Raw genomic sequence first — 57,671 nt, forward strand, 5'->3', positions numbered from 1 at the left:
AAGTACTTGGCTGGAGACGGCCTGGGAGGATAGGAAGCCGCTGATTGCTTAAAGGCACACCTGAGGGTGTGTCTTTTTTTGTATATGGCTTCCTATCCTCCCAGGGGACCTGGTAAGCAGGGCAAGTTAAAGGTAAAAAGAATAAAACGACGACAGATTCACTGCATCGCTTAGTTCATTATTTTTTAATTATATTATCAATTAATTGATAATATAATTAATGAAGGTCTAATTATAAATTTTAATAATTACTATTTATTACATATTCTATTCATGCATAGAATTATCACTTTTTTATATAGGTCCCTATCTAGCCTAGTAAATACGTGCTTTATAGCTATCTTTCTGATATTTAATAATATACCAAAATGTACCAAAAATTACTCGTTTTAATTATATTTCATATCACTTTCACTATGTTTTCACGAACTATCTATATACTAGCTATAGTTGATTGAGATCAACTAAGGAAATGGAGGTCTACTACTAATAACTTTTACCTGTCCCTTTTACAAATAATACAAACAACACAAAACAATACAACACATAAAACAACACTTAAATACACAACAATACTCTCCCTGTGTATAAACAAAACAATACATATACAAAACTCTCTAATTATATATACCATCTCCCGTATATATAAAGGTAAAAGTTAGGTAGACATAAGAGCCCTTGAAAGAGGGCTCTTTTCCTTTAATATTTCTTATTATTTATTGATTAATAAGCCTATATTTCTTGACATAGTATGTAATATTTGTTAAACTAATCAAGTATCAAGCAAAGCTTGATGAATATAGGGGTATAGCTCAATTGGTAGAGTAGCGGTCTCCAAAACCGTTGGTTGTGGGTTCAAGTCCTACTGCCCCTGCCAAAATTTGGATGGCGGTCTTCGGGCCGCATGTCCATAAAATTACTCAAAAAATATTAAAAAATGCTTGCGTAGCCGCAATCATTATGTTAATATAAGTGAGTACCTTGTACATGACTCAGTAGCTCAGCTGGATAGAGCGTTTGACTACGAATCAAAAGGCCAGGGGTTCGAATCCCTTCTGGGTCACCAAATTAAAGCATCACAGTAATGTGGTGCTTTTTTATTTTGCTTTTTATATGTATATAAAGGACCCTACATATTTATGTAGGGTCCTTTTATGAGCTAATGATCTTTATTTAATTAACTAAGTTTTATTATTTCGCATGTGGCTGATCTGATTCAGCTACTACGTTAACGACAATTTCTTGATCTGCAGAAATAAGATTCATAATGATGGGGATTGGCTGTTCGATGGCTTCAGCTATACTTTTAATTTGTCGCATTGCAACAGGATGAGGTGTTGTTCCATCGCTTTGAAATAATTCTTCCAATTGGGTGATTTCTGCTTGACTTAGATTCGATTTATTTGCGAATTCTTCAACTGTCATATTATGTTGTTCGCGATAGCTTTTAATGATTTCACCGATATACATAATCGCCTCCACTTGAATTATATTAATACATTTTTATTTTATGTGAAAGTTCGATAAAACTCAAGTTAGATTGAAATGATACTTCATATTATTGATACATAATGGTTTTATATTATAAGATGAACATATAATGATACTGATATATATGGAAATGAAAAGAGGTTTGCTATGAAGACGAATAGAAAACAACTTTTAATTGTTTATATATGTTTAGCATTAGGGGCTTGGAGTGCTAGCGCTGGCATCAGCTTTAGTCAATCAAATAGAGATACGAATCAAACGCGTCGAGATAATACGATAATACAGCATAAGTCTGAAAAAACTGTTGACGATTCTGACCAAGGCAGTCCTGTTATTGCATCGTATTACAAAGATGGCAAAAAAAAGAAGAAAAAGAGTACTGCTGCTGATGAGACTAAGCTTTCAGAGAAACAAAAAGCAACTAAAGAATTGAATGAACATTCTTGGGTAGAAGAAGCGGGAAAACATCCCTTACCGTATGCGGTTGTGGAAGGGAACGCGGTCAGTGAAGAAGAGTTAGCCCACTGGTGGAAGGTTTTTAATGATCCCGTATTGGATCAATTAATTGATTTGACCCTCAAAAATAATCGGCAGTTAGAGGTAGCTCGTTCTCGAGTTAGACAAGGACGGTTACAGTTGGGTATTGCTGAAGCACAGCGATTACCTTGGCTAGATGCTTCCGGTTCATGGTCGGCTAATAGAGGTCAGGGTGAATGGGATTCAGACCGAGAAGCGATAAAGAATTTACCTATATCTGATAAGATGACGAGAAATGTAGAAACCGGTAAATTGGGAATTGATGCGCGATGGGAAATTGATATATTCGGAAGACAAAAAGCAAAATCACGTGCTGCATCGAATTCGTTACAAGCATCACAGGCGGATTTATATTCCACCTGGGTATCTTTGAGCGCGGAAACCGCATTACAGTATATGTCGTTAAGAACTTTACAGGAGCAATTGCGCATAACAGAAGATGATGTGAAGCGTCAACAGGAAGCGTTGGAACTGATTAAGATAAATAATCAGTCTGGTATTATTAATGAATTACCTGTGCAACAGGCTACATATGCATTATCTCAGACTCAAGCGGAGATTCCTTCATTAAAGAAAAATATAGCTTCCACAATGGCTGCTCTTTCTATATTGACAGGAACAGTTCCAGGCGAGATTGACGGGTTATTGATGGAAAATACTTCATTACCTACGGTGAATCCACACATATTTATCGGCATACCGGCGGAAGCTTTACGACAACGGCCTGATATTCAGGCGGCGGAACGACGTATTGCGGCGCAACAACAGAAAACCAAGGCTGCAAAGGCTGACCTTAAGCCTAGGTTTTCACTAAATGGCAGTATAGGCTTGGAGTCGTTTTCATCGGGAGGTCTTATTTCGGCTATCGGTAAAATGATAGGAATAGGACCATCTATCACTATGCCTATTTTCAATGCCGGTGCTATTCGTAAGAATATAAAGATACAAACAGAAAAGGAACAGGAATATTTGGCACTTTACGAAGAGACTGTTTTGAAAGCTGTAGGGGAGGTTCGAAATGCGGTAACGGATGCATCTCAGGATCATATTAAGTCCGAGGAATTGAAATCTGCTGTAGAATCTGCACAGCAAGCGGAATCTTTGGCGCAAACCAATTTTGACTCCGGTCTTAGCGATTACTTAAGTGTTCTTGATGCACGAAGAAATGTATTGTCTGCAAGGCGGCAATATATCATGAGTCGGGGGCAAGAGTTTGCTGATACCGTTCGTTTATTCAAATCCTTAGGCGGTGGTTGGGAAGCCATGGACATGGATCAGGAGGCAGAGGCGGACTCGCATGCTAAGAAATAGTGTGAGAAACGGGGAATGATTATGAAAGAGAAACTTGATGTCATTAAAGGGTGGATGGCGAATAATAGAAAAAAGTGCGCAGGTATAATGATTGCCTTTCTAATAATTTTGGGTGGAGTAAGTTATTATGCTTATAATCAATACGAAGCGTACATTGCCTCTCATCATATTGTGTTGCAAGGCAACGTGAATCTGCGTGAAGTTAATGTTGCATTTCGGGGAAGTGACCGGATTGCCAGCCTTTTGGTGGATGAAGGTGCGGTGGTGAGCCAAGGGCAGATTTTGGGGTATTTACATTCTGATGAATTGAATCTTACTGTACAGCAGGCTAAGGCTACCATTGTAGCACAGGAAGCTATAGTGGCCAAGTTGCAGGCCGGCAGTAGACCAGAAGAAATCGCTCAAGCATCGGCACGAGTTACATCTGCAGAAGCTGCGTTAGCGCAATCGAAACAGGAAGCAGAGAAGTTACGAAAATCCTATAATGCTTCAAATGGTAAGGCCGTTAGTCGACAGTCTGTAGATGATATACAGGCGAAGGTGAAAGTATCGGAAGCCAAATTAAACGAGGCTCAGCAAGCATACAATTTAGCTGTCGCAGGGCCAAGACAGGAAGATATAGCACAGGCCCAAGCCCAATTGGATGCGATGAAAAGCGAACTGGCCCGTCAGGAGTTCTTGCTGAACCAATCTGTATTAACGTCCCCGATAGACGGTGTTATAACGGCCCGATTATTACAGGTCGGTGATATGGCTTCACCGAATACACCTGTATTTAAATTGGCTGAGAATACTAAGAAATGGGTTCGTGTATATGTGAACGAACGGGATTTAGGAAAAATTTATAACGGTATGGATGCAAATGTAACAACGGATACATATAAGAACGAACCGATTCACGGAACAATCGGATATATTTCTTCCGTAGCGGAATTTACACCTAAATCGGTAGAAACGGAGGATGTGCGTACTACACTTGTATATGAAGTGCGGGTATATGTAGATGATCCTGATAATCGTCTCCGTTTAGGAATGCCTGCCACTGTTTCCATTGATATATAGAGGTGTGCAGTGAATGATGTATATGCAATCGAAGGGTCACAATTATATAAAGAATTCCCCCTTGTCGGAGCTGATCCTATAATAGCATTGGACCATTTGGATTTTAAAATCCGGAAAGGCTGTTTAACTGCGTTGGTTGGTCCAGATGGGGCGGGAAAAACGACTTTGATTCGTTTGATAGCTGGTTTATTGGATGCCACGGCTGGTTCTTTAGAGATCCTCGGAATGGATGTGAAAGCACATTCACAGGCAGTTCAAGATAGACTCAGTTATATGCCTCAGAAATTTGGGCTTTATGAGGAATTATCCGTCAGTGAAAACATGAATCTCTATGCAGATTTACACGGTATTCCTTTGCATGTGAGAACGAAGCGGTTTGAAAAATTACTGCATATGACAGGGCTAGCCAAATTTACTAAGCGTCAAGCCGGTAAATTGTCAGGTGGTATGAAGCAAAAGCTTAGCCTAGCCTGTACATTGGTGCGTTCTCCGGAGCTTTTATTGCTCGATGAGCCTACCGTAGGGGTAGATCCATTTTCAAGGCGGGAGTTATGGGAAATCTTAGAGTCGTTAGTACGTACAGATGGAATCAGCGTACTTGTTAGCACTGCATACTTAGATGAGGCGGAGCGTTGTAAAGATGTTTTCGTCCTCAATAAGGGGCACTTTTTAGCAACTGGGACACCGCATGAGTTGACTCAAATGTCTGAGGAACGATGCTTTCAGGTAAAGATTCCGAAGTCGTTGAGCATGAGAAATGTACAGGCCGCATTGATGGATGACAGGAAATGCGTGGCGGATGCCGTTCCGGAGGCCGGTGCCGTGAGGTACATAAAAACAAAAGAAATGCTTTCGATTCCTTGGCTTAGCGAGTACGGTATGGAGGAACAACCAGTTCAGAGCCGTTTGGAAGATACCTTTATGATGCTGTTAAAAGAGGATAAAATTGCCTCAAAACAAGGGGCTGAGCCTTTAGATAGTATCGATATGGATTTGAATGAAAGTGTGATAGAGAAAGAACGAAAACGTTTGTTGTCCCCAAATGAAATGGTTGAGCGTCCAGTAGAAATTTCCGTATCTCATTTGGTGAGGACATTCGGTGATTTTACGGCGGTAGCTAATACATCATTTACGGTGCAGCGCGGAGAAGTATTCGGATTGCTTGGACCAAACGGAGCCGGCAAGACGACGACATTTCGTATGTTGTGTGGATTATTACCTGTAACGAGCGGGGATTTACGTGTAGCCGGTGTTGATGTCGTTAAATCTCGTACGGCAGCAAGAAGCAATTTCGGATATGTAGCGCAAAAGTTTTCTTTGTACGGCAATTTGTCCGTTATGGAAAATCTAGAATTTTTTGCTGGTGTGTACGGTTTGTACAGTCAAAAAAAGGATGATCGAATAGAAGCTGTTATCAAGGAGTTTCGTCTAAATGATGTGCGAGATATGATAGCCGGTGATTTGCCTGGTGGTTATAAACAGCGCTTGTCCATGGCGGCTGCCTTAATGCATGAGCCTAAAATTCTTTTTTTGGATGAGCCCACAAGTGGTATTGATCCTCTTACACGGCGTAATTTCTGGCGACAGATTACTTCTTTATCAAAGCGAGGAACAACGATTATTATTACGACTCATTTTATGGATGAATCGGAATATTGTGACCGTATTATGATTCAGGATGCAGGAAAACTCGTTGTACTGGGAACACCTGATGAAGTTAGACGGATTGCCGGCGATGAGAATTGTACTATGGATGAAGCGTTTATCTCCGTCATACTAAAAAAACGGGAACAGGAGGATGACGTATGAACGGATTTATAAGACGGTTTTCCTCATTGGTATACAAGGAGACCTTACAAGTATTGCGCGACCCTAGCATTATTTTGTTGGGTGTTGTGCTACCTATACTACTTATTATCCTCATCGGCTCAGGGGTTACTTTGGATGTTAAACACGTGCCGATAGCAGTGGTTATGGAACGGCAAGATTCTATGACCCAGAGTGTGTATGACTCCTTATACGGCTCTGAGTACTTTCAACCTATAGCGGTTCGCGATAGAAAAACGGCGGAACTATTGATGGAAAAACGAAAGGTAGATGCCATATTGGTGATTCCACAGGACTTTTCTGCTCAAGTTATGCGTGGACAAGGGAAAGTGCAGGGAATTTACTACGGTGTCGATACTTCGGTAGCGATGAGCATAGAAAGTTATGTAAACTCAGCTATTAATTTATGGGCCGTTAAGAATATTCCGTTTATGCTACGTGGTGGATATATAACAATGAACCATCGCATGTGGTTTAATGAAGCAAATACAAGTACCTGGTTTTTGATTCCTGGGCTCATCATGATTATCATGACGATTGTATCCGTCTTTCTTACGGCGGTTGTTATGGCTAGAGAATGGGAACGTGGTACTTTTGAGGCTTTATTCGTTACACCAGTTAAGCCTATTGAAATTATTTTGGCTAAGGTAGTGCCTTATTATGTATTGGCCATGTTGGGGCTGTTGTTTTGCCTCGGTGTTTCGTATTTCTTTTATGAAGTACCTATGCGTGGTTCCTTATGGATCATCTGCATCGTGTCCACATTGTATTTGATTGTTTCCTTAAATATGGGACTACTTATATCTGCGTTTACGAAGAAACAGTTCTTAGCTTGTCAAATGGCGTTACTTACCAGTTTTTTACCGGCGTTGATATTGACGGGGTTTTTATTTGATCCACATTCACAACCTGTGGTGATTCAATATATTTCACGGCTTTTACCTCCTACATATTTTTTAGAATTACTGAAATCATTGTTCCTAGGTGGAAATAACTGGTATTTGATTATTAAAAATAGTGCCGTATTATCGGGTTTTGCTATTTGCTTTACAATATTGACAATTTATATTACGCGGAAGAAGGTGGAATAATGAATTGGCGCCTGTATTGGAATCAAATTGTCTCCATCATATGGAAAGAGCTATTAGCCACCTTTAAAGATCCGAAAACTCGTATAATCTTACTGTTACCGGTTATTATTCAAGGGTTCCTCTTCGGTTACGCCGCAACCTATAATCTCAACAAGGTTCCCTATGTATTGATTGATGAAAGTCATACGCAGACCGCAGCTGCATTAGAATCGACTATTAATTCATCCGGTGTTTTTGAACTGTATCAATCTGCGAACTCTCCGGATATAATCGCACCACTAATAGACTCCAACAAGGTTATTATGGCGGTTATCATACCTCAGGATTTTGAAGAAAACTTAAAGCATAAACAACCTACATCTATTACTGTTATTGTAAATGGAACGAATACAATGACTTCAGGTCTTGTTGCAGCCTATATGGGGCAAATCATTTCTCAATTCAATCAGACTTGGTTAGGTGTTGATCATAAGGGAATCACGATTGAATCTCGTACCTGGTACAATGAAAATCAGCAGTCTTCATGGACTTTCTTGACAGGTCTCGTTATATTGATCAGTATGACACAAGTTATCATGTTGGGAGGCTTATCTGTGGCGAGAGAACGAGAGCAGGGGACCTTTGATCAATTATTGGTGACGCCCGTATCATCTATGCAAATTTTGATTGCAAAGTCTATACCCCCTATGATAATAGGACTGTTTCAAAGTACTGTATTGTTATTAATAGCCATGTTTTGGTTTAAAGTTCCATTTCGGGGCAACATATTTCTTGTGTATGCCGTGTTGTTTACGTTTATAAGTAGTAGCATTGGATTGGGGTTATCTATTTCGGCTATTGCAAAAAATATGCAGCAAGTTCTCGTATATGTTTTTGTTTTTCTTTTTCCACTAGCATTATTGTCCGGATTAATCACACCTGTACATAACATGCCGAAAATATTGCAATATCTTACATATGGAAATCCTATGCGGTTTTCTGTTGATGCAATGCGCAGGATTTATTTAGAAGGTGCAGGATTGACGGATATTTGGTTTAATTTTATTCCTATGATTATCCTAATCATTATAAGCATGTCCATAGCAGGATGGCTATTTAGAAATCGCGTTGGATAAAGCTAATGATTAGATTGTTAAACTTTTTATATTTTGTTATAACAATACGGCAGACCTATATAGCATTTTTTTATTAATAAATATGCTACTGCCGTATTGACTAAATGAATGTAGACTGTTAGAATAAAGGCATAGAAAATATCATATTTGGGAATAGGTGCTGAAAAGCATAATAGAGAAGCCGGTTAAAGGCCGGCACGGTCCCGCCACTGTATGGTCGAGCGAGTCTAAATTAAGTCACTGGGAAACTGGGAAGGCTAGATGAGCGATGACGCCGAGTCAGGAGAACTGCCTATTCAACATTCACCATTTGACCTACGAGAGATAGGGAGGAGAAGTTAATAGCTCCTTTTTACGTACCCGTAAAAAGGATTTTTTAGTTCTATTGAATCTAAATTGCATTATAGTTGATTTAGATTTTAGTTCTATACGACCTAAATGTCGTGCTATGGTCATGGTGGATTACCTTCTTGGTATTACCAGCATGACATATGTTGTGACTGTTAATATATTTTATGGTAAATGTAGGGCATGCATTTATTCATCATCATCCTAAAAAAGAGGCTGACCCAGGGTTCTAGTAGTTCGGATTCTGGGTCAGTCTCTTTTTATTTTGCAAATATTAATTATCGGTAAGACCTTTTAGATTGAGACCTGTAGAGTTAAGGTTTATTAGATGAGGTGTTAAGCGTTAGTTAATAGATATACAATTGTAGAGTTAAGAGCTTTTAGATTTAGAATTTGCTTTGGGTTTACATAAATAGTAAGGTGTAATTAGATAGTTGTTTTTCTTGGAATCTATTTCTTGGAATCTATTTTTAGATGTATGAATTTTAAGTCATTTATAAAAAAATGATTGACGATGAATTCTATACATGATATTATTATTTCAGTTGAGACGCGGGAGTGGCGGAATTGGCAGACGCACCAGACTTAGGATCTGGCGCCTTACGGCGTGGGGGTTCAAGTCCCTTCTCCCGCACCAACTTTATTGCACCTTTAGAGGTGTATTTTTTTTGCCTAAAATTAAGTAGTTAATGTGGATATTTATATCGATAAAAACTTGTAATTTAATAGTAGGGTAGGGACAGAATTAACTACTACATTATATGTTATAATAAATAAGTTAGAACTATTTAATTAATACAATCATAGTAATACTATATGGTGCAGTATGAATAATACATTAACAAAACTGCTTTCACAGAACCCATCCTTTATGGATGGGCTAAACGCATTTCAGCGTAAGGGAAAGTCAGTCATATATGGTCTTAGTGGATCTCAAAAAAGTTTCCTCTTAAGCCAAGCTTTTTCTGTAGGTCTTAAAAAGCCTGTAGTCATCGTAGTCCATGATAAGGATCATAAGGAGATGTGGGAGCGAGATTTAGCTTTCTTTTGGCCTAATGTGCTAGTCCAATCATTTCCTATAACAGATCATGTAGACTTTACAACTGTAGCACGTAGTCTTGAAGACCAAGGTGCACAAATGCGAGCTTTAGCATTATTAGCATGGCAAGAGCCGGCAGTAGTCATTGCCAATGCTGAAGAGGTTACACAATATGTTGTATCCCCTCATTATTTAAAGGGGCAATCGTTGCATTTTGCTTTGAATGATACAATTGAACGTGATGTAGCTCTTGAACAGCTCGTAACAATTGGATATGAACGCGTAGACCAGGTGGAACAACGTGGTCATTTTGCCGTGCGTGGAGATATTTTGGATATTTATCCTGTAAATAGTGAGCATCCGATTCGTATTGAATTCTTTGGCGATGAAATCGATACATTGCGTTTCTTCTCCGTTGAGAATCAACGCTCTATTGAGCAAATCGAATCCTATACGGTAACTCCTTTCTTTCTTGGTAAAAGTGATGCAGATAGTACTTTACTATCATATGTGAAAGAGGGCACTCTGATTTATGACGAGCCAGGTCGTATTCAAGAGGCGTTAAAGAAATTCTTAAAAGAAGATCCTACACATCGGAAAAATCATTGTGATTGGAATGAACTACAACGCACTGTAGATGCTACGAATCAAGTGGCTTTCACGTTTATGCAACAACGTTCTATTGGTCTCACTGGATTTAACCCTATTGGTATTCAAGGGAAGACGATGACGAGCTTTGAGCGTCAAATTCCCCTATTAACAGATGAAATTAAACAATGGCATCGTTTAAATCATCAAGTGGTACTAGTACTAAATAATCAGCAACGACGAGAAGGTATTGAGCGCGCCCTTGAAGGGGAGAATATTGCATTTATTCATAGTGATACATGGATAGCAAAGTCGAACACCGTCGTTATTTTAAAGGGCTTATTAACAGATGGTTTTGAATTGCCCAATAGCCATCTCGTGGTTGTCGTAGAAGGTAATATTTACGGACAGCAAAAGCGCAAGCTTCGTAATAAGCCTAAAAAGGGCCAAGAAATCAATTATTTTACAGATTTAACGCCTGGTGACTATGTAGTACATAATATGCATGGTATCGGCAAGTATATTGGTCTTAAAACAATTGAGACGGAAGGCATTCACCGCGATTATATTGAGATTGCTTATGCTGGAACGGACAAACTATTCTTACCAGCTAATAATTTAGATCAACTGCAAAAATATATTGGCAACGAAGGTGATGTGCCACGTATTAATAAGATGGGTGGCCGTGACTGGAGCAAGGTTGTTACAAAGGCAAAAAAATCTATTGATGATTTAGCAGATAAACTCGTTGAGATATATGCACAACGAGAAATCACAGAAGGTTTTGCATTCTTGCCAGACCAACCATGGCAGCAAGAGTTTGAAGATGCATTCCCCTATGAGGAAACGAAAGACCAATTACAGGCTACCGCAGAGATTAAAGAATCCATGGAAAGACCTGTTCCTATGGATCGCTTGCTCGCTGGTGATGTAGGCTTTGGTAAAACGGAAGTGGCTATGCGCGCCATTTTTAAGGCTGTTATGAGCGGAAAACAAGTAGCAGTACTTGTACCGACTACGGTTTTAGCACAGCAACATTTCCAAACCTTTTTAAATCGCTTTGCTCCATTTGGGGTAAAAGTAGATGTGCTTAATCGATTCCGAACTACATCAGAGAAAAAACAAATTCTTAAAGGCGTAGAGGATGGATCTATTGATATTCTCATTGGAACTCATTCATTACTTAATAAAAAGGTGGTATTCAAAGACTTAGGAATGCTCGTTGTAGATGAGGAGCAACGTTTTGGGGTAGCACAAAAAGAAAAGTGGAAAGAGTGGGCTAGCAATATCGATGTACTCACTTTGAGTGCTACACCGATTCCGCGGACTTTACATATGTCCCTTGTTGGCGTTCGAGAAATGTCTGTTATCAATACTCCGCCAGAGGAGCGATTGCCTGTTCAAACCTATGTGGTGGAATACGATATGAATCTCATAGCAGATGCTATCAAACGAGAACTTGCAAGAGGTGGACAGGTCTATTTCGTATATAACCGTGTCGCGTCCATTAATCACATGGGAGAACTATTAGAATCCGCATTGCCTGGCTTGCGTTATGCTATTGCTCATGGACAGATGACAGGCCGTCAAATTGAGGAGATTATGACCGATTTCTATGAAGGTCATTATGATGTTCTCTTGTCCACGAGTATCATTGAAACTGGCTTAGATATTCCTAATGCCAATACTATCATCATTTATGATGCAGATCGCTTAGGTTTATCTCAACTATACCAAATGCGAGGTCGTGTAGGACGCTCTCGTAGACGTGCTTATGCATACTTCATGTATCGGCCAGATAAAATACTTTCAGAGGCGGCTGAAAAGCGTTTAAAAGCTATTGAAGAGTTCACAGAGCTCGGTGCAGGGTTCAAGTTGGCCATGCGAGATCTAGAAATTCGCGGTGCCGGCAATCTATTAGGTTCACAGCAACATGGCAATATCGCATCCGTGGGCTTTGGTATGTACGTGAGCATGTTAGAAGAGGCGATTGCAAAGGCCCAAAATAAAGAAGTTGAGCGAGATGTATCCATTGATCCAGCTATCGACTTAGAGGTAGATGCGTTTATTGATGATGCGTATATCAAAGATAGCGCTCGTAAGATTTCTGTATACCAACGATTGTTACATATTAAATCTAAAGAGCAACTCGACGATATGACGGATGAGCTCATTGATCGCTTCGGTACACCAACCGATCCAGTAGATCGTTTGTTGCGCATTGCTCAAATTAAAGAGCAAGCGCGCATACTGGGCATTAAAAGTATCGTCCGTAGAGATAAGCAGCTCACCATCCATTGGTATGACGATTCTAAAATGGCCGATTGGGACATGGGGGCTGTACGAGAAGATTTATGGAAAAAAATGAAGTTTATGGACACCAAGCCAGCCACATTATATGTGAATCTTAATGGCATGAAAGGTTCTGTTTTGACCATTACGGAAGCGGTGATAAAGGCTCTTAGCCACAAGTCACCGACTAAGGAGGGCCTATGAATCGATTTTTAAAAGGAGCCATGATTTTAACCTTAGCCGGTATTATCGTGAAGGTCATCGGTGCGTTTAGTAAGGTTCTTATTGCACGGATTTTAGGTGGTGAAGGAATTGGCCTATATATGATGGCCTATCCAATCTATCAAATTATCGTTAGTATTTCTGCTGCAGGTATTCCTGTAGCCATATCTATTATGATTGCAGAGAAACTTGCTAATGATGATATGCGAGGCGTACAACAAGTATTTTCCGTATCTTTAAGGGTACTCGCTATATTAGGGCTGGTATTTAGTTTGGCCTTATATGGTAGTGCGCAATGGCTCGTAGATAATCATATTATCACCGATCCACGTGCCTTAATTGCTATTCAGTTATTATCTCCAGCCATTTTTGTAGTGACCATCCTGAGCTGTTTTAGAGGGTATTTCCAAGGTTTCCAGTATATGGTGCCTACTGGTACGAGTCAAGTATTTGAACAAATCTTTCGCGTGTCTTCTATGGTAGGTTTGGCATACTACTTCATTGATCGTGGACTCCATTTGGCGGCAGGTGGTGCGACCTTTGCTACATTCCCAGGCGTATTGGCAGGGTTACTGGTATTAATTTATTTTTACTACCGACAACGCAATGTTCGAGAGAAGATGCTTTCACAACAGAATCCTAATGCTATTTGTGAAAGTAATGGCACCGTAGTTAAACGCTTGTTTAGCCTTGCTATACCTGTTTCTATGGCGAATATTATGCTTCCTATGGTATCACTCATTGATACATTTATCGTCCCAAAACGATTGATGGATATTGGATACTATCTCAATGAAGCAACCACACAATTTGGCTATTTAACGGGGATGGCAACATCTCTGATTGGGTTGCCAATCATTCTAACTACGTCCTTAGCCGCTAGTCTTGTGCCAGCCGTATCTGAGGCCCATACTCAAGGTGATGTACATCGCATCGTGAAACGAGCGGAAACGGCGATTAAAATTGCTAATATGTTTACGATTCCAGCCTGTATTGGTCTCTGTGTACTAGCTACGCCAATATCGCAATTAATATATGCAACACCCCACGCAGGGCCTGTTATTGCTGTTATTAGCTTGAGTATTGTGTTCCTCGGATGGCAGCAGGTTACTGCAGGTGTTTTGCAAGGGTTAGGAAGGACAGTAATTCCTATGGTGTCGATTTTTATCGGCTTATTAGTGAAGACATTCTTAGATTATGAATTGACAGGCAGTGTTGAGTTGGGCATTAATGGTGCCGCTTGGGCGACGAATTTAAACTTTGCTATTGCAGCGCTTATTAATTATATTTTTGTAAAAAGATATGTAGGTTCGGTACTCAACACATTAGAGTTATTAAAAATAATAGTATCTGCCATGGCCATGGGCGGTGCTACACAAGTCATCTATGTGAGCACTGTTGACTTATTAGGTAATGGTGGCGCTGTGGCTGCAGCAATTGTAGTGGCTATTTTTGTATATGGTTTATCGTTATGGCTTACTAAAGCTGTCGTAAAAGATGATATATACCATTTCCCAATCATAGGCAAGCGCTTACAAGCTCGACGCAATAGGGAGGAAGCAAAGCTATATGAAGAACAATATTGATATTCAACCTTTAGTCGATGTAGTGAAAACTTTGCGTGCACCAAATGGCTGTCCTTGGGATCAAAAGCAAACGCATGAATCTTTACGTCGCTATTTTATAGAGGAAACTTACGAAGTGGTAGATGCCATTGATAATAAAGATATGCCGAATCTTCGTGAAGAGTTAGGTGATGTATTATTGCAAGTTGTCTTTCACAGTCAATTGGCAGAGGAGGCTGGTTATTTTACACTTCAAGACGTAATTAATGATGTCGCTGAAAAAATGATTCGTCGTCATCCTCGTGTTTTTAGCCCAGAAAATAATGAAAAATCATACACTTGGGATGAATTAAAGGCACAAGAAAAGAAAAATATTCAAAATTCTGTATTGGATGGTGTATCGAAAAGTTTACCTGCTTTAATGGCGGCTTATAAGCTCCAAGAAAAGGCTGCAAAGCTAGGATTTGACTGGGATGAGCTTGATCCTGTTTGGGCTAAAGTTTCCGAAGAAATGGGGGAATTTAAGGAGGCTATTGACCAAAATGATAGAGAAAATATGGAAAAAGAAGCAGGAGATGTGCTTTTTTCCTTGATTAATCTATTCAGATGGTATAAAATAAGCGGTGAAAATGCACTAAATCGCACAAACACAAAGTTCCGACAGCGTTTTTTACATGTAGAAGCTTGTGTTAACCAAAGCGATCGCTCATGGGAAGACTTTTCATTAGCTGAGCTCGATGCTTTTTGGGAGGAGGCTAAAGTGCAGGAAAAGTAACCTAGAGGTTTATACACTTCTAAGGTATTGTAATTTTAAGGAGGTTCTGTCATGAACAAAACAGAATTAATCGCAAGTGTTGCACAAAAAACTGAATTAACTAAAAAAGATGCTGAAAAAGCAGTAAAAGCTGTATTTGACACAGTAGCTCAAGAATTGGCAGCTGGTGGCAAAGTACAAGTTATCGGCTTCGGTACTTTCGAAGTTCGTGAACGCGCAGCTCGTGAAGGCCGTAACCCACAAAACGGTAAAACTATCACAATTGCAGCTTCCAAATCCCCTGCATTCAAAGCTGGTAAAGGTTTGAAAGAACAAGTTAACGCTGCAAAAGCTAAAAAACGCAAAAAATAATCCATATTGGATGCGAAAGAGACCTTTCGAGGTCTCTTTTTTTTATCTATTTATGGTATAATGCACAGAGAAAGGGTGCATTATGAATAACGAAACATCAAGGAAGGTTCTCATCGTGTCTGCCTCAATCGGCACTGGACATATGCAAGCCGCAAGAGCCATAGAAGAATATTGGAAAGAAAAAGAGCCACAAGCATCGATTACCCATGTTGATTTTCTTGATACAGAAACTATGTCTGTAGAGCATTTAATTAAGGGTACCTATATCAAGATGATTGACGTATTCCCCATGCTCTATGATATGATTTATCGCGTATCGAAAGGGGAAAAACGAGGTACCATTATGCAAACTGCATTGTCGTACCTACTTAAAAGCCGCATGCTTAAACTAGTACAACAAGAAGAGCCAGATGTAATGGTCTTTACACATCCATTTCCTTGTGGGGCGGCATCGATTTTAAAACGTCAAGGTCATATAGATGTGCCACTAGTGGCTATTATGACAGATTTTAGTAGTCATCAGTTTTGGCTCTATCCACAGATTGATGTTTACTATGTTGCAACAGAATCTATGGTACCTGAAATGGTAGCTTCAGGTATCGATGAATCTCGTATTCATGTATCTGGCATTCCAGTGCGGCGATCTTTTTTTCGTGATGCTATTGAAGAGTATAGCTTAGAGGAACCTGTGAAAGTTCTTGTTATGGGTGGTGGCCTGGGTCTAGGCTCTCTTGAGACGGCTTTAAAACATCTAGATGAAGTAAATGGTATTGGTGAAATTACCGTTGTAGCCGGACAAAATACGTCTCTTTACGAATCGTTAGTTGTCCTTAGTGAATCTATGAAGACGAAGACCACCGTATATGGTTATACTACCAATATTTCTGAGCTCATGAAATCATCGTCTTTGCTCGTTACAAAACCTGGTGCATTGACCTGTATGGAGGCTGTTACAATCGGATTGCCAATGGTATTCTTTAATGCTATCCCAGGGCAGGAAGAGGCAAATGCAGAATTGTTAGAGCAACGGGGATGTGCTCGTTGGGCTCGCGATATTCACAACTTAGAAGATGTGGTAACTGCACTGTTAATTAATTCTCCGCGACTTCAACAAATGTCTGAACGTGCTCGCGAATGGCATGTGGATGGGGCTGCTGATATCGTAAATAGTCTCATTGAAATTTTAGATGCTAGTGCACAAGATGAGCTTGTGAAAGCTCAAGAGGCAATTAGCTAACCAATATAGAAAAAGCGATGACCTAAAGGGCCATCGCTTTTTTCTATTGATACTGTTCAATATGTTCTTTTCGAAGTTTTTGTAATGTAACTAAGAAAGCATCCGTACTTTCTGCACCATCCAATAGATCTTTTAATTGGTAAGAGTCATCAAGGGTAACACTCCATTGGAAGGAGTCGTTATCGTCGTACACATTGAATACGACTGGTGTCTCTAAGTCCTCTGGCATATAGCCGTCATCATCGGACACAGTTGCATACGTGCCATCCTCTAAGAGCTCAGTAAATAATGTGTCATACCCATCAATGTCGATAAGTTCAAAGTTGATACTTTCATAAAAGTCTAAAACCATATCCGTCGCCATGTGGACCTCCTCATGAATATATATGTTACGTTTATTCTACTGAGGGCGCCTGTTACTGTCAATGGTAATGTGTAGTATAATAAATAACAGAATTACAAAATAGGAGCGGAATATGAACGTTATTAGTTTACAGAACATAGAGAAATCATATGGCACAAGGCTACTGTTTAAAGAGGTGAGTATGACTTTTACCACGGAAAAACGATTAGGTCTTGTGGGCATCAACGGAACGGGTAAGTCTACATTTCTAAAAATATTAGCAGGACAAATGGAAGCTGATAAAGGCACCATTGAGCGTAATGGTAAGGCTAGCATTTATTACTTAGCGCAGACACCTGATTTTGATGCGGAAGCTACTTTGCTTGAGGCCGTTCTTGATGGAAATCATCCTCGGTTGCAAATGGTAAAAGTCTTTGAACGTATTAGTCGTGAGTATCGCCAAATGCAAGAGTCTGGTAAAGACGATGCTAAAATATCTCGCAACTATATGAATGCACTGGAGCAAATGGATCAGCAAGACGGGTGGCAAGTAGAGCAAGAGGCGCGCATTATTTTATCTAAATTGGGCTTTCCTGATGTGGAGCAAAAGGTAGCTATGTTATCAGGAGGGCAAAAGCGTCGTCTTGCATTGGGGCAAGCATTGCTATATCCATGTGATCTTTTATTACTAGATGAGCCGACTAACCATTTGGATGAAGATAGTATTGATTGGCTAGAGTCGTATTTGAGTGTACGTCAAGGCGGATTATTAATCAGTACCCATGATAGATATTTCCTCGATTCCGTATGCAATGGTATTTTAGAGCTATCAAATCGTCATATGTATCAATATGATGGCAATTATGAAGAATTTATTGCCTTGAAAGCTGATCGAGAGGCTCGTGAAGCTGCTATGGAAGAAAAACGACGTCAATTTTTAAAACGAGAAATTGAATGGGTACGTCGTGGTGCTCTGGCTAGAACTACAAAACAAAAGGCTCGTCTTGACCGTTACGAAAAATTAAAGAATATGGAGAAAACCCGTCGTCCGGATCAAATGGATCCTATTGCGCTGAAGACACGTTTAGGAAAAACCATCTTTGATATTGAGCATTTAGAGTTTTATTTTGATGAACGTCCTATGATTAAGGACTTTACCTATCACGTGGTACGCCATGATCGTATCGGTATAGTAGGGCCCAATGGTGTTGGTAAGTCTACTTTTATGAATATCCTTGATGGCACCTACGAAGCGACGAGAGGCACTATTGGTAAAGGTGAGACCGTTCGCATTGCTCACTTTAAACAAGAGCTACCTGAATTTGATGAAGATATGCGCGTTCTCGATTATATTCGTGAGGACCACTCTTATATGGTACTCGGTGATGGATCTACATTGAGCGCAGGACAAATCCTTGAGCGATTCCTTTTTACCCCAGAATTACATGGTGTACCGATTCGAAAACTCTCTGGCGGGGAACGTCGTCGTTTATACCTCTTAAAATTGTTGATGAGCGCCCCTAACGTATTATTGCTGGACGAACCGACGAATGATCTTGATATTCCAACATTGGAGGTATTAGAGGATTTCCTTGACTCCTTTAGTGGCGTCATCATCATAGTTTGCCACGATCGGTACTTCCTAGACCGCGTAGTGGATAAACTGTTTGTCTTTACCGGCGATGGGCATATTGAAATCGTTCATGGCTCGTATTCTGACTACAAAGATGCTCTTGATGAAAGTAGTGGCAGCAAGCGCCCATTCTATATGCCAAATGATAATATACCGGCTAATTCCAAAACGGTACGAGCTGTAGAAGGTGGAGAGGCTGATACCGATGACTCTGTTGATAATCAATATGATAGGTTAGATACCCTTGGAAATGATAATGTTGTTGCTGGTGATAAAACAGATACTTTCAAAGAAATACCAAAGAAGGGTCTCAATAAAGCAGAAGAAGCGGAGTATGCCAAAATTATGGATGAATTGCCTAAGCTAGAACATTTAGTGAAGGGTCTCGATGTTATGATAAGCCAAGTGGCTACTGATTATGAAAAAATGCAGTCACTGATGGAGGAACGAGAAGAAACACAGTCTCAAATAGATGCGCTCACTGAACGGTGGATGGAATTAGAGGAACGCCTATAACTCCTTTTATCATGCTATTTTTTAATATCTGTTATGCAAAGGAATTACGTGTAAGTTTATTGATAAAACTCACAATGTATAGTATAATTTCTACGATTAACGATAACAACGTTACCTAAGTAGGAGGAACTCATGAGTAAGTACCAATTTTTAGACCGTCGTGTGCCAATTGAAGACGGAAATATTGCATTAGTACAAGATTTAACTAAATGTAAAAACTGCTCCTTATGTCGTAAAGCTTGTGCTGTAGACATGGGTGTATTTGATTATTATGATTTAACAACGAATGGGGATCATCCAATTTGTATTCATTGTGGTCAATGTGCATCTATTTGCCCATTCGATTCCATTAATGAACGCTCTGAAATTGATGAAGTAAAAGCAGCTATTGCTGATCCTAATAAAATTGTCATTTTCCAAACTGCGCCTGCCGTACGTGTTGGTTTAGGTGAGGAATTCGGCCTTGAGGCTGGTACATTTGTAGAAGGCAAAATGGTAGCTGCTCTTCGTAAATTGGGTGGCGACTATATTCTCGATACAAACTTTGGTGCGGACATGACTATCATGGAAGAAGCATCTGAGTTATTAGAACGTGTTATTAATAGTGATGCAGTATTGCCTCAATTCACATCTTGTTGTCCTGCTTGGGTTAAGTTTGCGGAAACATTCTATCCAGAATTCTTGCCAAACCTATCTACGGCTAAGAGCCCGATTGCTATGCAAGCGCCTACACAAAAAACTTATTTTGCTGAAAAAATGGGCCTTGATGCAAAACAAATCGTTGCCGTTGCAGTAACACCATGTACAGCTAAGAAATTTGAAATTCGTCGCGATGAAATGAATTCCTCTGCGGAATACTGGGATACACCAGAAATGCGCGATACAGACTACTGTATTACTACACGGGAACTTGCAAAATGGTTGCGCGCAGAAGAAATCAATTTTGATGATCTTGAAGATTCTGCTTTTGACCCATTGATGGGTGAAGCTTCTGGTGGTGGTATCATTTTCGGTAACACTGGTGGCGTTATGGAAGCGGCTATGCGTGCGGCTTACAAGATGGCGACAGGTGAAGATGCACCTCAAACATTGATTCCATTCGAAGCTATTCGCGGCATGGACGGTGCTCGCGAAGCAGACGTAGTGATTGGCGATAAAACATTACACGTAGCGGCAGTTCATGGTACAGGTAATTTGCGTAAGTTCATCGAACGCATGCGTGCAGAAAATATCCATTATGACTTCATTGAAGTAATGGCTTGTCGTGGTGGCTGTATCGGTGGTGGTGGTCAACCACGCGTTAAATTACCGATGGCTGACAAAGCTCGTGAAGCTCGTATTGCTTCCTTGTATACTCGCGATGCAGAAGTAACTGTAAAAGCTGCTTGTGATAATCCAGATATCCAAAAATTGTATGCTGAGTTCTTTGATGGCAAACCAATGAGCCACAAAGCACATCATATGTTACATACTACCTTTGTAAATCGTTCTGAAGATTTAGGCCCTAATGGCGCTTGTACGCCTGCTACATGCCCTACATCCGTACCTAATTTGAAAAAGGCGGCAGAGGCGGCTAAAGCGGCGGTGGAAGCTAATAGCTAAGAGTTGATGGTTATTAGTTAATAAAAAGCATAAAGATAGCTAAGAAATATATAGCAGATAGTTGATATGTTAGTCAGCTATCTGCTTTTTTATCTATTTTATATAGTGGAAATATGGTCAATAAAAGTTTTCACAGATGTAGATTCTATATATGCCATATACGCATAGGGGTTAAAATATAGAGATTGGTAAATTGGTTTAGGAATTATCTGTAGTATGCTATAATTAAATTGTTATTATAGAAGCAATCAATACTGGTTCGGGAGGATCTTCATGGCTTTTAAATTAAAAGGAAAAGAAGAAAAATTTTTCAGTATTTTGGAAAAGCATGCTGCACTAACTTATGAAAGTGCGGAAATGATGGAACGCGTGTTTAAGGGGGATATCTCTAAGGAAGAGGCATTTCTTGAAATTGATACAAAGGAAAAAGCTGCCGATGAATTAGTAAATGAAACTGTAGAGCGTTTGCGCAAAACATTTATCACTCCAATGGATCGTGAGGATATTCAGCTTTTGATTGACCAACTGGATACTACATTGGATAATATCAAAGAAATCATGGATAAAATGGTTATGTATCACGTTGGCAAACCAAGTGATGGTGCTATTCGCATGAGTGAAATTGTTGTTAAATGCGTTAAGCATATCAACAAATCCATTGGTTATATGGGGAGTCTTAAAAAGGATCATGTGAAGGTAGAGGGGCGTGTTCACCAAGTATTGAAACTTGAGTCTGAAGCGGATAATATTTATCATGAAGAAATGGCTAAGCTCTTTACAGAGTGTACAGATCCAATTGAAATTATCAAATGGAAGGAAATCCTTAGCGCTATGGAAGATGTAATCGATGGCTGCGAAGATTTGGTTGGTACATTCCGCCGGGTAGTATTGAAGTATGCTTGATGCTCATTATTTAGTATGGCTAGTTGTATTTTTAGCATTAGCCTTTGACTATATCAATGGCTTTCATGATACGGCGAATGCCATTGCCACATCCGTTTCTACACGAGCTATTGAGCCTAAAAAGGCAATTATGATGACCGCTGCTCTCAATTTTTTGGGTGCAATGGTTAGTACAGGTGTTGCAAAGACTATCGGTGGTGATATAGTAATGTCGCCATCTCTTATCGATAGTGGTATTATTTCTGCAGCCCTTATCGGTGCCATTACATGGAATCTTTTAACTTGGTATTGGGGAATTCCAAGTTCCTCATCTCATGCTTTGATTGGTGGTATCATCGGTGCTGTGGGTTGGTCTGTAGGATTTGACGCATTGAATGAGGCGGGGATTTTAAAAATCTTTTTGTCTCTTATTTTATCTCCGATTGTAGCCATGATTGGTGGCTATATTGTGATGAAAGTATTGTTGCTTATTTTCGGTAGATTTTCTCCAATTGCTTTAAATGATCGATTTAGATCCATGCAAATTGTATCAGCAATTATGATGGCATTTTCTCATGGCTCTAATGATGCACAAAAAGCGATGGGGATAATCACATTAACCTTACTTAGCGGTGGTTTCATCGATACATTAGATGTACCGATTTGGGTAAAACTTTGTTGTGCTACTGCAATGGCTATGGGTACTGCTGTAGGCGGTTGGAAAATTATCTCTACAATGGGTACCAAGATTTTCAAACTAGAAACTATTAATGGGTTCGCTGCTGATTTAAACTCGGCGATTACTATTTTTACAGCTACATTCTTACATTTGCCTGTAAGTACTACACACGTAGTAAGTGGTTCTTTACTAGGTGTGGGCTCTTCTAAACGTATTAAAGCCGTTAACTGGGGCGTAGCAAGATCTATGGTTATGGCTTGGTTTGTAACGATTCCATTATCTGGCATCGTTGCTGCTATTGCTTATGAAGTAGGTCACTTACTATTTGGCTAATTCATATACTTTTTATTATAGTAAAAAAGACTGCAAACGCAGTCTTTTTTGTTTATCAAAATATTCTTGCTATATTGTCATATTTATAAATAATTTGCTTTTCTATTTTAAAATTCTATTTACTATATATGTACGTGATAGTATCTAAATAGTCTAAAAATATAGAAATAAACTGGTTTTTAAATACTATATTCTATAAAAGAGATTTATCTATATTTGGCAACATTAATGTTACAATTCAAGTTGAATAGGGAAAAATACTTATAAATATGTGTTTTGTTGATTATGCATTTTACTAATAAATGAAGTTTATTACTAATTTATAGGCTGTTAAGAGGCTGTTTAAAGTGAATGGCTATTGCATACTTATGTATACGAGGTTATACTATCGGTAGAAGGAGTTTTTCAAGTGAAAAGTGAGGTATGTATATGGCATGGGGTGGATCTAGACGCGGTGCCGGGCGCCCACGTAATCCTATTAAACGTATTGGTAGAACCTTTCGACTCAGTGATGAAGAGTTTCTTTCGCTAAAGCCATTGATCATGGCTATTAAGGCAAATAATGATAAACGATATAGGCAACAATATAGTCGAGAAGTATAAATAATCAGGCATTGTCACAGCATATACAATTTAATACATTTTAAATCTATTTTACAATAATTCATTATTTCTAAATCTTTCAACTACAACACATCTTTACTCTCTAAACAATATGCTGTGTGCAATACAAGTAGTACGAAAAGGTCCCAATTCATTTGAATTGGGACCTTCTTCGTTATATATAATATACAAAACATATTACATATATTACTCTATATCTTGTTATATTAAATTAGTCTACTTTGATGCCGTGAATTTCTTCGGCTAAACGTTTTAAAGCATCGACGGTACGTACACCAGGTGTGATTTCAGAAAGTTTTACACGAATGAAGTGACCTTCTTTAACGGCTGTGATGTCTTGAAGTTGAGGGTTAGCCTTGATTTTTTCAATTTTTTGTTGGAAATCATCGTCGTTGCGGATAGAATTGCCATAGTCAGCGATAATAATATAATCAGGGTTTTGTGCAATTACTGTTTCCCAAGAACCTTTAGCCCATGTTTTATCAACGCCTAAGCCGCTCATTACATTATCAGCACCGATAAGTTTTAAGATGTTAGTAGTATAACCTTCGAATGCTGTGAATGGTTGACCGTCTTCAGAGTCATAAATGAAAATGCGTTTACGAGGTAAGTCTTTTAGTTTATCCTGGATAGCTGCCAATGTTTTACGTTGACCTGAAACCCATTCTTCAGCTTTAGGTTTTACGCCGAAAATCTCACCCAATTTAATCATGTCGCTGAAGTTGGTTTCTAGGTCAGCCTTAGTAGATAACATGGATTCAGGGATCCAAATATTAACCTTTTGGGAAATCATTTTATCTGCAGGAATGGCTCGTTTGCTGAAAGAATCAGGCCATCCTGTAGCAAAGTCAGGCTTTACGGACATAAATACTTCATAGGAAGGCCATTTTTCAGATAATACTTTTACTTTGTCGTAAGCTGCTTGTAAAGGTGGGTAGATTTCTTCTTCTTTGAAAGCGGTCCCAGCCATTTTGTCTTCAAGTCCTAATTGTAACATCATTTCCGTTGTTGCTTGGGACATGGACACGGCATGAGTTGGGGCGGATTTTACGGCAAAGTCTGTTTTTGTACCGTCAAATGTTTCACTCCATGTTACAGAGGGTCCATTATCCGCTGTAGTTTTTGTAGTATCAGAACCACAACCAGCAATAGCGAATGTAGCACATGTCATTGCGATTAATAATAATTTTTTTGACTTTCTTAAATTCTGAAACATAGTAAGTCCTTTCTTTACTAATTAATAATATAAATGATAGCGCCCTTCATCCCAAGAGGTTTTGAAAGGAACTTCAAAAATTGGTTCAAGAATTTCAGGTGTGAGCACCTCGGTAGGGGAACCTTCTTTTAGGATAGTTCCGTTATTCATGATGACTATATGATCGCAATATTGAGCCGCTAGATTCAAGTCGTGAAGGACTACAATCGTAGTGCCTTTAAAAGCCCGTAATTGTTCCATTAGCGCCACTTTGTACTTCATATCTAAATGATTAGTAGGTTCATCTAAAAGAAGTATTTGAGGTTTCTGGGTTAAGGCTTTAGCAATGAATACGCGTTGCTTCTCACCACCTGATAAATGATGAATTTCTTCATTTGATAAATGGGTGATGCCTACTTCATTCATATAATGCTCTGCAATTTTAACATCCTCAGAACTATAGGTGCCAAAGTGTTGTTTGTACGGATATCGGCCCATGAGAACGATATCTTTTACGAGAAAATCATCGATCATAGCGTCTCTAGATTGTGTTAAGACTGCTACCAATTGAGCAAACTCGCGACCTTTATAAGACTCTAAAGGGTTTTCGTTTAATGTGATTTTGTTTTTTGACGGATGAAGTCGATATAGATGGCTAAGTAGCGTAGACTTACCACATCCATTTGGTCCAATTATGGCTGTTATTTTATTGGTAGGAAATGTTACAGAAATATTCTTTAACACTTCTTTGGTTTCATAAGAAAAAGACAGCTGATTAATTTGATACATAGTATCTCCTATAGATATGATATACACTAACCATTGTGTTTATAACGATTCATGATAATCCAAATGAAGAGTGGAGCCCCCAATAAAGATGTAAGCACACCAATAGGGATTTCTTCTGGACTGTAGAGTGCTCTCGATAATACGTCTGACCAGATCATAACGATGCTACCTATGAGTGCACTAAATAGTAATGTATGTTTATGTTTAGGTCCGCCTATAATCCGAGCAAGGTGAGGGATGATAAGGCCGATAAAGCCAACTACACCAACCTTTGATACTAGTGTGGCGATCACAATAGAGGATATGACAACAATACTTAATTGTAACTGCTTAACGGAAAGGCCCATTTGTGCTGCTTCATGATTACCGAGTAGCAACACATCAAGGTCTTGATTGAACGTATAGATATATAGCATAAATAAGGTTATGATGATTGCTGTTAATGGTAAATCACTCCATTGTATGCCTGCAAAGCTGCCAAGTAGCCAGAACATAGCACTTCGCACTTGAGCTTCGTGTTTGGCTCCGTAAATAATCATCATTGTTAAGGCTGAGAATACACCAGTCATACCCATACCTATGAGGATAAGTTTTACGGGGCTGTTGCTTTTACCAACACATAAGAGGACTAATATAATTGAAAGTGCTGCGCCTAGGGCCGCAAAAATAGGCGTATTGTACTGGCCTAAGAATGGTAGGCCACCCATGATAATAGCGAAAACGGCACCTGTGCTTGCGCCAGAAGAAACACCTAATACATAGGGATCTGCGAGGGCATTGCGTGTGACAGTTTGCATTAATAGACCTACAAGTGATAGACCTATACCTGTTAGAACAGAGTAAATAAGTCGTGGTAAGCGGATATCTGTAATAATCGTATCAGTCATAGATGCTGTAGTATTTGCATCAATCATAGACATAAGTGCTGAAATAATTTGGTCTAGAGAAATGAATTTAGCGCCAAACTGTAAAGCTGTTACTAATGAAATACAGAGGATTAGACAGAGTACAAATACTTTTACCGAAGTCTGCATAAAATCTCCTTATTCTATTTTTTATTTAGGTAGTTTAAGTCTTATCTAAGTATAGAGAATTTTCAATATATATACAATATTAATACCTGTATAGGTATTATACGTATAAGGGTTTATTAAATTATAAATAGCAAAATCTTATGTTAGCTTTATTCATTTTTATAAGTTCATTGTTATTTTGATATATGAAAAATTTATTATAATAGCTATAATAGAATTATATGTACAGAAGTACGTTTAGGAGGTGTTAGTTTGATACAAGATTTATTATCTGAGGATAATGTATCCTTTCATTATCCCGCTGAGACGTGGGAGGATGTTATTCGTCATGGTGGTCAACTGATGGTTGATGCGGGTTTTACGGATCCATCTTATACAGAGGCTATGGTTGAAGTAGTTCGCGAAATGGGCCCATATATCGTATTGGCTCCAGGTCTTGCTATGCCACATGCTCGCCCAGAACATGGTGCAAAGCGTGTAGGAACGGCTTTGGTGACATTGGAAAAACCATTGAATTTTGGCAGTCCTGATAATGACCCTGTATCTGTCGCATTATTTTTATGTGCTCCCAACAAAGATGAGCATATTCAATTGTTAACAGATATTGCCACTTTATTTGAGGATGAAGAATTCTTAGATGCGGCCGTTGACTTTGAAAGTATCGATGATGTTCAAGCATTCTTGGCAGAGCATTTAGACGAGCAATAATACGTTTTGAAGGAGGCACGTATGATTTCTGTATTAACTGTATGCGGTAATGGTATTGGTTCTAGCTTGATGCTAAAGATGAAAATTGAAGAGATTTGCGCTGAAAATGGTATTGATGCACAAGTTGAATCTATTGATTTTAATGCGGCTCAAGGACGTAAGGCGGACCTCATCGTTACTGTAAAAGAATTAGCAGAACAATTTGAAGGGAAAAATATTGCTATTGTTCGCAGCTATATTAATAAAAAGAAAATCACAGAAGATATTCTTGAAGCATTAAAACAAGCTGCTCAATAATTAAAACAACTGTATATAGGAGGTAGTGTTATGGAAATGGTATTAGAGTTCTTACGTGACGTGCTGTCACAACCAGCACTTTTAATTGGTATTATGTCATGTGTAGGCTTAATAGCTTTGAAACGTCCGTTTCATAAAATCATGACGGGCACATTGAAACCTATTCTAGGGTATTTAATGCTTGCAGCAGGTGCTGGCGTTATCGTTAGCAATCTTGATCCGTTAGGTAAGATGATTGAACATGGATTCCATATTACTGGGGTGGTACCAAACAATGAAGCTATCGTGGCTGTTGCACAAAAGGTACTTGGCGTTGAAACGATGTCTATTCTCGTAGTAGGCTTATTGATGAACTTATGTATTGCTCGTTTCACCAAGTTCAAATATGTGTTCTTAACTGGTCATCACAGCTTATTTATGGCATGTCTTATGTCTGCCGTACTTGGTACAGCAGGTTTGGCCGGTATGGAGCTCATCCTTGTGGGTGGTTTCTTAATGGGTGCTTGGTCTGCCATTTCTCCAGCAATTGGTCAAAGCTATACTTCTAAAGTGACTGATGGGGATGAAATTGCGATTGGTCACTTTGGTAGTTTAGGTTATTATTTGTCTGCTTGGGTTGCTAAATATGTTGGTAAAGCTGAAGATAGCACAGAAGATATTGAGATTCCAGAAAAATGGGGATTCTTACGCGACTCAACATTATCTACAGCATTGACTATGATCGTATTCTACTTGATTGCCGCATTTGCAGCAGGTTCCGAATTTGTCGCTACTTTATCTGGTGAAATGAGCCCTTATTTATACGCCGTTATGAGTGCTATGAACTTTGCCGTTGGCGTAACAATCGTATACTCTGGTGTACGAATGATCTTAGGCGATTTGATTCCTGCATTCCAAGGGATTGCTACCAAAATTATCCCTAATGCAATTCCAGCTGTAGACTGTGCCGTATTCTTTACCTACGCTCCAACTGCAGTAGTATTAGGTTTCCTTAGCTCTTTTATCGGTGGTATCATCGGTATGCTTATACTTGGTGCTGTAGGTGGCGTATTAATTATTCCTGGTCTTGTACCACACTTCTTCTGTGGTGCTACGGCAGGTATTTATGGTAATGCTACTGGTGGTCGTCGTGGCGCAGCGGTAGGTGCTTTCCTAAATGGTTTGGCTATTACATTCTTGCCAGCTTTGGCATTGCCAGTTCTTGGTCAATTAGGCTTCCAAAATACAACCTTTGGTGATGCGGACTTTGCAGTAATGGGTCTTGTATTAGGTAATGCGTATGAATGGGTAGGTATGGCTGGTATTTATGGCATTGTAGCTATTGCCGCTTTAGTACTTATTATTCCTAACTTTATCAAAACAAAAGGTAAAGTTATTAATTATGTAGAAGAGGATTAATGAAAACAACTGAGCAACACAGTAATGTTGTAATACGATATGTATTCCTGACTATTGGTGCAATAAGTTTTGGCCTTGGTACAGCAGGTATCGTATTACCACTATTGCCAACAGTTCCTTTTTATATGCTAGCTTTATTTTGTTTAGCTCGAGGGTCTGAACGATTCCATAAAATGTTTTTGGAATCTAGTTTATATCAAAAGACTGTTGCTACTTATGAGCGCGATAAAGCGTTGACGTTGCGGACAAAGTTGTCCATTCTCGCTTCTGTTAGTACAATAATGGCGGTTGGCGCCTATTTCAGTCAAGACATGCCCATTGCCCTTATCGTCATGGCCCTTGTATGGGTTGGTCATATAATAGCATTAGCTTTTATTGTAAAAACAAAAAAATAGGAACTTGCATCCGTACTTCTGAATATAGCCTCATGAATTAAATTGTTGTAGTTTAATTCATGAGGCTTATTTTATAGTACACTAAAATAACTTCTAGCGATGATCTTAATTGTTTTATATTACTAAAACAAACTAGTTAATATTTTTAAATTTAATATGAATTATTAGTAATTAGAAGTTGACAATGACTATCAATAAGTATACTATAATATAATACTAACCTTTATGTTTATAGTATTTGTGTATATGGTGATAGTATGAATCCACATAATCATGCGGTTTCACATGCAGGAATGTCTATGTCGAGACATACGATATTTGATGGTATCGATTTAATGTTCCTTGATGTGAAACAAGAAACGATTCAATTTTATGCTAAATCACATACCAAGACGTTTGCCATAAATCACTGTGAAGAGGGGCGCATTGAGTGCAAATTCACATCTGGTGAGTATTTATATATGGGCCCAGGGGATATGTCGTTAGGGTGGCATACACGCTCAGCTTACCAACATGAAAATTACTTCCCTACAAAATTATTTAAAGGAATTGTATTATTAGTAGATGTTGAAAAGGCACAACCCGTATTAGATGCACTTGTTAGTGATTCTCGAATTGATTTGACTGAGCTGGCCAATCGGTTTTGTGAGCATTCTGATTTTGGTATGATGATGGAAGAAACGGAAACAGTTCGTCACATTTTTTCCAGTTTATATAATGTGCCAGATCAAATAAAGGAGCACTATTTTAAATTAAAAGTAATAGAAATTTTTTTATTATTATCTGTTATCTCTACAGCTAATCCTGAAAAGAGAAGTACCTATAGAAAGCAACAGGTAGATATTGTAAAAGCTGTAAGTGAATATGTATCGACACAGTTTATGAAGCGTATTACTATTGACTCCTTGTCTGAACAGTTTGATATTCCTACATCTACCCTGAAACGTTGCTTTAAAGGTGTATTTGGTACAACCATACATCAGTATCTAAAAGAATGTCGTATTAATGCGGCAAAGCGATTGCTTCAAGACTCAGATCAGTCTATTTTAGAAATCGCTAATGCGGTAGGGTATGAGAATGGTAGTAAGTTTACTAGTGCATTCAAAGAGGCTACTGGTGTAACGCCAAGTGCTTATCGTAAGGTTTAAATAATTTGGATCTTATATTATTCTAGATAGAAATTTTGTGCTTTAGGCTAGGTTTGATAGTCTATGAAAATTAAATATTGTCCGAAACGTATGTTTTTGGTCTATTCGGAGTAGATATGTATAATACACTTTGCTACCATTAAATCTGTAAATGATTTTCAATGTCATTTGGTTGTGGTGGTAAAGTGTATTTTTATATGCATGGTTAAATATATGTCTGGAGGAAATTTAATGAATAGGAGTTGGGTGCGGGCAAGGAGATATGTTATATTATCCTGCGCAGTAGCGTGCTGGTTGCAAATGCCGGTAGTTATGGCGGATAATGCGACTGTAACAACCGATGTAGTTCATGTTCGCGGTACATGGGCTGAAGAGCAGGCAAAACAAGAGTCTCAACAGACGACGATTATTACGAAGAAGGATATTGTCAAAAAGCAGGCAAAATCCGTAGAAGATATTGTATTTTCCGAAACTGGTGTATCCAGAACCGTTGATTCGATGGGGCGCGTCGGTGTATCTATCCGTGGTGCGGATCCGCGTCATACCTTGATTCTTGTGGATGGACAGCCTGTGATGGGCGATCTTGCTAAATATCAAGGCGCCGGTGATGAATTACAGCGTCTCGGTACAGAAAATGTGGAACGTATAGAAATTATTCAAGGTGCAGCTAGTGCTAAATACGGATCCGACGCCATCGGTGGTGTTATCAATGTTATTACCAATAAACCGCGTAAGATCGCTGGCCTTCAGTTTAATGCAGAAGGTCGTAGAACTAAAGGCGACGGTGATATCGTACCGTTTTCCAATTTCTTTATGCGCGCTGATTCTGGCTCATTAGGTAAGTTAAAAGTTAATATTCACGGTAGTAAACGTGACATTATGCCTATTTATGCCAGTGAGCAGCGTCGTATCAGCGCTATGACCAATGATGAAGACCATGGCTTTTTAAAGAATTCCCTACGGTATTACGGTACAAATTCTAATATAGGTTTGGCCGCTACGTATGATATTAATGATAAGCAGTCTCTGGGAATTCGCATCGATCGGTATAATGAGGACTTAGAACGGTATGTAAAGCGCAGTACTTCTTATTTGGAACCTCAGGTTCATTACAAACGGGATTTAGACAGGAATAATCTCAATTTGACGTATACTGGTCAGGATAATAAGAGTTCGTGGAAAGCGGAACTGAATTATACGCGGACCAAAGAAGATGATGTAACATTAACCAGTGACTACGGGAACAGTACCTATGAAGGGAAAAATACATTAAACTATGTGGATAATGTAGATCATCGTCAATGGAGCATAACACTCGGGGCAGATACGCAAGTCAATAAGAAACATCTCTTGTCTTATGGAATTGGGTTTATACGGGAGACAGGCGAAGGTAGCAGACTTAAAAATGCGCCTCATACCTATAAACGGCATATCGACCCCTGGGATTATGATAAAAGTCTGGCAGTAAAAAACGGTGTTCCCTCATCCACAATTTATGACCATTCTTTCAGAAAAAACGAGGCCGGTGTAGAGCAGTGGAATAAGGAGAAAGAATGGTATAACGGAGATAAAAGCAAGCCAAACACATTGCCGGAATTTACTTACGAAGAATATCTTCAATATTTGGATCCGCAGGCGGGGATTGATTCAGCGGCCGCAATGGGGCTTGTGGACGGCCCCGTGACGGAGCGTACGCTGAAAAAACGGAATCCTGAAGCTTATGCGCGATATCAGCAGTTTGCTAAACGTTTATTAGCGGAGAATAAAGAATTTATTGAAGACTATCATTTTAATAAGGAGGGCCGAAAAGATGAAAACGGTAAGTATTATCCAGCACTTTATGATGCCTATTTACCGAGCTTTTACTATGGCGCCGTACCGGATTTTGATTCTACGAAGTTGAAATTAAACGGAGCTTATTTTAAAGAAGAGTATTTAAAACGCGTTAATCAACAGACCGCAGGACGTGCGGAAATCAAGAAACAGAATTTCTTTATTCAGGATACGTGGCAGGTTAATAAAAATACTACTTTATCACCAATTATAAGACTGGATCATAGTGATTTATTTGGCTCTAACTGGTCGTTTAATTTCGGCATGACTCACAATGTACATGGAAATGTACACCGCAGATTAAAGGCTAATGTGGGTACCAGCTATACGGAACCCGGTATGGGCGAGCTGTATTATAACTGGGAAATGTATGGCCCGAATATTACAAATGCCACAATCGGTGGCGGTGAAGCCCGATTAGGTTGGTATTGGGTCGGAAATCCGAACCTTAAACCGGAGAAATCCATGAATTTTGACCTCTCTTTGGAAGGGGAAAATAAAAATACCTATGGTAAAGTAACCGTATTCCATAATAACATTCGGAATTATATGTCGATTTACAATACGGGATATTTGATGGATTTTTATCCTCAGTATGATGAATCTACCACATATGGAGCGGCGAAATTTGCTCATGCACCAGATATGATTTACAGTTTCCGTAATATCGGCAAGGCCCAAATTACGGGACTTCAATTTGAAGTTAAACAAACTTTGAATAAACACTGGAAGGCCCGTTTGGGATATACGTATTTACGAGCGCTTAATAAGAGCGATAAAGATATGCCTCGTGAATTACTGGATAAACCTCGTCATAAAGTGGATATCGGTGTGGATTTTGAGGATAAGGCTAGCGGATGGAGCGGTAGTCTGTGGGGAGATTATTATATTCATATGCTGGATAGTAACTCCTTGTCTGGTGGAGGTAATTATATGGTATCTTATATTGATCCTAATAATTCCGATCGTTCCGTTATCAGATATAATTTGAATAATAGAAAAACCGCCGATATGTATGAACATAAAACTTACGGCATATGGAATTTGATGATTCAAAAGAAGATTGATAAGGATTCACGAATCTATTTCGGTATTGATAATCTCTTTAATCATCGTGATGATGATCGGGCTTTATCGGCTCGAGTATATCGGATCGGATTAAATATGAAATTCGGTTTCGGTTCAGGTGAAAGTAAAACGAAACTTACGAAGGAGCAGTTTGAATCGTTACCTCCGGTTATGCTGCAGGATTTTATTACGCGTCCTTTCGATACAGACAGAAAACAAGGTATGGAACTTGTAGGTGATTATCGTGTACGTAATGACAGTCATCTTGGATCTGATCGTCCTGCTACGCGGGTGACTGCTACAAGTTACGTATCCGACGAGGCCGCAAAGAATCTGGCGGACCGCAAGGAACATGGCTTGAATCAACGTATACGTGTCGGTGTCGATGCTCGTATTAACGATAATATGAATGTACGTGTTGTGGGTAGTGCTTCTGGTCAAGCTGGTGTAGATAGCAGTCATGAAACAGAAGGCTCTAACGGTTTTAATCATCAACGTCTCGAAGAACTAGATGTAACACATCACGGTTCTAAATGGGATCATAGTGTTGGTCGTATTACTGAATCTATGGGGGTTACAGGTTATTGGTTTAATAAAGAATATGACGGCCTTCGTAGTGTTTGGACGAATAAGAATACTCAAGTCCGTATCGGTGTGGGGACCTTTAAACATAGTACGGGAATTAGCGACAGTGCTTATACTCATGCTATTTATACGCATTTTAAACGGGTTCCAACGGTAGAGGAATTCTTAGGTGTTACTATGGATTCGGACGGTGCCAATAAGGAACTCATCGTACCAAATGCAGGGAATACTATTAATTTCTACCAGCAATTAAAAGCCTTGCGCGATAAGGAAGGCACCTTAGATGCGGAGGTAGGTACATTAAAGAAGAAAATCGACGATATGACTTCCGATATCTGGTCTAAAGAATTTATTGACGGCATGTCCGCGGATCAACTGGCTCCATTAAAAGCGGAGTTGGCAAAGTTGGAAGCATCTTTACCGGATGTGGAAGCTCGTGTGGCGAAAGAACGGGAACCGTTGCGAGCTGCGCAGTTTGATGTGTTGCGCCGGATGCAGGAAATCGCGGTGAAAGCTTATGGTGCGGATGCGGCTAAACAGACTGTATCGATTAAGATGCCTGATGTGTCAGTAACGTATTCTTATAAATCGCGATACTATGATGAAGATGATGAACAATGGTATGAAGACGAACGTACTTTCACTCAGAAAATAGCACCGGGAACGATTGGGCTTGATAAGAAAAACCCATTGTTTGAAATGAAGTTGAGTGATACCACTGTTCTTTCCAATGGCGGAAAAACGTTTATTTCAAATTGGTACAATCAGAATAAGGCGGCTATCGTGGAGGCGTATCGTGCCAAGGCGAAAGATATAGCAACCTATAGCTTCGGCAATAATCCGTATACGATGAAATTTGAAGATAATGCCTTTGACGGGCTGGACAAGTCTATTTATAAGGCGAATGTCGTTGATATTAACGACTCCGGCACGTCTGGTCTTATTAACGTAAAAGGAAGTGCCTATTATCCTTCTATGATAGCTTCGTACTTTAATAGCTTGGCCCGAATGCTTGAAAAAGCGGACGGCAACAGTCGTTTGCCGAGAGAGGCGCTAGGCAAATATACAGGTGCTGTTATTCCTTCAATAGGTGTCGTATTGGAGCGGGATACAATTCCACCAATTGAAAAGGCTACCTATGTTCAAGTTAAACATATGGTAACACCTAGACTTGGCTTAGCTGCGTGGTACTTACGCTCCTTTGGCGGTAGTGACTATCGCTTCTATACGGCGAATGGTAATGCTACAGAAGCGCATGAATTCAACAATATGGCTAATGTTTTTGGCGTTGGAGCTAAGTATCAATTAAATCATAATGTAAGTGTTTCCTTCGACTATGGACAAAACCGTAGTGACTTTGGTCGCTTCATGAATGGCAATACTCATTATGACCATAAGGCTGGATCCTCTCAATTCGATATCAAGGGCCGTGACGTAGGTGGTGTACCTCATTTCTGGGCATTGCGCTTTGATGTTGGTCGTGCCGATATGAATAAACCTGGTTCTTGGAATGCCTATGTAGACTATAAATACTTTGCCCATGGTTCCTTTTTTGGTGGCAATGGTACAGAGGCTGTTCCTGACCGTTACTTGGATGGTATTAAGAGCTTTACCTTTGGTGGTGGCTATGTGCCAACTAAAGATCTTCTTTTACAAGCATTCTATACATTTGATGCAAAAGGGATTAATAAACGAGATACCTTATATGGATCTGAAAACTTCAAACTTGGGAATTATACTCGTTTCCAAATGACGTATAAATTCTAAAAATTTATGTCCGATTTGTCCAAAACGTATATTTTTGGTCTATTCGGAGTAGATATGCAAGATACACTTTGCTAACATTAAAATGTGAATGATATTCAATGTCATTATATGTTGGTGAAGTGTATCTTTTTAATTTTGTGTGGGAGATACAAGTCATATGTTTAGTTAGAAATTTAGGAGGGCACAATGACCCGGTGGGGACATACAAAGCGTACCATAATTTTGTCTAGTGCAGTTGCCTTGTGGCTTAGCGCGCCTTTAGTGGTTTGGGCGGATAATGCGACTGTCACTACAGATGTTGTTCATGTGAAAGGCACGTGGGCAGAAGAAGAAGCAAAACTGAACTCACAGCAAGTGCAAATCATTACTAAGAAAGAAATTGAAAAGAAACAGGCGAAGTCCGTCGAAGACATTATTTTTACGCAAACAGGTGTATCTAGAACGGTAGATGCTATGGGGCGTGTGGGCGTATCCATTCGCGGTGCAGAAGCTCGTCACACTCTCATCCTCGTAGATGGTCAACCAGTGCTAGGTGATTTCGATAAGTACTCAGGTGCAGCAGATGAAGTACAGCGTATCGGTACAGAGAACGTAGAGAGAATTGAAGTTATTCAAGGTGCGGCCAGTGCTAAATACGGCTCCGATGCTATAGGTGGTGTGGTTAATATCATCACTAAAAAAGCACAAAAGAAACCATCTGTACAATTTAATGCTGAAGGCATGCGTCGCAAGAGCGATGGCGATGTGTTTCCATTCCAAAACTTCTTCATTCGTGCCGATTCTGGTCAAATGGGCAAGTTAAAGGTTGGTTTATCAGGTAGTAAACGAGATCTTATGCCTGTTCTAGCATCTGTTAAACGTCGTGCCTCTGGGATGGCTTTTGATTATGCAAAACATAACTTCAAGCCAAATGTACTTCGTTACTATGGTGATGCGGCAGATATCGGTCTTGTAGCGACCTACGAGGCAAATGATAAAAATAAGGTAGAATTACGACTTAATCGTTACACGGAAGATCTTGTGCGTGATGTTAAGCACTCCGACTCCGACTTAGAGCCACAGCAACACTTCAAACGTACGGCAGATCGTAATACAGCTAACCTGCAATGGTCCTCTAGAGCTGGAAAGAGTGACTGGACTGTAGAAACTAATTACTCTCGTATTAAAGAAAATGACGTAGCGCTCATTAACTATACAGGTCGTTCCGCTTATGAAGGCTCTAATGAGTTGCGTTATATCGATAACATCGATCATCGTCAATTAGATATTCGAGTAAATGCTAATACGCAAGTCAATAAAAACCATTTGCTCAGCTATGGTGTTAGCTATGCGCGTGAAGAAGGTTCTGGTAGCCGTCTGAAGAGCTCTCCTAATACAAGTACAATGTACATCGATCCATGGGATTACGATAAAAGCTTGTTAGTAGACCGCCTTGATCGTCTCGTGCGACGTAAAGGCGATAATAGTATTAAAGTTTACTCTCACATCCATGACTATAAATTCATTAATTCCGGTGGTGGCATGCCGCAATGGGATATGGATTATGAATACTATGGGGCTGAAACAAAGGCACAAAAGCCGGGCATTACGTACGATGATTATGTGAATTATGGTTTATCGGAAAGCAGACTTAGTGAATGGTCAAGCACATCGCCGAATAATCAACCCGTAACGGATGAATTTAAGAAGCGATATTATGCTTTGGAAAATCGATTGAAATCGGAAAATCCTGAAATGGCGGCACATCGTGCAAATATCGTAGGTGACTATTTTAAATATGGTGAGTCTAACGATCCAGAAATGCGTAAGAAAGCACCTAAGCTAAATGGTAAGGCTTTCTTGGAAGAGTACCGTAATCGCGATCAACGCTTGACTACTGGTAGTGGTACGATTCGTAAAATAAACGCTTACATTTCTGATACATGGCAAGTTAATAAGAATTTAACATTGTCTCCAATTGTGCGCTTCGACAATAGTAGCTTGTTTGGTTCTAACGTATCTGCATCTTTGGGCATGACATATAACGTTAAAGGTAATACACATCGCAGATTTAAAGCCAATGTAGGTACCGGTTATACAGAGCCTGGTATGGGCGAATTGTGGTATAACTGGGAAATGTACGCTTCTAACCCTGTAGGGATTGGGGTAGCAAAACTCGGTTGGTATTGGGCTGGCAATCCTAATTTGAAACCAGAAAAATCGGTCAATTTCGATATGAGCTTGGAGGGTGAAAATAAAAATACATATGCACGCGTAGGTGTATTCCATAACCGTATTAAGAACTATATGTCTGTATACTTCACTGGTGATTTTATGGACTTTGCACCATATCTTAAAGGTGATGCGAAATACCAACGTGCCCCGGATATGATTTACAGCTTTAAAAATATTGGTAAAGCTGAAATTACAGGGCTGCAAGCGGAAGTACAACAAAAATTTGGCAAATATTGGTCTGGTAAATTAGGTTATACATATTTACACGCTATCAACAAAAGCGATCCATCCATGCCACGTCAATTATTGGATAAACCAATGCACAAAGTTGATATTGGCATTACTTATGATAACCCTAAATCCGGTTGGAATGGCTCCATCTGGGGTGATTACTATATTAATATGCTTGATAGTAATACTCTTAATAACGGTGGTAACTACTGGCCAGATATCTTGTCTGGTGATGCTGGCGTATATAAGAAACAAATGTATGAAAAGAAAACATTTGGCATTTGGAATGTAATGATTCAAAAACGTTTCAATAAAAATGCCATGATGTATTTCGGTATCAACAATATCTTTAACCATCGCGATGATGATCGTGCTACTCAAGAGCGTGTATATCGCATGGGTGTTAACCTTAAATTTGGTGGTGGCGATAGCAGCAAAACTACGGCTATCGGGAAAACTAAAGATGGTGCGAATGTTACAGGTGCTAATGTAGCTAATGGTGAAGTGGTAAACTCTGAATCTGGTGTACAAAACGTAGCTGATGTAGTTCGTTTAACTGACTTTATTCGTTCTGATTTCGATACCACTAAAGAACGTGGTATTACAATGGTTGGCGACTATAGAGCACGTTGGATGGCACATGATGGTTCTAATAGACCACAATCTCCATTTAGATCGAATTCTGCCATCGGTTCTGCAAAAGCCAATATGTACGATGCTAATCGTCATAGTTTTGAACAACGCTTACGCCTTGGCTTTGATGCTCGGCTTAATGAGTTCACAAACCTCAAGGTTATTGGCAGTATGAGTGGTATGAGTGGAGTAGATACAAGCTGGACAAAATCTGATTCCAAAGGTCTCAACCATCAACGACTTGATACAGTTGATCTTACAAGACGCGTTAAGAAATGGGACGTATCTGTAGGGCGTTTAACTGAGCCTATGGGTGCTAGTGGCTACTGGTTTGGTCAATCTTATGACGGCGTTCGTGCTGTTTGGAATGGCCATGATTCTCAAGTTCGTATTGGTGTTGGTACTTTCAAACATAGTACAGGTATCACTGATTCTGCATATACTCATGCAGTGCACAAAGTTATCTTTAGACCACCAACAGCAGCTGAATTGATTGGTATTAATCGTGATGATTATCCATATGATATTGAGAGTGCTACTAAAACCGGTTCTGATGGTGAGAAGAAGACCTCAACAGATCCGGCAGCTCCAGATAGTCCAACTGGTATTTATAACTCCACCTACAAAGGTAAGACAGATAGCCTCTATTTCTATCAACAACTAAAAGGTTTACAAGATGAGTATGAAGCATATAAGGCTACATTGAACCTAAATTGGAGCAATCCAAACCGAGATCAAGAGCTTGAAAAGGCTAATGCTAAATTAGCTGAAACTCAGAAAAAACAAGCTCAAATTATGGGTCGATTACAAGATATTCTTACAAAAGCATATCCTACAGATATGGCAGGGACTAAATTCTCCCTTGATATCCCATCTGGTGGGTATGCAATGTATGAAATCACCAATAAGAAAACAGGGGAAAAACTGTATAAAACAGGCGACATTATGTATAACGTAAATTCCCCATTGTACCCTGAATCTATGAAAGAAAAGGCAAAAGGTCTTATCGTATCCTCTGATAATAAAGAAGCCTTGCTAAATCCTAAAGAGTATGTTGATAAACATGCAGCTGAGATTAATCAATCGATTACAGAAATTGCTAAATATAATGCAACTGATAACTGGAAAAACTACAATAATAGCGAGCTTGATGAAGTTTGGGTAAAACAAGCTGATGGTACATTTAAGAAATCTTATGATTATTATGGTCAACCATCAAGTGATTATGAATTCACTGGCTTCTTAGGTGCAAAGACTTACAAATACGATAGTGGTAAATACGTATTTAGTGATTATGATGCTAAAGATGCCATTTACAAAAAGAACTTCACCATGTCCTCTAGCGATTATGGCGAAGGTGGTTCTTACTATGGTTGGGGTATGCCTAATGCATTGTTTAACTATATGTATAATCTTGAAAAAGTTGTACATGATGCGGAATCTGAAAATAAATTGCCACGTGAAGCAATTGGTAAGATCATTGGTAATTTGATTAGAACAGAAGGTGTAGTTCTTGAAAAAGATACTGTACCAGCTATTGATAAGGCAGCCTTTATTCAATACAAGAAACAAATTGGCTCTCGTTTAGGTTTGCAAGCTTGGTACTTACGTTCCTTTGGCGATAAAACCCATACATATTTCAATGCTAATGGTAACAGTAATGATGAATACAGCTTCTCCAATGTAGCTCATGTGTTTGGTATCGGTGCTAAGTATCAACTTGGTGCTAATGCAGCTGTTACAGTTGATTATGGTCAAAACCGTTCTAACTTAGGACGTTACCTCAATGGTAATACTGTATATCAACATGAACGTGGCACAGCAGACTTTACTCTAAAAGGTCATCAAATGGGCGGCACACCACACTTCTGGATGGCTCGTCTAGATATTGGACGTGCTGATCTAGATGTTCCGAAATCTTGGAATGCGTTCATCGATTACAAATACTTTGAACATGGCTCCTTCTTCGGTGGTAATGGTACGGGTGCAGTACCTGATCGTTATTTAGATGGTGTTCGCAGCTTTACATTTGGTGCCGGCTATGTACCGCGCAAGGACTTGCTCCTTGAAGCATTCTATACTTTCGATGCGAAGGGCACTAATAAACGAGACACTTTATATGGTAGTGAAAGCTTTAAGTTAGGCGATTATACACGAATTCAAGGAACCTATAGGTTCTAATGCTCAGTCTGTAAACAGGCAGAAAGGTTACTAATATGGAAAATTTAAATTATGTCATTCACTTATTTCATAGTGGCGGGTATGTAATGTATCCATTGTTACTCTTGTCTTTCATGGTTATCGCTATAGCTGCAGAACGTGCTTTCTTCTATCGTAAGTATGCAGGTAAAACATTTGTTGTAACTCATGCCGTAAATGAATTCGCAAAATTACAACGTTGGGATGAAATTGATAAAGTAATTAAAGAGAACCCTTCTATTGCAAGTCGTATTGCGGAAGCAGGTTTAAATAATGATTCTAGCGAAGAAGCAATGAAGACCGCTTTTGCTGATCAAATGGGGGTTGATGCAGTTGGTTTCCGAAAATATATGGACTACTTAAGTGCAACAGTTACAATTTCTCCATTATTGGGCTTGCTTGGTACAGTAACAGGTATGATTGGCTCTTTCAGTATCCTTGACTCCGGTGCGGGTGCATCTGCCATTACTGGTGGTGTAGGTGAGGCGCTTATCGCGACAGCATCTGGCTTATGTGTGGCCATAATGGCATTTATCGTTTACACAATTTTTAGTCATCGTTTGGACTCCATTATTAACCAAATTGAAAATATGTGTGTAAATATAGTTACAGCTAAACGAGAAGGGTGGAAATAGTTATGAACTTGCAAAGCTTTCGTATGAAAACTAAGCCGGAATTCATGATCATTCCAATGATTGATATCATTTTCTTCTTGTTGGTATTCTTCATGATGAACAGCTTGCAAACAGTGGCTCAAAAAGCCTTGTCTGTACAATTACCACAGGCTACTAGTGCTTCTGCACCAGCTCAATTACCAGTGGTTTTAACATTAGATGCGGAGGGTCATATTACGATTGATAACAAGCCAATGAGCATTGACGATGCTGAGGCAATGGTAAAACAACGTATCCAAGAAAACCCTAATGCTAGTGTTATCTTACAAGCCGATAAACGAGCGGCTCATGGTCAAGTAGTAGCGATTATGGACATGTTAAAACAATCTGGCGTTAAACGCTTAGCTATTGCAGCTGAACAGAAAGGATAACTATGGGACTAGGCATATCATGGAAAAAAGCAGCCATTATATCCGCCGTAGTTCATCTTATTGCTCTCTTTATTGCTGTAATCTTTTTTGTAGTGGTTCCAGCCATTCAAGAAATGGATACCTATGAAATCGACCTCACACAAAGTGTGCTCGATGATGGTGGCAGTGGACATGCTGGTGGTGGCGGAGGTAACAGAGCCGATCTGTTCCCAAAACCATTGTCAGCAGATGAAGTAGCGGCAAGAACAAAGGCTGTTGTAGCAAATGTTGAACCATCTACAGCAACAGATATCCCTGATGCAGTAGATGTGGCAGCTAAAGCAAGCGAAAATAAAGGCAATACATCCGGTGATAATTCCGCTGTTGGTGGCACCGGCCCTGGATCTGGTGGCGGATCTGGCGGTGGTCATGGTACCGGTGAAGGCACTGGAGTTGGTGATGGTAGAGGCCATGGTACTGGTACAGGTGATGGTACTGGTGAAGGTGATGGTCATGGTACAGGTAAAGCAGCGTTCAATGTAGAGGGGTTTTATGCAGCTGTAGATAGCCAAAAACAAATTCCTTATGCGGCTATTAAACGTAAAATGAACGTAGATGTTACAATTAATGTAATGGCTAAATTAGATACTAATGGTAATTTAATAGATGTATATCCAACTAGTGGTGGGGATGAGATATTTGTAGAAGCGGCTCTTGATGCAGTGCGACGAGCGACTCCGTATCCAAATGAAACAGGGGATATACAACCAGTAGAAGTTCCTGTACACTTTGTAGTACAGGCCGATGGCGAAGATGAAGAAGAATAAATATATCTAAGTAATAAAGGAGATAATTATGAAATCTATTATTTTATATTCTTCCCTTACGGGAAATACTAAAAGTGTAGCGGAAGCAATGGCTTCCGTTATGCCTGAAGGTACACCTTGCGTCCCTGTAAAAGATGCACCTGAAAATTTAGCTGATTATGATACTGTGTTCGTAGGTTTCTGGGTAGACCGCGGTACAGCTAACAAAGAAGCGGCTCAGTTGATTGAAACTTTGACAAATCCTAACATCGTATTCTTTGCTACGTTGGGTATGTATGCTGATTCTGATCACGCTCGTGAAAGTATCGATAAAGCATCTACATTGTTGCAAAACAAAGAATCCCTTGTAGATGGGTTTGTATGCCAAGGTAAAATCGATCCTAAAGTAATCGAAATGATGTACAAAATGTTCCCACCTGGATCTGCACATGGTCAAAGCCCAGAACGCGATGCGTTACATAAAGCTGCAGAAACTCATCCAGACGAACAAGACTTTGCAAATGCAAAAGAATTCACAAAATCTGTACTTGCAAAGTTGCAAGCCTAATTTCTGAAAGGGGATTGGAGTATGAGTTTAGCAAGTTTCTTTGAGTCCATTCCGGAGAAGCAGCGAAACCTACAACTAGGTTTAGAATGCGATAATCCGATGAGTGGTGCATTTCCTCATAAACGTGTTGTTCATGCAGGTCTCAATGGTACGCTCGTTTCTCCAAAAGAAACGCAAGCCGTTTGGGATGCATTAATGAATGGGGCTCCTAAAAAGGGCGAAATGCAATGCGCTTACATTCATATTCCGTTTTGTAAGACAAAATGCACATATTGTGGATTCTTCCAAAACGGTACGAGTCAAAGTGTTGAAGACCAATATATTGATGGTCTTATCAGTGAATTAAAGCTCGCTAGTGAGCGTCCGAGATTAAAAGATGGCTTAATCCATGCCTTGTTTATCGGCGGTGGCACACCAACATCTTTATCTCCTACAAACTCTGAAAGACTGCTCAAAGCAATTAAAGCGTACTTGCCATTGGCAAATGATTACGAACTTACCTTAGAAGGTCGTATTCACGATTTAATTCCTGAAAATCTTGAAGTTTGGATGGCAAACGGTGTTAACCGTATGTCCATCGGTGTACAATCTTTCAATACAGAAGTACGTCAAATGGTAGGACGTTTAGATACGAAAGAAACCGTATTAGAACGTTTATCTGCCTTGAAAGCTTATGGTCAATGCTCTGTTGTTATTGACTTGATCTATGGTTTGCCTGGTCAAACTATGGAGGTTTGGGAACAAGACTTAGCAGATTTGGTAAGCTCTGGCGTAGATGGTGCGGATCTATATCAATTAAATGTATTTGATGGTAGTGATCTCAATAAAGACATTGCAAACGGCAAAGTTCCAGCTGCAGCCACAACTGCGATGCAAGGTGAGATGTTTGAATTCGGTCGTAAATACCTTGATGAACGCTCCTATCGTCGATTGAGTGCCGCTCACTGGAGTGCTAATAATCGTGAACGTAGCTTGTATAACACTTTAGCTAAATCGGGCGTTTCAATGTTCCCATTTGGCAGTGGTGCAGGTGGTAACGTCGACGGTTATGGTATGATGTTACATCGTGCATTAAAACCATACGAAGATATGGTTACTCGCGGTGAAAAACCATTTATGGCCCTTATGAAACAAAGTGATTTACAACCTATCGTAAACCAAGTAGTAAGTCAATTAGAACAAGGGTTCCTCAATATTATGAGCTTAGTAAAAATGGATTCCAGATTAGATGAATTGAACTGGCTCTATAAATTATGGGAAAAACGAGGTCTTGTTGCCTATAATGGTTTGCTTTATAAATTGACTGATGCAGGTGAATTCTGGACTGTAAACCTTACGCAAAGTACATTAGAAGCTGTTGAATATATCATGACTGGTAAGAATTCCTTCGCTATAGAAGCAGTAGCAGCACAAGATACAAAAACAACTTCTAAAGAAAATCCTAACCAAGAGGTTCGTGGCATTGGTCAAGGTAAAGCCAATATTTCTGTACCAACTGACGAAGATTCCGAAGCACAACGTAAAGATGCTCTCATTGCTAAGGCTAAAGCTGAAATTGCTAAGAGCGGTGCTTCTGGCGAAGCAGCAGAACGAATGGTACAAGCTATGTACAATTTAAGTGCTGATGAGATTGAATATATGATGGAACGTATGATGTCTTAAACTGTTATGTTACACCTTAATTCTAACAACCTCTCCCAATAACCAACATATAATATACAAGACATATTACGTGACATATACGTGCTCTCTGTAGTACAAAGTAACCCCAGACTGTAGTCTGGGGTTTACTTTTTATAGAGCGAAAGGTATTCTGTAGATATAAGACTTAAAGGGCTTTAAACAGTATAAGAATAGATATACAGACCTATAAGGCTATAAAAACTGATTACTGTTAAATTCATAAATTGATAAGAAAGATATTGAATCTATAAGATGTAAAGTAATATTGCTTATATAGCCAATTGTAGGCTTAGGAGGTTAGTATGAGTACATTTCCTCAAAAAGAAATAGACATTGTAGGTATCGGGGCTAGCACATTAGACCGCTTCATCGTTGTCGATCATTACCCAACGGGACGTGAGGTACAACAAGTTGTATCTTCTACCACCGATGGTGGAGGACCTGTAGCTACAGCATTAGCCGTTGCAGGTAAATATGGTGCACGTACGGCGATGATTGACAATATCGGTGACGATATGGTGGGGCGTCATATTTTAGATGATTTCAAAAAATATGATGTTAATACCGATGCTATCCACATTGAAAAGGGTGAAAAGAGTGGCGTTGCTACAATCCTAGTAAAGCATAGCACTGGCGAGCGCGCCGTATTTTTTGAACGTTCTACTGCGCCAGAACCAGCGTTTTTAGATTCTCATAAACAATTAATGGCAGAAACTTTTATTTTGCATATCAACGGTCGTCATAGAAACTTAATGCGTTCTGCCATGGATGTTGCAAAAGAGGTGGGGACAATCATCTCTCTTGATGGTGGAGCACAACGCTACGATGAAGATATGAAACCAATCACTGAAGATAGTCATATCGTTATCGTTGCCCGTGATTATGCTGAGAAGTATACGGGCACTACTGATTTAGAAGAGGCCTGCCATATCATTCATGAACGTGGCGCACTTATTGCAGGGGTTACGGATGGCGCTAATGGTAGTTATTTCGTATGGCCTGATGGAACTTTCTATCGTTGCCAAGCATTCCCTCAAGAATATGTAGTTGATACAACGGGGGCCGGAGATAGTTTTCATGGTGCATTTCTTTCAAAGCTTGTTACATTATTGAGAGAGTTAGCCCCAGTAGAAGGGTTAAAGACCTCTACATATGCTATAGAGTTATTACAACATTGTGGACATTCTGATTTAGAAAAGGCTGCTATTTTTGCGTCCGCTGTAGCAGCTCTAAATACGCAAGGGCTTGGTGGTCGTAGTGCTTTACCAAGTTTACAAGTTGTAAATAAGTTAATGGGATTGGAGTAAATCAGTATGTGGCACGATATTTCTCATTCTCATGTACAACGGTACATGCAACAAAATCCCTATCGATTATTAGCGTTTAGCTTTCTAGGCGTCATGATTATAGGTACAATATTGCTTATGTTACCGATGTCGAGTGCTCAGGGACAAACGACGGCTCTTGTAGATGCCGCTTTTACAGCCGTATCTTGTGTTTCGGTAACAGGGCTGACCACTGTAGATACTTATTATCATTGGTCTTTATTTGGTAAGATTATAATGGTTATCCTTATTCAGTTAGGTGGGTTAGGAATTGTATCTTTCACGACCATAATTGCTTTGCTTTTAGGTAAACGAGTAGGCCTTAAAAATCGTGTGCTTTTGTCCGAGGACGTCGGACAGGATGGTATGACTGGTTTATTACATATTACGAAAAAGTTAACGCTGTATACCTTTGCTATTGAAATTGTGGGAGGCATAATCTATACGATTCAGCTATATCCCTATATTGGACAGGCTGCATTGTATACCGGTATCATGCAAGCTATTTCCACTTTTTGTAATGCTGGATTTGTATTTTTTGATAATGATCTACCGTATGCCATGGTAGGGGACATATTATTTAATATCAATACAGCCGTGCTAATTGTGATCGGTGGTTTTGGTTATTTAGCGGCCTTTGACATATGGTCACATCGTAAGGTGCGACGATTTGTTGACTTAAAACTTCATACTAAGATTATGTTAGTAGGCACAATGACTCTTATTCTACTAGGGACCGTCATTTTCTTAGGAGTGGAATGGTCAAATCCAAAAACCTTTGGGTCATTACCGATTTGGAATAAAATAATGGCCTCTTTATTTCAATCGATTACGCCGCGTACAGCTGGGATTGCAACGGTTGATTATAATGCATTACATCCAATTACCTTGTTTGTTACCATTATTCTCATGTTTATTGGTGCCGGCCCAAACTCTACCGGTGGAGGGGTTAAAATTAGTACCGTAGCAGTAACCATACTTGCATCGCGTACCTTGTTTAATAACCGTCCAGATACAGAGATTTTTGAACGTCGTATTTCATTAGTAACCGTGCTTAAAGCCAACGGGATTATATTTTTATCGCTTCTTCTTATTTTAATAGCCACATGTTATCTGGCCTGGGATGAGCCTTATGATTTTATCCGATTGTTATTTGAGGTTACGTCTGCCTTTGGGACTGTAGGCCTTACAACGGGAATTACGCCTGATTTATCTGAAAGCAGTAAATGGGTGCTGATGCTTGTTATGTTTACCGGTCGTGTTGGTGTTATGACCGTTATTGGTACATGGGCTCTTAGGACATCACCAACGAAGCCAATTGGGTATGCAGAAGAGAATGTATTGTTGTAATTGAGTAGAATAGTTAGCCTATCAGGAGATATAGCATGAAATATAAAACAATAGCTGTCATTGGTCTTGGACAATTTGGTACGACCATCGCCAAGATGTTAGCCTCTATGAATCATGAGGTTTTGGGTGTAGATATTAATCCAGAAATTGTACAAAAGGTTTCCCCCTATGTCACACATGCTATCGTAGCAGATACTACTGATGAAGAAGCCATTAAAGCCTTAGCTTTGAGCCAATTTGATATAGTTATTGTTGCTATTGGGGATAATATCCAGGCAAATCTTATGACTTCGATGTTATTGAAAGAAATGAAAATGCCTCATGTGGTTTCGAAAGCTGAAAATGCACTCCAAGGTAAGATGCTCAAGAAGATGGGGGTAGATATGGTTATCTATCCAGAATACGATGTGGCACAACGGTTAGCTCAATCGTTGACACGAGAACATGTAATGGATTACCTACAGCTATCTAAAAGTATTAGCCTTATTGAAGTAGATATGCCAAAATTTTTGGTAGGCACTTGCTTAAAAGATTCTAATCTGCGTGAGAAATATAATCTTAATGCTGTAGGAATCAGGCGTGGGGAGGATTTAGAAGTCCCTCCTAATCCGTTTACGATTCTTTCAGCAGAGGATAAACTATTAATCATAGGAAATAATTCTGATTTAGATGCATTAACAGTGTAGTAAGTATACGAAAGAGATATAAATATATCTAAAAAATATGATATAATAAGATAGAATTCAGTATAGGCCATACGTATTCGTATGGCCTTTTAATATAGAAATGAAGGTTATTATGACAGAGGAACAATATATAACGGCGCTGACCAATAACCCACATGGGATTCGAAATATTCCAAATCCTACAGAAGCTATGCAACTTACATGTGTGGGACAAAACGGCATGTTGTTACAATATATTAAAGAACCTACTCAAAAGGTTATTGAAACGGCGCTTTTACAAGCACCACGAGCTATACAATTCGTTGAAAATCCTACAGAAGAATTGTTAAAAGCCTTAGTGGAAAAAGATTGGGCGGTTTTAGAATATATCGACAATCCGTCTGATACATTAATAAAAAGTGCGTTAGCTCAATCAGGTTGGGCTATTCGCTATATTGCGAACCCATCTGAAGAATTGCAATTAGAGGCGGTGAAGGCGAATTATGATGCCTTACAATATATCAATGCTCCAAGCGAAGCTGTGCAGTTACAAGCCGTGCAAGAGAGTTACTTAGCCTTGCGCTACATTGATGAGCCTAGCGTAGCTGTACTAGAAGCAGCAGTAAAGCAAGATCCACAGGCAATGCGTCAGATTACAAACCTCACTAAGAACTTGGCCTTGCATTTATTTAAGGTAAGTGCGGCTATCGTCGGTTATATACCTAATACATTGGGCGTTACGGTAGACGAAATCAAAGATATAATTCTAGATGCCATTTCTAGCGATACCGTTGATGAAGACTATGTACGCGAGTTAATCAACAATAAAGCTATCGGTGGACGTCAATCCAAATGGCCTATTGATATATTGTCACTTATTGATAGGTATGGTACTAGAACTGTTAAGAAAATTACAGTAGGCGAATATTTGAGATATTAGAACGGAGATACAATGAACTTTATAGATACAATGGCAAGCGTTGAGTTAGTGCTTGCTGCTAATCAAGTACCCTTGCTCGTCGGTGAGACGGGTATAGGTAAAACCTCTCTCGCAGCGCGCGTTGCAGAGGTACATAATTGGGAATTAGTAACTATTGACGGAAACCTTTTAAAAGAAGGTGAAATTGGTGGCTTGCCTACAGTAGAAACGGTGACTCATACGGATGGTCATGGCAATACACGGGATGTGAAAACTACAGTATACGCTGTGCATCATACATTGGAACATGTAGCACAAGCCGTAGATAAAGGGCGCCAAGTATTACTGTTTATCGACGAAATTAACCGCGCAGAACATGCAGTTCAACAAGAATTGATGAACCTTATTCTAAACCGTGAAATTAATGGCTTTTCTTTAAGTGATCAAGTGCGCATCATCGCCGCTATGAACCCTGAGGATTCCTTTGATTACCAAACGATTGACATGGACCCGGCACAGCAAAACCGTTTTGTATGGCTTTATATGAATGCTGATTATATGCAATGGATTGACTGGGCTATTGGTGCTGGTATTGAAGAAAAGGTTATTGAATTTATTTCTTCCTATCCAGAATATTTAAATCAACGTCACGAAGACGATATCGATGCCACACCTCGTTCCTTTGAACGCGTGTCCGGTCTATATAGAATTTATAAGAATCAAGAGGGCACAAGTTATAGTCGCGACGTATTTATGAATGTTATTCGTGGTAACGTAGGTAAACTCATTGCGGAGGCTTTTGTAAACTTTATCGAGTCCGATCAAGAACCTCTTATTACCTTTGATGATGTATTGGCAGCGGTTCAAAAACCAGGTGCTATTATGTCTATGGCTGAGCAGGTTAAAGGTGAAAGCCCAACTCGCCTTTATGTAGCAGCAAAAAATATGTTGCATCGTTTAGATCGCAATAGCAATGCGCAGGAAGTACATCATTTTGTGGAGTTTTTAACCTTGTATCCAGGCGATTTGCGCGTAGCGGTTATGAAAGATCTTCGTAACACGTATGAGCGCGTTTACGCTTATGCTATTGAAAATGACCTTTTTGTAGATACTTTCTTTGACGCGCAAAAATAATTTTATGTGCGTAGTTAACCAAATCGAAGCTATCTATATAGATAATCAACTGTAGTAAATTATTAGTTATGAGGTTAATTGATATATAGCATGTGACATATATTAAATTTGTTTTCTAAAGAAAAGGGGGTGTAAATATGCAACGAAACTTAGATAAGGATGATATACGTGATGCTTCGGATTTGCTGACTCATATCGATGGTTGGGAAAAGACGGGTTCTTATGATGCGGAAGCTATCGAGGCTCTTGATCGATGGCATGCGAAACGAGAGCGCATACATCGCGAAGCAGAGGCTTTGTATACGCAAATATACGCATCCTATGAGGCCTATGTAGATAGCTATGAAGAACAACATCATAGCATGGCGCCTGAACGTATAGCGGCTGATCTTATGAACCATAATATGTCGGATAGCCATATAGGTACTATCGGTCGTGCTCTTGAAGACGTACAAGTGGAGGGGACAGACCTTTCCGTTATGCAGCAAGCGATAATGACACCTGCCTATGAGCAACGGTTGTGGAACATATTGCATGATGTAAACAGTTTGCTCCTTGAAGAGGACCAATTCTTTGGTTACTTTTACTTACAAATGACTCATCGCATTCGCTTTGATATGGCCAGTGCTTTTGGTATTAATCTTAAACTGGGCGGATATGTATTATATGTAAATCCCTTTATCTTGTTACGCCAATCACCTGATGTGATGAAGGATGGTATTAAGCGTGAAGTTCTTCATATCATTTCTGCTCATTTGATGCGGGTAAAAGCACTGAGCCAAGGCTTTCACAAAACAGCAGTCCATATGGCTATGGACATGGTCGTAAATGATTACCTTGAACATGTAGACCGTGATGCAGTAACGGTAGCCAATGTAAATGCGCGCTTTGGTTTGTTATTAAAGCGTTTTCGTACCATTGAATACTATGCGAAGGCTATTGATAAGGTCATGAAAGAAAAACCAGATCTCTTTGTGCCCATCGATAATGCAGATACAGCGGTTGCTATGGAGTTTGACCCTCAAACTAGCCATGATATTTGGGATGAATCTGATTCTATTGATATAGATACGATGGACCAAATCACGGAGCGCTATATCAATGAAGCATCAAAGGGGGATATGGAAGGCTATGTGAAAAGTCTTATCGATACATTCCAAAAAACGCGACGCGCTTTGCCGTGGTATTTTTATCTCAAAAAGCTGATGGGCAAGGTAGCGAGTGGATACAAAAAAACGACGATGCGTCGTAATCGTCGTCAGCCTGAGCGTTTGGAATTGTCTGGTACATTGCGCCAACATAAGGCAAATGTATGGGTAGCTCTCGACATGAGTGGTAGTATAACTGATGTAGAGTTTACGAATGCCTTAGAGCAAGTGTTACAAATCGTGCATGCTTATAACCATCGCATTACCGTTGTAGAATGTGATAATGAGGTGCGCCGCACCTATACGATGGAATCTGTAAAAGATGTAAAACCTCGCCTCGATGTGCGTGGTGCAACGGCCTTTACCCCTGTATTCTCTCTGGCTAATCAAAACCGTGTAGATTTACTTGTATATTTTACGGATGGCAAAGGGGAAGAGCGACTTCGAGAGGCGCCAAGGGGCTATAAGGTGCTGTGGGTGTTGACCGGTGAGAACCCTCAATTATCTTTGCATACCCCATACGGCCTGGTTCGTGAACTCGGCTATGTTGGTGTTGATGAAACTCAAGATATTGATGAGTTTGTACGCATGGCTAACCGTGGGGGCTTTTCTATGGCAAATCAAGAGATTTAGTCTATTAGAATGCAATTTTTTATGGGTTTGATCTTGAACCAAGACTATATACAAAAATGACGCAATCCTTTGGATTGCGTCATTTTTAGGTCTGTAGATTTTGTATTAGCTGTTAAGCTCAATAGAAGAACCTGGATCGATAATGAGTGCTGTTTGGTTATACTTACCTTCTACAAGACTTGTAAATACACCTGGTTCGCGGTCGATAACGGGCCATGTTTTGTAGTGAATTGGAATGGAAATACGCGCTTTTACATAAGAAGCAGCAAGAGCTGCATCTTCAACCCCCATTGTGTAATTATCACCGATAGGAAGAAGGGCGTAATCAATTTCACCAAAACGATTTAATAATTTCATATCGCTAAAGAGTGCTGTATCACCAGCGAAGTATAGGATATCTCCGTAGAAATCTACGATACAACCTGCAGCGTGACCGCCAGGGATGCCAGAGCCGTGGAAGGCAGGAACCATTCGAACAGAACCGAATTCAAAGTCGAACTTGCCACCTAAATGCATGGCGTGTGTACGACAACCGGCAGCTGCCGCTTTACCCGCTACCTCAGCAGTAGAAATAACGAGTGCATCATTTGCTTTGGCAATAAAATCTGTGTCGCCATAATGATCATCATGACCATGACTGACAAAGATATATTGGCATTTGATGTCTTCTCTTTTAGCGATATCCCATGTATTACCGGTCAAGAATGGGTCGAAAATCATGGATACATCGCCACGTGTGAGCATAAAGCAAGCGTGACCAAAATAAGTTAGTTTTGTTTTCATAGGAACACTTCCTTCCTTGTACATACAATTCTTAATTCTATTGTATAATATAATAAATGAAAATAAAACTATTGGTGATAATTTATACATAATTAGTAAGGATATATTATGGATTTAACACATTTTGATCAAGATGGAAATGCTTGGATGGTAGATGTATCAGATAAGGATATTACAACTCGTACTGCCGTGGCAGAAGGCTTTATTGCTATTAATGATGCCATTTATGAGCGTATCGAGGCGGGAACAATAAAAAAGGGGGATGTTCTTAGTGTGGCTCAATTGGCAGCTATTATGGGGGCGAAACAGACGAGTAATCTAATTCCCCTTTGTCATCCGTTAGCATTGACTAAGGTAGAGGTGCATTGTACTCTTGTTGATGGTGAAAGTCCTGCCTGTACGGATGCTACACATAATCGTGCTGTTAAGGTTCGGGCTACCGTAAAAACGACAGGAAAGACAGGTGTTGAAATGGAAGCACTTACAGCGGTTCAAGTAGGACTTTTAACAGTCTACGATATGTGTAAAGCTATTGATAAAGGGATGATTATAGGCCCTACATATCTTGTAGAAAAAGAAGGCGGGAAAAGTGGACATTTTGTCCGTTCCTTTGTAGAATAATATAGATATAAAGAATAGGGGATTGAAAATGGAAATAGTACTTTATGAGCCTGAAATTCCAGGTAATACAGGAAATATAGCGCGTTTATGCGCCGCCAATCATATGACCTTACATCTGATCAAACCCCTTGGCTTTTCTATTGATGACAAGCATGTAAAACGGGCTGGCCTTGATTACTGGCACTTGGTAGATGTACAGGTACATGAAAATATTCAAGAATTATATGAGAAATATCCTGATCGTAGATATTTCTATGCCACTACCAAAGCAAAGCATACTCATTCCGAGGTGAAATATGAAATTGGTGATATGCTCGTCTTTGGACCTGAAACAAGAGGGTTGCCTGAAAGTTTATTAAATGGTAAAGAGGATACATGCATTCGTATACCCATGGTAGATGAAGCACGTTCTTTGAACTTATCTAATGCGGTGGCAATCATAGCTTATGAAGGTATGCGTCAACTTGATTATCCAGACCTTAAGGCTGAAGGCAATTGGATTCAATCAGAATAAATAGACTTTTACAATTGAGGAATATATTATACTTATGTGTTAGGAGACCTACCAAATCTATATGACCGGTAGCGATTTTAACGGTGTTGTTTGGAGGAGGATATTATGAACTACGATAAAGCTCATGATTTAGCTCACGCAATGCGTGAATCCGAAGAGTACAAAGAATTAATGGCTGCTCAGGAAGCAGTGAAAGCAGATGCAGTAGCAACGGGTTTGGTTCGCACATTTATGGCACAACAAATGCAATGGGAATATGCTAAGTTGTCCGGTGCTCCAGAAGCAGATGAGTTGCAGAAGAAACAAGAAGAATTGATGCCTCAAATTCAAGAAAATGCTGCAGCGGCTGCTTATTTGCAAGCGCAAATGCGTTGGAGCCAGATTTCTAATGATATTTACAAAATCATTAGCGAACCAATCACTGAGGGGATGAAAGTGTTAGATCATGGCGAACAACAACCACAACATTAAGGTATTACAAACAGCTTTATTAGAAAAATTACCAAGTACACGTGTACGCGAGCAGGAGCTCCTTTGTCATCATACGACATTCAAAATTGGAGGACCTGCAGACTTATTTATTGAACCTACTACGATGGCAGAACTTAGTTTTACGCTTCGTACCATTCACGAATTAGATGTGCCTGTAACTATTATTGGTTGTGGCTCTAATATTTTGGTGAAAGACGGAGGAATTCGTGGTGCTGTTGTATCAGTTCGACATATGACTCAAATCATGGACTGTAATGAAAACACATTGTGCATTGGTTCTGGGTATATGTTAAAGGATGCTTCTGAATTTGCTTGGGAGAATAGTTTATCTGGACTTGAATTTGCCATTGGTATTCCAGGCACACTTGGTGGTGCCGTATTTATGAATGCAGGTGCTTATGACGGTGAAATGAGCCACGTAGTTACTGCAGTGAGAGCCGTAGATTTCCAAGGTAATATCAAAGAATATGATGCATCTCACTTGGACTTTGCTTATCGTCATAGTGTATTCCACGATAATCATGAAGTTATTGGGGAAGTCATTATGACACTCAAACCAGGTGATAAGGATACCATTAAGGCTCGCATGGATGAGTTGACCGAAAAGCGCGAATCTAAACAGCCTTTAGAGTATGCTAGTGCAGGTTCAACCTTTAAACGCCCACCAGGGTACTTTGCAGGTACATTGATTGAACAAACAGGCCTAAAGGGGTTGTCTGTAGGTGATGCGCAAGTGTCCCACAAACATGCAGGCTTTGTCATCAATACAGGTAGTGCTAGTGCAAAGGACGTACTTGATTTGATTGCAGAAGTACAGCGTCGTGTGTATGATAGACATGGCGTACACCTTGAGCCCGAAGTACGTATGATTGGTGAAGACTAATATCAACTAAATACTAATATAAGATTTCTTATGTAACGTTACTCTTTTTAGGGATGATGGATTCATAAGAAATCTTTTTTTATGTCCATTATAAGCGTATGATATTTATATAGTTAGTCTATATTTGGGAGGCGATGATATGAATACTTTGTTGGCCCAAGAGATTCATGATAAAGCACTAGCATGTGGGTATGACGATTGTGGTATAGTACCTCTTGATGCACTTGATTTTTATAAAGAACGAATGATAAAGCGTTTAGAAGATGTACCTGAAAGTAAAAAGGTATATGCACATAGTAATGCCTTTTTAACATTGAAAGAAAACTATCCTTGGGCACAATCTATAGTGGTTTGTACTGAATATTTTGGAGCGTATAAGTTTCCTGCTTCGCTTCAAAAGCGATATGCAAAAGGCTTACTACTATCGTTAGCTAATATCCCTGATGGGGTCGAAGTCAAACAAAGGCGATCTTTTGAAACATGGTTCAATGATAAGAACATCCAATTTATTGGTGGTGAAACAGCAAAGCCTACTGGTGTTGTTCCTTTGCGCCCTGCTTCTGTAGCGGCAGGACTTGGAATTTATAGAAAAAACAATTTCTTTTATGGACCTAAAGGCTCTAATTATGAATTGGTAGCCTATTTAATTGATCAGCCTTGTGAGTATATTCGTCATCTAGAGATACCACCATGTCCAGAGACTTGCAATTTATGTCAGCAAAAGTGTAAAACGAAGTCTCTATCTGCACCTTTTACAATGAATCCATTAACCTGTGTATCTTATATCAATACCTTTGGTGATGGTAAATTGCCAGAAGGTGTGACAGAGGATATGTTGGAAGAGTGGATATTAGGTTGTGATAATTGCCAAGACTGCTGTCCGTTTAATAAAAATTATGATTGGAGTATAGGTAAAGATTATCCTGGGCTTGATGCATTAGAACTTATACTACAGCCAGAATATATTTTGAAAGCCTCTGATAAGGAGATTATAGAAAAGTTGATTCCTAAATTCTGTTTCCATTTAACAGATAAACAAATTCCGTTGTTGCGTAAATCTGCTAAGCGGGCGATAGAGCATAAATAGGTTGTGTCCTAAGATGAGTCAAAAGTATAATCGAATGTTGAAATTGCCATGATTAGAATAGGTGTACTGTTTTGACTTTTTTCTATAGACTGCGTTATAATTAACTGTTGCCAATTTTGGGGAATATACTTGCATAGCCTGTTTTATCGAGGCTATGTGATATAGAATATACTGAAAGAATTAAAGGGAGGATCTTATGATTCGCGAAAATCTTCGTAATGTAGCGATTATCGCCCACGTTGACCATGGTAAAACTACTTTGGTGGACGCGTTATTAAAACAAAGCCATGTGTTCCGTGAAAATGAAAAAGTAGCAGAACGCGTAATGGACTCCAACGACTTGGAACGTGAACGCGGTATTACTATTTTGTCTAAAAACACTGCTGTAATGCATGATGGTATTAAAATCAATATCGTTGATACTCCAGGCCATGCTGATTTCGGCGGCGAAGTAGAACGCGTACTTAACATGGTTGACGGCGTATTGCTTCTCGTAGATGCTTATGAAGGTCCAATGCCTCAAACTAAATACGTTTTGCGTAAAGCCTTAGAACAAAAATTGAAACCAATCGTAGTAATTAATAAAATCGACCGTCCTGATCAACGTGTTAAAGAGGTTGAGGACGAAGTTCTTGAATTGTTTATGGAGCTTGAAGCTGATGATGATCAACTCGATTTCCCTGTAGTATACGCATCTGCTCGTTCTGGTGTGTCCAAAACTAATTGGGATGATGAAGCTGTAAACATGGAGCCGTTATTCAAAACATTGATTGATGAAATTCCTGCACCACAAGGTGATATGGAAGGTCCTCTTCAATTTATGGTAACTACACTTGATTACGATAACTTCATCGGTAAAATCGCCGTAGGTCGTATCGTTCGCGGTAAAATGAAAACCAACCAACAAGTGGCTATCATGAATGGTGAAAGTACTCGTAAAGCGAAAATTGGTCGTGTGTACACATACAATGGCTTGAACCGCGTTGAAACTGACGAAGCTGAAATGGGTGATATCATTGCTTTTGCAGGTATCGACGATATTAACATCGGCGAAACAGTAGCGGATGCTGAAAATCCTG

At 39.5% G+C, this 57,671-nt stretch carries 45 protein-coding genes, 3 tRNA genes and 1 riboswitch (1 of these 49 running past the window's edge); of the genes, 42 read left to right on the forward strand and 6 right to left on the reverse strand.

Features of this window, described 5'->3' with window-relative positions; genetic code table 11:
- Positions 1–801 precede the first annotated feature (801 nt).
- Positions 802–877, forward strand: a tRNA-Trp gene (locus DWV85_RS00005).
- Positions 878–989: 112 nt separating this feature from the next.
- Positions 990–1,066 (forward strand) — tRNA-Arg (locus tag DWV85_RS00010).
- A 125-nt stretch (positions 1,067–1,191) separates the two neighbouring features.
- Here DWV85_RS00010 and DWV85_RS00015 read toward each other — a convergent pair.
- Positions 1,192–1,470: a helix-turn-helix transcriptional regulator gene (locus DWV85_RS00015; RefSeq protein ID WP_123137745.1), complete on the reverse strand. Its 279-nt coding sequence runs from the start codon at positions 1,468–1,470 to the stop codon at positions 1,192–1,194.
- A 168-nt stretch (positions 1,471–1,638) separates the two neighbouring features.
- Between DWV85_RS00015 and DWV85_RS00020 the strand changes: the two genes are divergently transcribed.
- The 11 genes from DWV85_RS00020 to DWV85_RS00070 all read left to right on the forward strand — a co-directional run bounded on the left by DWV85_RS00020 (position 1,639) and on the right by DWV85_RS00070 (position 16,851).
- On the forward strand, positions 1,639–3,339 hold the full coding sequence (locus DWV85_RS00020; RefSeq protein WP_077707584.1) for an efflux transporter outer membrane subunit: 1,701 nt from the start codon (positions 1,639–1,641) through the stop codon (positions 3,337–3,339).
- An 87-nt stretch (positions 3,340–3,426) separates the two neighbouring features.
- A complete protein-coding gene (locus DWV85_RS00025) occupies positions 3,427–4,401 on the forward strand; it encodes an efflux RND transporter periplasmic adaptor subunit (RefSeq protein ID WP_278470006.1) in 975 nt (324 codons plus the stop codon).
- A gap of 9 nt (positions 4,402–4,410) precedes the next feature.
- Positions 4,411–6,210 (forward strand): ATP-binding cassette domain-containing protein, encoded by a 1,800-nt coding sequence (locus tag DWV85_RS00030; RefSeq protein WP_123137746.1) that lies wholly within the window; start codon positions 4,411–4,413, stop codon positions 6,208–6,210.
- A complete protein-coding gene (locus tag DWV85_RS00035) occupies positions 6,207–7,319 on the forward strand; it encodes an ABC transporter permease (protein WP_123137747.1) in 1,113 nt (370 codons plus the stop codon). The genes DWV85_RS00030 and DWV85_RS00035 overlap by 4 nt, the downstream gene beginning before the upstream one ends.
- A complete protein-coding gene (locus DWV85_RS00040) occupies positions 7,319–8,434 on the forward strand; it encodes an ABC transporter permease (protein ID WP_008714445.1) in 1,116 nt (371 codons plus the stop codon). Before DWV85_RS00035 ends, DWV85_RS00040 begins: the two co-directional genes overlap by 1 nt.
- A 138-nt stretch (positions 8,435–8,572) precedes the next feature.
- Positions 8,573–8,745: riboswitch (cobalamin riboswitch) on the forward strand.
- Between the two features lie 589 nt (positions 8,746–9,334).
- A tRNA-Leu gene (locus DWV85_RS00045) sits at positions 9,335–9,419 on the forward strand.
- A 189-nt stretch (positions 9,420–9,608) separates the two neighbouring features.
- Positions 9,609–12,905, forward strand: coding sequence for a transcription-repair coupling factor (gene mfd, locus DWV85_RS00050; protein WP_123137748.1), 3,297 nt, complete (start codon positions 9,609–9,611; stop codon positions 12,903–12,905).
- Positions 12,902–14,509, forward strand: a complete 1,608-nt coding sequence (locus DWV85_RS00055; RefSeq protein ID WP_008714440.1) for a polysaccharide biosynthesis protein — start codon at positions 12,902–12,904, stop codon at positions 14,507–14,509. The genes mfd and DWV85_RS00055 overlap by 4 nt, the downstream gene beginning before the upstream one ends.
- Positions 14,493–15,263 (forward strand): nucleoside triphosphate pyrophosphohydrolase, encoded by a 771-nt coding sequence (gene mazG, locus DWV85_RS00060; protein WP_008714439.1) that lies wholly within the window; start codon positions 14,493–14,495, stop codon positions 15,261–15,263. Before DWV85_RS00055 ends, mazG begins: the two co-directional genes overlap by 17 nt.
- Positions 15,264–15,314: 51 nt before the next feature.
- Positions 15,315–15,614, forward strand: a complete 300-nt coding sequence (locus DWV85_RS00065) for an HU family DNA-binding protein (RefSeq protein ID WP_004696710.1) — start codon at positions 15,315–15,317, stop codon at positions 15,612–15,614.
- A gap of 82 nt (positions 15,615–15,696) precedes the next feature.
- A complete protein-coding gene (locus DWV85_RS00070; RefSeq protein WP_008714438.1) occupies positions 15,697–16,851 on the forward strand; it encodes a glycosyltransferase in 1,155 nt (384 codons plus the stop codon).
- Between the two features lie 43 nt (positions 16,852–16,894).
- Here the strand turns inward: DWV85_RS00070 and DWV85_RS00075 are convergent, their stop codons facing one another.
- Complete coding sequence (locus DWV85_RS00075; protein ID WP_008714437.1) at positions 16,895–17,215, reverse strand: hypothetical protein; 321 nt, start codon at positions 17,213–17,215, stop codon at positions 16,895–16,897.
- A gap of 112 nt (positions 17,216–17,327) precedes the next feature.
- On the opposite strand from DWV85_RS00075, the gene DWV85_RS00080 reads away from it, so the two are divergent.
- The 5 genes from DWV85_RS00080 (at position 17,328) to DWV85_RS09305 (ending at position 23,442) form a co-directional block, all read left to right on the forward strand.
- Positions 17,328–19,343 carry an ABC-F family ATP-binding cassette domain-containing protein gene (locus tag DWV85_RS00080; protein WP_123137749.1) on the forward strand — a complete coding sequence of 672 codons (2,016 nt, stop codon included), beginning with the start codon at positions 17,328–17,330 and terminating at the stop codon, positions 19,341–19,343.
- 132 nt (positions 19,344–19,475) lie between these two features.
- Positions 19,476–20,945 (forward strand): [FeFe] hydrogenase, group A, encoded by a 1,470-nt coding sequence (locus DWV85_RS00085; RefSeq protein ID WP_123137750.1) that lies wholly within the window; start codon positions 19,476–19,478, stop codon positions 20,943–20,945.
- A 273-nt stretch (positions 20,946–21,218) separates the two neighbouring features.
- Positions 21,219–21,848 (forward strand): DUF47 family protein, encoded by a 630-nt coding sequence (locus DWV85_RS00090; RefSeq protein WP_004697557.1) that lies wholly within the window; start codon positions 21,219–21,221, stop codon positions 21,846–21,848.
- The gene (locus DWV85_RS00095) at positions 21,841–22,839 is read left to right on the forward strand and encodes an inorganic phosphate transporter (protein ID WP_008601598.1); all 999 of its coding nucleotides are present in this window, start codon (positions 21,841–21,843) and stop codon (positions 22,837–22,839) included. The genes DWV85_RS00090 and DWV85_RS00095 overlap by 8 nt, the downstream gene beginning before the upstream one ends.
- A gap of 429 nt (positions 22,840–23,268) precedes the next feature.
- The gene (locus tag DWV85_RS09305; protein ID WP_004697552.1) at positions 23,269–23,442 is read left to right on the forward strand and encodes a hypothetical protein; all 174 of its coding nucleotides are present in this window, start codon (positions 23,269–23,271) and stop codon (positions 23,440–23,442) included.
- A 232-nt stretch (positions 23,443–23,674) separates the two neighbouring features.
- Here the strand turns inward: DWV85_RS09305 and DWV85_RS00100 are convergent, their stop codons facing one another.
- The 3 genes from DWV85_RS00100 to DWV85_RS00110 are packed head-to-tail and all read right to left on the reverse strand — an operon-like array spanning position 23,675 to position 26,481.
- A complete protein-coding gene (locus DWV85_RS00100; protein WP_123137751.1) occupies positions 23,675–24,679 on the reverse strand; it encodes an ABC transporter substrate-binding protein in 1,005 nt (334 codons plus the stop codon).
- Between the two features lie 21 nt (positions 24,680–24,700).
- Entirely contained in the window at positions 24,701–25,447 is a 747-nt protein-coding gene (locus DWV85_RS00105) for an ABC transporter ATP-binding protein (protein ID WP_123137752.1), read from the reverse strand.
- Positions 25,448–25,473: 26 nt separating this feature from the next.
- A complete protein-coding gene (locus DWV85_RS00110; RefSeq protein ID WP_123137753.1) occupies positions 25,474–26,481 on the reverse strand; it encodes an iron ABC transporter permease in 1,008 nt (335 codons plus the stop codon).
- A gap of 252 nt (positions 26,482–26,733) precedes the next feature.
- Between DWV85_RS00110 and DWV85_RS00115 the strand changes: the two genes are divergently transcribed.
- From DWV85_RS00115 to DWV85_RS00200, 18 genes are all read left to right on the forward strand, one after another.
- Positions 26,734–27,189 (forward strand): PTS sugar transporter subunit IIA, encoded by a 456-nt coding sequence (locus tag DWV85_RS00115; protein WP_004696688.1) that lies wholly within the window; start codon positions 26,734–26,736, stop codon positions 27,187–27,189.
- Positions 27,190–27,210: 21 nt separating this feature from the next.
- Positions 27,211–27,486 (forward strand): PTS sugar transporter subunit IIB, encoded by a 276-nt coding sequence (locus tag DWV85_RS00120; protein ID WP_165851636.1) that lies wholly within the window; start codon positions 27,211–27,213, stop codon positions 27,484–27,486.
- A 30-nt stretch (positions 27,487–27,516) separates the two neighbouring features.
- Positions 27,517–28,884: a PTS ascorbate transporter subunit IIC gene (locus tag DWV85_RS00125; protein ID WP_123137754.1), complete on the forward strand. Its 1,368-nt coding sequence runs from the start codon at positions 27,517–27,519 to the stop codon at positions 28,882–28,884.
- Positions 28,884–29,279: a YbaN family protein gene (locus tag DWV85_RS00130; RefSeq protein WP_060919656.1), complete on the forward strand. Its 396-nt coding sequence runs from the start codon at positions 28,884–28,886 to the stop codon at positions 29,277–29,279. Before DWV85_RS00125 ends, DWV85_RS00130 begins: the two co-directional genes overlap by 1 nt.
- Positions 29,280–29,536: 257 nt before the next feature.
- Complete coding sequence (locus DWV85_RS00135) at positions 29,537–30,427, forward strand: AraC family transcriptional regulator (protein ID WP_123137755.1); 891 nt, start codon at positions 29,537–29,539, stop codon at positions 30,425–30,427.
- A 231-nt stretch (positions 30,428–30,658) separates the two neighbouring features.
- Positions 30,659–35,680 carry a TonB-dependent receptor gene (locus DWV85_RS00140; protein WP_165851637.1) on the forward strand — a complete coding sequence of 1,674 codons (5,022 nt, stop codon included), beginning with the start codon at positions 30,659–30,661 and terminating at the stop codon, positions 35,678–35,680.
- 186 nt (positions 35,681–35,866) lie between these two features.
- Positions 35,867–40,939, forward strand: a complete 5,073-nt coding sequence (locus tag DWV85_RS00145) for a TonB-dependent receptor (protein ID WP_123137757.1) — start codon at positions 35,867–35,869, stop codon at positions 40,937–40,939.
- Between the two features lie 35 nt (positions 40,940–40,974).
- Positions 40,975–41,592, forward strand: a complete 618-nt coding sequence (locus DWV85_RS00150) for a MotA/TolQ/ExbB proton channel family protein (RefSeq protein WP_123137758.1) — start codon at positions 40,975–40,977, stop codon at positions 41,590–41,592.
- Positions 41,593–41,594: 2 nt separating this feature from the next.
- The gene (locus tag DWV85_RS00155) at positions 41,595–42,002 is read left to right on the forward strand and encodes a biopolymer transporter ExbD (RefSeq protein ID WP_004698605.1); all 408 of its coding nucleotides are present in this window, start codon (positions 41,595–41,597) and stop codon (positions 42,000–42,002) included.
- Between the two features lie 2 nt (positions 42,003–42,004).
- Complete coding sequence (locus DWV85_RS00160; RefSeq protein ID WP_004696671.1) at positions 42,005–42,808, forward strand: energy transducer TonB; 804 nt, start codon at positions 42,005–42,007, stop codon at positions 42,806–42,808.
- Between the two features lie 28 nt (positions 42,809–42,836).
- A complete protein-coding gene (locus DWV85_RS00165) occupies positions 42,837–43,355 on the forward strand; it encodes a flavodoxin family protein (RefSeq protein ID WP_123137759.1) in 519 nt (172 codons plus the stop codon).
- 21 nt (positions 43,356–43,376) lie between these two features.
- Positions 43,377–45,017, forward strand: a complete 1,641-nt coding sequence (hutW, locus tag DWV85_RS00170) for a heme anaerobic degradation radical SAM methyltransferase ChuW/HutW (protein ID WP_123137760.1) — start codon at positions 43,377–43,379, stop codon at positions 45,015–45,017.
- A gap of 323 nt (positions 45,018–45,340) precedes the next feature.
- Positions 45,341–46,345: a carbohydrate kinase family protein gene (locus tag DWV85_RS00175; RefSeq protein WP_123137761.1), complete on the forward strand. Its 1,005-nt coding sequence runs from the start codon at positions 45,341–45,343 to the stop codon at positions 46,343–46,345.
- 6 nt (positions 46,346–46,351) lie between these two features.
- Positions 46,352–47,713 carry a potassium transporter TrkG gene (locus DWV85_RS00180; RefSeq protein WP_123137762.1) on the forward strand — a complete coding sequence of 454 codons (1,362 nt, stop codon included), beginning with the start codon at positions 46,352–46,354 and terminating at the stop codon, positions 47,711–47,713.
- Positions 47,714–47,748: 35 nt separating this feature from the next.
- The gene (locus tag DWV85_RS00185) at positions 47,749–48,399 is read left to right on the forward strand and encodes a TrkA family potassium uptake protein (protein ID WP_008714417.1); all 651 of its coding nucleotides are present in this window, start codon (positions 47,749–47,751) and stop codon (positions 48,397–48,399) included.
- A gap of 112 nt (positions 48,400–48,511) precedes the next feature.
- Positions 48,512–49,318 carry a hypothetical protein gene (locus tag DWV85_RS00190; protein WP_123137763.1) on the forward strand — a complete coding sequence of 269 codons (807 nt, stop codon included), beginning with the start codon at positions 48,512–48,514 and terminating at the stop codon, positions 49,316–49,318.
- Between the two features lie 12 nt (positions 49,319–49,330).
- Entirely contained in the window at positions 49,331–50,431 is a 1,101-nt protein-coding gene (locus DWV85_RS00195) for an AAA family ATPase (RefSeq protein ID WP_123137764.1), read from the forward strand.
- Positions 50,432–50,568: 137 nt separating this feature from the next.
- On the forward strand, positions 50,569–52,212 hold the full coding sequence (locus tag DWV85_RS00200; protein WP_123137765.1) for a VWA-like domain-containing protein: 1,644 nt from the start codon (positions 50,569–50,571) through the stop codon (positions 52,210–52,212).
- Between the two features lie 105 nt (positions 52,213–52,317).
- Here the strand turns inward: DWV85_RS00200 and DWV85_RS00205 are convergent, their stop codons facing one another.
- Positions 52,318–52,995, reverse strand: a complete 678-nt coding sequence (locus tag DWV85_RS00205) for a metal-dependent hydrolase (RefSeq protein WP_021148419.1) — start codon at positions 52,993–52,995, stop codon at positions 52,318–52,320.
- Between the two features lie 108 nt (positions 52,996–53,103).
- On the opposite strand from DWV85_RS00205, the gene moaC reads away from it, so the two are divergent.
- The 6 genes from moaC to typA all read left to right on the forward strand — a co-directional run.
- On the forward strand, positions 53,104–53,616 hold the full coding sequence (gene moaC, locus DWV85_RS00210; RefSeq protein ID WP_004696653.1) for a cyclic pyranopterin monophosphate synthase MoaC: 513 nt from the start codon (positions 53,104–53,106) through the stop codon (positions 53,614–53,616).
- A gap of 28 nt (positions 53,617–53,644) precedes the next feature.
- On the forward strand, positions 53,645–54,130 hold the full coding sequence (gene trmL / locus DWV85_RS00215) for a tRNA (uridine(34)/cytosine(34)/5-carboxymethylaminomethyluridine(34)-2'-O)-methyltransferase TrmL (protein WP_123137766.1): 486 nt from the start codon (positions 53,645–53,647) through the stop codon (positions 54,128–54,130).
- Positions 54,131–54,235: 105 nt separating this feature from the next.
- A complete protein-coding gene (locus tag DWV85_RS00220; RefSeq protein ID WP_004696650.1) occupies positions 54,236–54,601 on the forward strand; it encodes a YlbF family regulator in 366 nt (121 codons plus the stop codon).
- On the forward strand, positions 54,576–55,505 hold the full coding sequence (gene murB, locus DWV85_RS00225) for a UDP-N-acetylmuramate dehydrogenase (protein WP_008601556.1): 930 nt from the start codon (positions 54,576–54,578) through the stop codon (positions 55,503–55,505). The genes DWV85_RS00220 and murB overlap by 26 nt, the downstream gene beginning before the upstream one ends.
- A 139-nt stretch (positions 55,506–55,644) precedes the next feature.
- A complete protein-coding gene (locus DWV85_RS00230) occupies positions 55,645–56,592 on the forward strand; it encodes a 4Fe-4S double cluster binding domain-containing protein (RefSeq protein ID WP_039965072.1) in 948 nt (315 codons plus the stop codon).
- Positions 56,593–56,788: 196 nt separating this feature from the next.
- On the forward strand, positions 56,789–57,671 hold the 5' portion of the coding sequence (typA, locus tag DWV85_RS00235; RefSeq protein WP_004696644.1) for a translational GTPase TypA. The gene runs 929 nt beyond the window's last position; 883 of the gene's 1,812 nt are visible here — the first part of the coding sequence; its start codon is at positions 56,789–56,791; its stop codon lies off the right edge, out of view.

Source organism: Veillonella sp. AF13-2 (genome assembly GCF_003603295.1).
Taxonomy (GTDB): domain Bacteria; phylum Bacillota; class Negativicutes; order Veillonellales; family Veillonellaceae; genus Veillonella; species Veillonella parvula_E.

Excerpts from the sequence above, each read along its gene's own strand:
- DWV85_RS00015 (WP_123137745.1), bottom strand. The coding sequence starts at position 1,470 with ATGTATATCGGTGAAATCATTAAAAGCTATCGCGAACAACATAATATG.
- DWV85_RS00020 (WP_077707584.1), top strand. The coding sequence starts at position 1,639 with ATGAAGACGAATAGAAAACAACTTTTAATTGTTTATATATGTTTAGCA.
- DWV85_RS00025 (WP_278470006.1), top strand. The coding sequence starts at position 3,427 with ATGATTGCCTTTCTAATAATTTTGGGTGGAGTAAGTTATTATGCTTAT.
- DWV85_RS00035 (WP_123137747.1), top strand. The coding sequence starts at position 6,207 with ATGAACGGATTTATAAGACGGTTTTCCTCATTGGTATACAAGGAGACC.
- DWV85_RS00040 (WP_008714445.1), top strand. The coding sequence starts at position 7,319 with ATGAATTGGCGCCTGTATTGGAATCAAATTGTCTCCATCATATGGAAA.
- mfd (WP_123137748.1), top strand. The coding sequence starts at position 9,609 with ATGAATAATACATTAACAAAACTGCTTTCACAGAACCCATCCTTTATG.
- DWV85_RS00055 (WP_008714440.1), top strand. The coding sequence starts at position 12,902 with ATGAATCGATTTTTAAAAGGAGCCATGATTTTAACCTTAGCCGGTATT.
- mazG (WP_008714439.1), top strand. The coding sequence starts at position 14,493 with ATGAAGAACAATATTGATATTCAACCTTTAGTCGATGTAGTGAAAACT.
- DWV85_RS00065 (WP_004696710.1), top strand. The coding sequence starts at position 15,315 with ATGAACAAAACAGAATTAATCGCAAGTGTTGCACAAAAAACTGAATTA.
- DWV85_RS00070 (WP_008714438.1), top strand. The coding sequence starts at position 15,697 with ATGAATAACGAAACATCAAGGAAGGTTCTCATCGTGTCTGCCTCAATC.
- DWV85_RS00075 (WP_008714437.1), bottom strand. The coding sequence starts at position 17,215 with ATGGCGACGGATATGGTTTTAGACTTTTATGAAAGTATCAACTTTGAA.
- DWV85_RS00080 (WP_123137749.1), top strand. The coding sequence starts at position 17,328 with ATGAACGTTATTAGTTTACAGAACATAGAGAAATCATATGGCACAAGG.
- DWV85_RS00085 (WP_123137750.1), top strand. The coding sequence starts at position 19,476 with ATGAGTAAGTACCAATTTTTAGACCGTCGTGTGCCAATTGAAGACGGA.
- DWV85_RS00090 (WP_004697557.1), top strand. The coding sequence starts at position 21,219 with ATGGCTTTTAAATTAAAAGGAAAAGAAGAAAAATTTTTCAGTATTTTG.
- DWV85_RS00095 (WP_008601598.1), top strand. The coding sequence starts at position 21,841 with ATGCTTGATGCTCATTATTTAGTATGGCTAGTTGTATTTTTAGCATTA.
- DWV85_RS09305 (WP_004697552.1), top strand. The coding sequence starts at position 23,269 with ATGGCATGGGGTGGATCTAGACGCGGTGCCGGGCGCCCACGTAATCCT.
- DWV85_RS00100 (WP_123137751.1), bottom strand. The coding sequence starts at position 24,679 with ATGTTTCAGAATTTAAGAAAGTCAAAAAAATTATTATTAATCGCAATG.
- DWV85_RS00105 (WP_123137752.1), bottom strand. The coding sequence starts at position 25,447 with ATGTATCAAATTAATCAGCTGTCTTTTTCTTATGAAACCAAAGAAGTG.
- DWV85_RS00110 (WP_123137753.1), bottom strand. The coding sequence starts at position 26,481 with ATGCAGACTTCGGTAAAAGTATTTGTACTCTGTCTAATCCTCTGTATT.
- DWV85_RS00120 (WP_165851636.1), top strand. The coding sequence starts at position 27,211 with ATGATTTCTGTATTAACTGTATGCGGTAATGGTATTGGTTCTAGCTTG.
- DWV85_RS00125 (WP_123137754.1), top strand. The coding sequence starts at position 27,517 with ATGGAAATGGTATTAGAGTTCTTACGTGACGTGCTGTCACAACCAGCA.
- DWV85_RS00130 (WP_060919656.1), top strand. The coding sequence starts at position 28,884 with ATGAAAACAACTGAGCAACACAGTAATGTTGTAATACGATATGTATTC.
- DWV85_RS00135 (WP_123137755.1), top strand. The coding sequence starts at position 29,537 with ATGAATCCACATAATCATGCGGTTTCACATGCAGGAATGTCTATGTCG.
- DWV85_RS00140 (WP_165851637.1), top strand. The coding sequence starts at position 30,659 with ATGAATAGGAGTTGGGTGCGGGCAAGGAGATATGTTATATTATCCTGC.
- DWV85_RS00145 (WP_123137757.1), top strand. The coding sequence starts at position 35,867 with ATGACCCGGTGGGGACATACAAAGCGTACCATAATTTTGTCTAGTGCA.
- DWV85_RS00150 (WP_123137758.1), top strand. The coding sequence starts at position 40,975 with ATGGAAAATTTAAATTATGTCATTCACTTATTTCATAGTGGCGGGTAT.
- DWV85_RS00155 (WP_004698605.1), top strand. The coding sequence starts at position 41,595 with ATGAACTTGCAAAGCTTTCGTATGAAAACTAAGCCGGAATTCATGATC.
- DWV85_RS00160 (WP_004696671.1), top strand. The coding sequence starts at position 42,005 with ATGGGACTAGGCATATCATGGAAAAAAGCAGCCATTATATCCGCCGTA.
- DWV85_RS00165 (WP_123137759.1), top strand. The coding sequence starts at position 42,837 with ATGAAATCTATTATTTTATATTCTTCCCTTACGGGAAATACTAAAAGT.
- hutW (WP_123137760.1), top strand. The coding sequence starts at position 43,377 with ATGAGTTTAGCAAGTTTCTTTGAGTCCATTCCGGAGAAGCAGCGAAAC.
- DWV85_RS00175 (WP_123137761.1), top strand. The coding sequence starts at position 45,341 with ATGAGTACATTTCCTCAAAAAGAAATAGACATTGTAGGTATCGGGGCT.
- DWV85_RS00180 (WP_123137762.1), top strand. The coding sequence starts at position 46,352 with ATGTGGCACGATATTTCTCATTCTCATGTACAACGGTACATGCAACAA.
- DWV85_RS00185 (WP_008714417.1), top strand. The coding sequence starts at position 47,749 with ATGAAATATAAAACAATAGCTGTCATTGGTCTTGGACAATTTGGTACG.
- DWV85_RS00190 (WP_123137763.1), top strand. The coding sequence starts at position 48,512 with ATGACAGAGGAACAATATATAACGGCGCTGACCAATAACCCACATGGG.
- DWV85_RS00195 (WP_123137764.1), top strand. The coding sequence starts at position 49,331 with ATGAACTTTATAGATACAATGGCAAGCGTTGAGTTAGTGCTTGCTGCT.
- DWV85_RS00200 (WP_123137765.1), top strand. The coding sequence starts at position 50,569 with ATGCAACGAAACTTAGATAAGGATGATATACGTGATGCTTCGGATTTG.
- DWV85_RS00205 (WP_021148419.1), bottom strand. The coding sequence starts at position 52,995 with ATGAAAACAAAACTAACTTATTTTGGTCACGCTTGCTTTATGCTCACA.
- moaC (WP_004696653.1), top strand. The coding sequence starts at position 53,104 with ATGGATTTAACACATTTTGATCAAGATGGAAATGCTTGGATGGTAGAT.
- trmL (WP_123137766.1), top strand. The coding sequence starts at position 53,645 with ATGGAAATAGTACTTTATGAGCCTGAAATTCCAGGTAATACAGGAAAT.
- DWV85_RS00220 (WP_004696650.1), top strand. The coding sequence starts at position 54,236 with ATGAACTACGATAAAGCTCATGATTTAGCTCACGCAATGCGTGAATCC.
- murB (WP_008601556.1), top strand. The coding sequence starts at position 54,576 with ATGGCGAACAACAACCACAACATTAAGGTATTACAAACAGCTTTATTA.
- DWV85_RS00230 (WP_039965072.1), top strand. The coding sequence starts at position 55,645 with ATGAATACTTTGTTGGCCCAAGAGATTCATGATAAAGCACTAGCATGT.